54 protein-coding genes, 1 pseudogene, 1 riboswitch and 1 other annotated feature (1 of these 57 running past the window's edge) are annotated in these 57,671 nt (G+C 36.3%); of the genes and pseudogenes, 6 read left to right on the top strand and 49 right to left on the bottom strand.

Features of this window, described 5'->3' with window-relative positions:
• The 10 genes from recO to Q0594_RS06725 form a co-directional block, all read right to left on the bottom strand.
• Positions 1–709, bottom strand: partial view of a DNA repair protein RecO gene (gene recO, locus Q0594_RS06770; RefSeq protein ID WP_298730723.1) — the 5' portion only. Its footprint begins 74 nt before the window's first position; 709 of the gene's 783 nt are visible here — the first part of the coding sequence; the start codon lies at positions 707–709; its stop codon lies beyond the left edge, outside the window.
• 11 nt (positions 710–720) lie between these two features.
• The gene (gene era / locus Q0594_RS06765) at positions 721–1,629 is read right to left on the bottom strand and encodes a GTPase Era (protein WP_298730721.1); all 909 of its coding nucleotides are present in this window, start codon (positions 1,627–1,629) and stop codon (positions 721–723) included.
• A gap of 9 nt (positions 1,630–1,638) precedes the next feature.
• Positions 1,639–2,019, bottom strand: coding sequence for a diacylglycerol kinase family protein (locus Q0594_RS06760; RefSeq protein ID WP_298649300.1), 381 nt, complete (start codon positions 2,017–2,019; stop codon positions 1,639–1,641).
• Positions 2,009–2,497: an rRNA maturation RNase YbeY gene (ybeY, locus tag Q0594_RS06755; protein ID WP_278577620.1), complete on the bottom strand. Its 489-nt coding sequence runs from the start codon at positions 2,495–2,497 to the stop codon at positions 2,009–2,011. The genes Q0594_RS06760 and ybeY overlap by 11 nt, the downstream gene beginning before the upstream one ends.
• A 156-nt stretch (positions 2,498–2,653) precedes the next feature.
• The gene (locus Q0594_RS06750; RefSeq protein WP_298730719.1) at positions 2,654–4,843 is read right to left on the bottom strand and encodes an HDIG domain-containing metalloprotein; all 2,190 of its coding nucleotides are present in this window, start codon (positions 4,841–4,843) and stop codon (positions 2,654–2,656) included.
• A complete protein-coding gene (locus tag Q0594_RS06745) occupies positions 4,824–5,831 on the bottom strand; it encodes a PhoH family protein (RefSeq protein ID WP_298730717.1) in 1,008 nt (335 codons plus the stop codon). The genes Q0594_RS06750 and Q0594_RS06745 overlap by 20 nt, the downstream gene beginning before the upstream one ends.
• Before the next feature lie 22 nt (positions 5,832–5,853).
• A complete protein-coding gene (locus Q0594_RS06740) occupies positions 5,854–6,300 on the bottom strand; it encodes a GatB/YqeY domain-containing protein (RefSeq protein WP_298730715.1) in 447 nt (148 codons plus the stop codon).
• Positions 6,301–6,395: 95 nt separating this feature from the next.
• Positions 6,396–6,569, bottom strand: a complete 174-nt coding sequence (rpsU, locus tag Q0594_RS06735; protein WP_005605651.1) for a 30S ribosomal protein S21 — start codon at positions 6,567–6,569, stop codon at positions 6,396–6,398.
• 156 nt (positions 6,570–6,725) lie between these two features.
• On the bottom strand, positions 6,726–7,208 hold the full coding sequence (locus tag Q0594_RS06730; protein WP_298649318.1) for a Fur family transcriptional regulator: 483 nt from the start codon (positions 7,206–7,208) through the stop codon (positions 6,726–6,728).
• Between the two features lies 1 nt (position 7,209).
• The gene (locus tag Q0594_RS06725) at positions 7,210–8,112 is read right to left on the bottom strand and encodes a deoxyribonuclease IV (RefSeq protein WP_298730713.1); all 903 of its coding nucleotides are present in this window, start codon (positions 8,110–8,112) and stop codon (positions 7,210–7,212) included.
• 142 nt (positions 8,113–8,254) lie between these two features.
• Between Q0594_RS06725 and Q0594_RS06720 the strand changes: the two genes are divergently transcribed.
• Positions 8,255–9,673, top strand: a complete 1,419-nt coding sequence (locus Q0594_RS06720; protein ID WP_298730711.1) for an N-acetylmuramoyl-L-alanine amidase — start codon at positions 8,255–8,257, stop codon at positions 9,671–9,673.
• Positions 9,674–9,724: 51 nt separating this feature from the next.
• On the opposite strand, the gene thiI is transcribed toward Q0594_RS06720, so the two are convergent.
• From thiI to Q0594_RS06700, 4 genes are all read right to left on the bottom strand, one after another.
• Complete coding sequence (gene thiI, locus Q0594_RS06715) at positions 9,725–10,942, bottom strand: tRNA uracil 4-sulfurtransferase ThiI (RefSeq protein ID WP_298730709.1); 1,218 nt, start codon at positions 10,940–10,942, stop codon at positions 9,725–9,727.
• Positions 10,943–10,955: 13 nt separating this feature from the next.
• The gene (locus Q0594_RS06710) at positions 10,956–12,080 is read right to left on the bottom strand and encodes a cysteine desulfurase family protein (RefSeq protein ID WP_298730706.1); all 1,125 of its coding nucleotides are present in this window, start codon (positions 12,078–12,080) and stop codon (positions 10,956–10,958) included.
• 22 nt (positions 12,081–12,102) lie between these two features.
• Positions 12,103–14,517, bottom strand: a complete 2,415-nt coding sequence (gene leuS / locus Q0594_RS06705; RefSeq protein WP_298730704.1) for a leucine--tRNA ligase — start codon at positions 14,515–14,517, stop codon at positions 12,103–12,105.
• Positions 14,518–14,563: 46 nt separating this feature from the next.
• Positions 14,564–14,759, bottom strand: a binding site (T-box leader).
• An 18-nt stretch (positions 14,760–14,777) separates the two neighbouring features.
• Positions 14,778–16,634, bottom strand: a complete 1,857-nt coding sequence (locus tag Q0594_RS06700) for a LysM peptidoglycan-binding domain-containing protein (RefSeq protein WP_298730702.1) — start codon at positions 16,632–16,634, stop codon at positions 14,778–14,780.
• Between the two features lie 151 nt (positions 16,635–16,785).
• Here Q0594_RS06700 and Q0594_RS06695 point away from each other — a divergent pair, with 151 nt between their 5' ends.
• Positions 16,786–17,355 (top strand): class I SAM-dependent methyltransferase, encoded by a 570-nt coding sequence (locus tag Q0594_RS06695; protein ID WP_298730700.1) that lies wholly within the window; start codon positions 16,786–16,788, stop codon positions 17,353–17,355.
• A 76-nt stretch (positions 17,356–17,431) separates the two neighbouring features.
• Here the strand turns inward: Q0594_RS06695 and metK are convergent, their stop codons facing one another.
• Positions 17,432–18,604, bottom strand: coding sequence for a methionine adenosyltransferase (gene metK, locus Q0594_RS06690; protein ID WP_298730697.1), 1,173 nt, complete (start codon positions 18,602–18,604; stop codon positions 17,432–17,434).
• Positions 18,602–18,682, bottom strand: a riboswitch (SMK box riboswitch). Its footprint overlaps the gene before it by 3 nt.
• A gap of 467 nt (positions 18,683–19,149) precedes the next feature.
• On the opposite strand from metK, the gene Q0594_RS06685 reads away from it, so the two are divergent.
• Positions 19,150–19,971 (top strand): hypothetical protein, encoded by an 822-nt coding sequence (locus Q0594_RS06685; protein WP_298730695.1) that lies wholly within the window; start codon positions 19,150–19,152, stop codon positions 19,969–19,971.
• Positions 19,972–20,002: 31 nt separating this feature from the next.
• Here the strand turns inward: Q0594_RS06685 and nth are convergent, their stop codons facing one another.
• The 17 genes from nth to Q0594_RS06600 form a co-directional block, all read right to left on the bottom strand.
• Positions 20,003–20,641, bottom strand: a complete 639-nt coding sequence (gene nth, locus Q0594_RS06680) for an endonuclease III (protein ID WP_298730693.1) — start codon at positions 20,639–20,641, stop codon at positions 20,003–20,005.
• A gap of 4 nt (positions 20,642–20,645) precedes the next feature.
• Positions 20,646–21,335, bottom strand: a complete 690-nt coding sequence (locus Q0594_RS06675) for a DnaD domain protein (protein WP_298730691.1) — start codon at positions 21,333–21,335, stop codon at positions 20,646–20,648.
• Between the two features lie 67 nt (positions 21,336–21,402).
• Positions 21,403–22,704, bottom strand: a complete 1,302-nt coding sequence (gene asnS, locus Q0594_RS06670; protein ID WP_298730727.1) for an asparagine--tRNA ligase — start codon at positions 22,702–22,704, stop codon at positions 21,403–21,405.
• Between the two features lie 30 nt (positions 22,705–22,734).
• On the bottom strand, positions 22,735–23,922 hold the full coding sequence (locus Q0594_RS06665; RefSeq protein ID WP_298730689.1) for a pyridoxal phosphate-dependent aminotransferase: 1,188 nt from the start codon (positions 23,920–23,922) through the stop codon (positions 22,735–22,737).
• Between the two features lie 13 nt (positions 23,923–23,935).
• Positions 23,936–24,412 (bottom strand): DUF5590 domain-containing protein, encoded by a 477-nt coding sequence (locus tag Q0594_RS06660; protein WP_070445400.1) that lies wholly within the window; start codon positions 24,410–24,412, stop codon positions 23,936–23,938.
• A 99-nt stretch (positions 24,413–24,511) separates the two neighbouring features.
• Positions 24,512–27,139, bottom strand: a complete 2,628-nt coding sequence (locus Q0594_RS06655; protein ID WP_298730686.1) for an exonuclease domain-containing protein — start codon at positions 27,137–27,139, stop codon at positions 24,512–24,514.
• A gap of 249 nt (positions 27,140–27,388) precedes the next feature.
• Positions 27,389–27,862 (bottom strand): hypothetical protein, encoded by a 474-nt coding sequence (locus Q0594_RS06650; RefSeq protein WP_298730685.1) that lies wholly within the window; start codon positions 27,860–27,862, stop codon positions 27,389–27,391.
• 112 nt (positions 27,863–27,974) lie between these two features.
• Positions 27,975–29,204 (bottom strand): CCA tRNA nucleotidyltransferase, encoded by a 1,230-nt coding sequence (locus tag Q0594_RS06645; protein WP_298730683.1) that lies wholly within the window; start codon positions 29,202–29,204, stop codon positions 27,975–27,977.
• Positions 29,197–29,727: a YpiB family protein gene (locus tag Q0594_RS06640; RefSeq protein WP_298730681.1), complete on the bottom strand. Its 531-nt coding sequence runs from the start codon at positions 29,725–29,727 to the stop codon at positions 29,197–29,199. Before Q0594_RS06640 ends, Q0594_RS06645 begins: the two co-directional genes overlap by 8 nt.
• Before the next feature lie 10 nt (positions 29,728–29,737).
• Complete coding sequence (locus Q0594_RS06635; protein ID WP_298730679.1) at positions 29,738–31,009, bottom strand: tetratricopeptide repeat protein; 1,272 nt, start codon at positions 31,007–31,009, stop codon at positions 29,738–29,740.
• 124 nt (positions 31,010–31,133) lie between these two features.
• The gene (locus Q0594_RS06630; RefSeq protein ID WP_005605703.1) at positions 31,134–31,412 is read right to left on the bottom strand and encodes an HU family DNA-binding protein; all 279 of its coding nucleotides are present in this window, start codon (positions 31,410–31,412) and stop codon (positions 31,134–31,136) included.
• 161 nt (positions 31,413–31,573) lie between these two features.
• Positions 31,574–32,887 (bottom strand): ribosome biogenesis GTPase Der, encoded by a 1,314-nt coding sequence (gene der / locus Q0594_RS06625; RefSeq protein ID WP_298730677.1) that lies wholly within the window; start codon positions 32,885–32,887, stop codon positions 31,574–31,576.
• Between the two features lie 84 nt (positions 32,888–32,971).
• Positions 32,972–34,165, bottom strand: a complete 1,194-nt coding sequence (gene rpsA / locus Q0594_RS06620; RefSeq protein WP_298730675.1) for a 30S ribosomal protein S1 — start codon at positions 34,163–34,165, stop codon at positions 32,972–32,974.
• A gap of 130 nt (positions 34,166–34,295) precedes the next feature.
• Positions 34,296–34,961: a (d)CMP kinase gene (cmk, locus tag Q0594_RS06615; RefSeq protein WP_298730674.1), complete on the bottom strand. Its 666-nt coding sequence runs from the start codon at positions 34,959–34,961 to the stop codon at positions 34,296–34,298.
• A gap of 69 nt (positions 34,962–35,030) precedes the next feature.
• Positions 35,031–35,603, bottom strand: a complete 573-nt coding sequence (locus Q0594_RS06610; protein ID WP_298730673.1) for a LysM peptidoglycan-binding domain-containing protein — start codon at positions 35,601–35,603, stop codon at positions 35,031–35,033.
• Between the two features lie 135 nt (positions 35,604–35,738).
• On the bottom strand, positions 35,739–37,112 hold the full coding sequence (locus tag Q0594_RS06605) for a RecQ family ATP-dependent DNA helicase (RefSeq protein WP_298730671.1): 1,374 nt from the start codon (positions 37,110–37,112) through the stop codon (positions 35,739–35,741).
• A gap of 1 nt (position 37,113) precedes the next feature.
• The gene (locus tag Q0594_RS06600) at positions 37,114–38,181 is read right to left on the bottom strand and encodes a helix-turn-helix domain-containing protein (protein ID WP_298730669.1); all 1,068 of its coding nucleotides are present in this window, start codon (positions 38,179–38,181) and stop codon (positions 37,114–37,116) included.
• Here Q0594_RS06600 and Q0594_RS06595 point away from each other — a divergent pair.
• Positions 38,180–38,434, top strand: coding sequence for a ferredoxin (locus tag Q0594_RS06595; protein ID WP_298730667.1), 255 nt, complete (start codon positions 38,180–38,182; stop codon positions 38,432–38,434). The two genes, Q0594_RS06600 and Q0594_RS06595, sit on opposite strands and share 2 nt — an antisense overlap.
• A gap of 59 nt (positions 38,435–38,493) precedes the next feature.
• Here the strand turns inward: Q0594_RS06595 and Q0594_RS06590 are convergent, their stop codons facing one another.
• The 12 genes and pseudogenes from Q0594_RS06590 to Q0594_RS06535 form a co-directional block, all read right to left on the bottom strand.
• On the bottom strand, positions 38,494–39,219 hold the full coding sequence (locus tag Q0594_RS06590) for a pseudouridine synthase (protein ID WP_298730665.1): 726 nt from the start codon (positions 39,217–39,219) through the stop codon (positions 38,494–38,496).
• 8 nt (positions 39,220–39,227) lie between these two features.
• Positions 39,228–39,848, bottom strand: coding sequence for an SMC-Scp complex subunit ScpB (gene scpB, locus Q0594_RS06585; protein WP_048710093.1), 621 nt, complete (start codon positions 39,846–39,848; stop codon positions 39,228–39,230).
• A complete protein-coding gene (locus Q0594_RS06580) occupies positions 39,841–40,602 on the bottom strand; it encodes a segregation/condensation protein A (protein WP_298730664.1) in 762 nt (253 codons plus the stop codon). Before Q0594_RS06580 ends, scpB begins: the two co-directional genes overlap by 8 nt.
• On the bottom strand, positions 40,590–40,973 hold the full coding sequence (locus Q0594_RS06575) for a GNAT family N-acetyltransferase (RefSeq protein WP_298730662.1): 384 nt from the start codon (positions 40,971–40,973) through the stop codon (positions 40,590–40,592). Before Q0594_RS06575 ends, Q0594_RS06580 begins: the two co-directional genes overlap by 13 nt.
• Before the next feature lie 20 nt (positions 40,974–40,993).
• The gene (locus tag Q0594_RS06570; RefSeq protein ID WP_298730659.1) at positions 40,994–41,809 is read right to left on the bottom strand and encodes a purine-nucleoside phosphorylase; all 816 of its coding nucleotides are present in this window, start codon (positions 41,807–41,809) and stop codon (positions 40,994–40,996) included.
• A gap of 19 nt (positions 41,810–41,828) precedes the next feature.
• A complete protein-coding gene (gene deoB / locus Q0594_RS06565; protein WP_298730657.1) occupies positions 41,829–42,998 on the bottom strand; it encodes a phosphopentomutase in 1,170 nt (389 codons plus the stop codon).
• Between the two features lie 24 nt (positions 42,999–43,022).
• On the bottom strand, positions 43,023–43,907 hold the full coding sequence (gene xerD, locus Q0594_RS06560; protein ID WP_298730655.1) for a site-specific tyrosine recombinase XerD: 885 nt from the start codon (positions 43,905–43,907) through the stop codon (positions 43,023–43,025).
• 3 nt (positions 43,908–43,910) lie between these two features.
• Entirely contained in the window at positions 43,911–44,360 is a 450-nt protein-coding gene (locus Q0594_RS06555) for a Fur family transcriptional regulator (protein WP_298730654.1), read from the bottom strand.
• Positions 44,361–44,378: 18 nt separating this feature from the next.
• On the bottom strand, positions 44,379–45,242 hold the full coding sequence (locus Q0594_RS06550; protein WP_298730652.1) for a S1-like domain-containing RNA-binding protein: 864 nt from the start codon (positions 45,240–45,242) through the stop codon (positions 44,379–44,381).
• Between the two features lie 191 nt (positions 45,243–45,433).
• Positions 45,434–46,840, bottom strand: a pseudogene (gene pyk / locus Q0594_RS06545) (pyruvate kinase); the annotation flags it as partial.
• Positions 46,841–46,861: 21 nt separating this feature from the next.
• On the bottom strand, positions 46,862–47,827 hold the full coding sequence (gene pfkA, locus Q0594_RS06540; protein ID WP_298730650.1) for a 6-phosphofructokinase: 966 nt from the start codon (positions 47,825–47,827) through the stop codon (positions 46,862–46,864).
• Between the two features lie 99 nt (positions 47,828–47,926).
• A complete protein-coding gene (locus Q0594_RS06535; protein WP_298730649.1) occupies positions 47,927–51,280 on the bottom strand; it encodes a DNA polymerase III subunit alpha in 3,354 nt (1,117 codons plus the stop codon).
• Between the two features lie 139 nt (positions 51,281–51,419).
• Between Q0594_RS06535 and Q0594_RS06530 the strand changes: the two genes are divergently transcribed.
• Positions 51,420–51,602 (top strand): YjzD family protein, encoded by a 183-nt coding sequence (locus Q0594_RS06530; RefSeq protein WP_298730647.1) that lies wholly within the window; start codon positions 51,420–51,422, stop codon positions 51,600–51,602.
• A gap of 367 nt (positions 51,603–51,969) precedes the next feature.
• On the opposite strand, the gene queA is transcribed toward Q0594_RS06530, so the two are convergent.
• The 5 genes from queA to pta all read right to left on the bottom strand — a co-directional run bounded on the left by queA (position 51,970) and on the right by pta (position 56,968).
• Positions 51,970–53,007 carry a tRNA preQ1(34) S-adenosylmethionine ribosyltransferase-isomerase QueA gene (gene queA, locus Q0594_RS06525; protein ID WP_298730645.1) on the bottom strand — a complete coding sequence of 346 codons (1,038 nt, stop codon included), beginning with the start codon at positions 53,005–53,007 and terminating at the stop codon, positions 51,970–51,972.
• Positions 53,008–53,021: 14 nt separating this feature from the next.
• Positions 53,022–54,029, bottom strand: a complete 1,008-nt coding sequence (ruvB, locus tag Q0594_RS06520; RefSeq protein ID WP_298730643.1) for a Holliday junction branch migration DNA helicase RuvB — start codon at positions 54,027–54,029, stop codon at positions 53,022–53,024.
• A gap of 12 nt (positions 54,030–54,041) precedes the next feature.
• Positions 54,042–54,629, bottom strand: coding sequence for a Holliday junction branch migration protein RuvA (gene ruvA / locus Q0594_RS06515; RefSeq protein WP_298730641.1), 588 nt, complete (start codon positions 54,627–54,629; stop codon positions 54,042–54,044).
• A gap of 144 nt (positions 54,630–54,773) precedes the next feature.
• On the bottom strand, positions 54,774–55,313 hold the full coding sequence (locus Q0594_RS06510) for an NADPH-dependent FMN reductase (protein ID WP_298730639.1): 540 nt from the start codon (positions 55,311–55,313) through the stop codon (positions 54,774–54,776).
• A gap of 665 nt (positions 55,314–55,978) precedes the next feature.
• Positions 55,979–56,968 (bottom strand): phosphate acetyltransferase, encoded by a 990-nt coding sequence (pta, locus tag Q0594_RS06505; RefSeq protein WP_298730638.1) that lies wholly within the window; start codon positions 56,966–56,968, stop codon positions 55,979–55,981.
• 208 nt (positions 56,969–57,176) lie between these two features.
• Here pta and Q0594_RS06500 point away from each other — a divergent pair.
• Positions 57,177–57,671: threonine/serine exporter family protein (locus tag Q0594_RS06500; RefSeq protein WP_298730636.1), on the top strand; the 495-nt coding region annotated here is incomplete at its 3' end.

Here is a 57,671-nt window from a genome sequence, read left to right as displayed (position 1 = left end):
GAATACCGACATACTCTTCCATAATGGTGTCAAACAGGCGTCTTAATTCACTTGTAGTTTCACTCGATAATTGAATAGAACCAATTTGTTTTGGAGAATTTACAAGGGCTAATTGTCTTGCTACATACAATGCTTTTCTAGACAATTGCATGCGGTACTCATCTTCCTCTAAGTGATTCTTGCACAGACATCCGTGCTTTTGAATCGAAAAGTCAACTAAGTCCGTATCCCTATTACAAATAACACAATGTTGCCACTCCACATCTATCCCGTAATAACGAAGAATCTTGATTTCAAAGAACCTCAAAATTATTTCTGCATCGATTTCATTATTAATGGCTTCAATCGAGTCCCACAGCAGTTGGAAGACCGTCTTATTCACTATATGGTCATCCATTACGGCATCTGTTAACTGAGTTAAATAAGCTAAAACTGCTTGTGCCTTCACATCTTTCAAGACAATGATCGCTGGTTTGATATCATGACTATCCTTTAGAAAACTAAACCCATTTTGATGAATATGTCCCAGGAAAGTCGCTCTTGTGAACACCTGTGTAGCAGCCGTTAATGGATGATTGCTTTGCTGTGCATTTCGTAGAAAAAACATCAACTTTCCGTGATCTCTCGTCAAAATTTTTACGAGCATATCTTTTTCTCGGTACGTCTGTCTCATTATGACAATCCCATCAAAATAGTGATAATAATCCATTTGATTCCATCCTAATCTCTATAGTCTGTATCTTTATATCCGTATTCTTGTAGATTACTTTTACGTTTACGCCAGTCTTTTTCAACTTTTACCCACAATTCAAGATAAACCTTATTTCCGAGTAATTGTTGAATATCGCGTCTAGCTCTCGTCCCTATTTCTTTTAAGAGACGTCCACCTTTACCAATAATGATGCCTTTTTGAGATTTTCGCTCCACGATGATATTTGCATAGACATGAACCTTATCAAATTCATCTTTTTGCATCTTATCCACTGTTACTGCCACCGAGTGAGGAATTTCTTCCTGCGTTAACTGTAGAATCTTCTCACGAATCAATTCAGAAACCACAAAGTATTCAGGATGGTCAGTGATTTGATCTGCTGGATAATATTGTGGACCTTCCGGAAGTGCGTTAATAAGTGCTTCCATTAACTCATTCACATTATTTCCTTGTAATACTGAAATTGGAAAAACTCCCGCGAAGTCAAGTGCGTCTTTATAACTTTCGACACGTTCTAATAATACTTCTGGCGTTACTAAATCGATTTTATTCAACACTAAGAAAATCGGTGTCTTAATCCCTTTTAGTTTTTCAATAATGAAGTCGTCTCCTGGTCCACGTTTTTCACTGACATTGACCATAAATAAGACTGCATCCACTTCTTTTAAAGCAGAATAGGCACTCTTCACCATGAATTCACCGAGCTCATGTTTTGGTTTATGAATTCCAGGCGTATCTAAAAAAACAATCTGAGCGTTATCTTTCGTATAGACTCCTTGAATTTTGTTTCTTGTAGTTTGTGCTTTATCAGACATAATGGCAATCTTCTGACCTAACACATAGTTCATAAATGTTGATTTGCCGACGTTAGGTCGCCCCACAATCGCTACAAATCCTGATTTAAATGATTTTGTCATACTCTCTCCTTAAAAATGAATCCATTTTGGCAAAATTATAATCATCGCAATAACTACTGTAAAACCTGCGCTTAACAATACTCCACCCGCTGCAATATCTTTTGCCTTTTTAGCTTCAATATGATATTCCTTTTTCACTAATAAATCTACCAAATTTTCAACAACTGTGTTTAATATCTCCATGACTAATACTAAAAATATACAAAGTAATATAAAACACCATTCGAGTGCAGTTAATCCTGAAATGAAACTTATCAATATGGCCAACGCTGCCATGGACAAATGCGCTTTCATATTCCTTTCTTCATGAATAACTGTTTTGATTCCGTGTAGTGCATATTTCATAGAAGTCAAAAAGGTTGAATTTTTTTCTGTTTGTCTATCCGTCATTTCTAGTTAACCCATAAGCTTCTAAGATTTCTTGTTGCAATCCTGTCATTTCAGCTTCCTCTTCTTCAGTTTGATGGTCATAGCCATTTAAATGTAAAAATCCGTGAAGTGCTAAAAATCCAAGTTCTCTTTCAAGCGAATGACCATAATCTTCTGCTTGTTCTTTTGCACGGTCTAAAGAGATGACAATATCTCCAATTGAAGTCACGAAACTATCATCTTCCTCCATAATTGACTGCATGCTTGCAAAATCATCATCGTCATCATCCAATGCAAAACTGATAACATCCGTTACTTTATCGATATTTCTGAAATCACGATTGATTTCTCGAATCCGTTCACTAGATACGAAAGAAATACTACATTCTTTTGTTTGAGGTATTTTTAGAAAATCTGCTGCAAAAGATACCACCTTATGAACCAGTTCTTGATGACTTTCTGGAACTACTTCTGTTTCATCAATAATTTCAATAATCATTTTAAAATCTCCTTTATTCATGTCACTATTATTTTAACAAACTCCCTACATTATTGGAACTTTGACGAATGTTGAACTAAACATTAAATAAAAAATGATCCTTTCCCAAAAAATTGTTCATTAAACAATCTTAAAGGAAAGGATACTAACTCTTAACTAGGGTTTTTTTACAATTTTTGGATACTCTATTCGCGAATGGAATGTTCCGTTAAGAGAAGCCACAATATTTTTTTCTATAATGGACAACTCTTTCATCGTAATATCACATTCTACAAACTGACCATCTTCCAAGCGATTCATAATGATAGAATGAACCAAATTCTGAACTTTTTCTAAAGTAGGCTCTTTCATCGCTCGTGTTGCAGCCTCTGCACTATCTACAATATTAATGACTGCCGATTCTTTGGTCTGAGGTTTTGGACCAGGATATCTGAAATCTTCTTCAATCGCATCCGGATTTTCTTTTAGAGCTTCTGCATAAAAATATTTCATCAAAGTAGTTCCATGATGTTCTGCACAAATATCAATTACTGATTTTGGCAATTGATGTTCTTTTAAGATTTCTACTCCTTTACGAACATGATCAAAAATGATTTCTTTTGATTCATAAGGTCCAATCATTTTATGCGGACTTTCCATATGAGCAGGCAAGTTTTCAATAAAGAAGAACGGGTGCTCTGTTTTTCCAATATCATGATAATAGCTTGCTACTCGTGCTAATTGAGAATCTCCTCCAATTGCCTCTACACAGTTAGCTGAAATATTAGCCACCATTAGACTGTGATGATAAGTCCCAGGAGCTTTTGTAATTAAATCTTTTAACAGAGGTTGATTTGGATTGGATAACTCTGCCCATAAAAGGACTGAACTATCCTCAAAAAGGTAAGTTAGATATGGCATTAAAATTACTGGAATTATATACGATAAAAATCCACTAATCGCAGCAAATGCAAATAACCAACCAGATTGAGTAGAAACTAGTTCATAATTACTAAAAAATACAAATGGAATCATTAACGAAACAGGAATTAGAATTTGTAAAAGTAATTGTTTAAACCAAGATAAGTTTTTCCAATAAACTTCTTGAACAACTCCTAACCAAGCTGCAAGAGAAAAATAAACAGTTGTTAATGCTATTTCAGTATTGATATTGTCACTACCAAACATAAACCAGACTAAAATCGGATAAACCAACATCGCAATAATTGTGAAGAAAAATTTTGAGGTTAATTTATAAATAAGATAGATTAATCCAGCAATTGGAAAAGCAACACCAATGTAATCAATCCCTCTATTTTGCAAGAACGATAAAATTTTCAACAGTACAGCGCCCATTGAAAAAACAAAACTAAATACTGTTAATTCATTCAAACGGGTATCCCAGTCTTTACTTGAAACTCCCACTTTATATCGAAGCGAGAATACTAGTAGACTAACGATAAAGATTCCAAGGAAAATCAAGTAACTATAGAGTTGATGATAATTGTTTGTTGTCCCATTGATACCGAGTAATTCAAGAATACGTAAATCTTCTTGAGTAATAATATGCCCTTCTTGGATAAGCACTTGACCTTGAAGAATTCTAACGGTTGAGACGCTTTGTTTCGCATTCTCTTTTGCACTGTTGGTTGCATCTTTATCCACTACATTATTAGCAACAATGCTATTGGTTAACAACTGTCCTAATAATTCACGTTCTGAATCAGAGAATCCACCATTAAACAAAGATTTCTTTGCAGCTTCTTGCGCTTGCAACAAATTAGAATCTGTAATAGAAGAAGCCATTTGTTCCTTCGTTGCATCTTCTACAGCTTTCTCATAGCTATCTAATTTTTCAGAACTAGCGGACAGAAGTTGTACAATAACACTGTCTTTAATATATAAAGCAAAATCTCGAATGGCTTTATTTTCCCCATCTAAACTTTTCTTAAAATAGCTTAGGCGGTCTTGAATTGTAGCTACTTTTGTAGATGTTTCTCCAGTAGTTGTGGTAGTTGAATCTACCCCAAATATTTCGCTTGAAGATTTGGCTGCAACCGTTTTAATCGCTTGGAAAAACTGCTTTACTTTATCAATTTGTTGTTGTTGTTTGGTTTGGTCAAAAACATAAATATCTCCAACACCATCCATTGCCATTTGTTGATTTTTTGCGGTTTGCTCTTTATCCTCAATTGTTCTTGGAGAACGAATTGTTTCTTTAGCAACTTGATTTAATTCTAACGAATAAGAAGTTGGTTGTACATTACTCCACCCTAAAATGAGTAACACTAAAAATGTCAATCCTAATAAAGCAGGTAGATAGAGCATTCCTAAAGTCTCTTGAAACTTACGGAGCTTTTGTCTCACTTTCTTCACCTCGTTCCCTTTCAGTTTCCGTTGGTGCTGAATATGCATTAATAATTTCAGATACGATTGGATGACGTACAACGTCTCCTGCATCAAATTCCACAAACGCAATTCCATTGATACCTTTCAGCTTGCGTTCAGCATCTAAAAGACCACTGGCTTGATGTCCTTTTGGTAAGTCAATTTGAGACTTATCTCCATTAACAATCATTTTTGAACCAAAACCTAAACGAGTTAAGAACATTTTCATTTGAGCTCTAGTTGTATTTTGAGCTTCATCTAAAATGATAAATGAATCTTCTAGAGTACGCCCACGCATATACGCTAACGGCGCCACTTCAATGACTCCTCGTTCTAAGAGTCGATTCGTATGTTCCATACCGTATACGGTATAAAGAGCATCATATAACGGACGTAAATATGGATCTACTTTTTCTTTTAAGTCTCCTGGTAGGAAACCTAAATTTTCACCGGCTTCAACAGCTGGACGAGTCAAGATAATTTTCTTCACTTCGCCTTTCTTCAATGCTTGTACAGCCATCACAACAGCTACAAACGTTTTACCCGTTCCGGCAGGTCCAATGCCAAAGACTACATCAGTCTTCTTTATGGCATGAATATATTGCTGTTGACCATATGTTTTAGCACGAATCGCTTTCCCTGCAAATGTACGTCCAATTTCTTCGTTATACAAATTAACAAAGTAATCCAAAGTACCGCGTTTTGCCATCTTTACCGCGGTAATGATATCTGTTTTAGAAATACTAATTCCACGTGCAATTAAGTCTTGAAGTTGATTTAGTAGTTCTTTAACTTGAGTAGTAACCTCTTCTTCGCCAGTGATAAAGAGTTGCTCCCCACGATGAGTAATTTGTACTTGGAATGAATCTCCAATAAAACGAATATTCTGATCTTGAGAACCAAATAATTGAATTAATTGAGGATTATCGCTTAATTCAACACTTGCTTTTACGGTTTCATTTTCCAATCAGTTATCCTCCAATCCACACTTATTTATTTAAGTGTGCTTTTACTTGTTCTTTAATGACATTACCGTCTGCTTGACCTTTAAGAGCTTGCATCACTGCTCCCATTAATTTACCAAATTCTTTTTGAGTAGTAGCTCCTACTTGCTCAGCAATTTCAGCAATTTTTACTTGTACTTCTTCTAAAGAAAGTTGTGCTGGTAAGTACTTTTCAACAATTACTAATTCACCTTGTGTTTTTTCAACTAGTTCTGGTCGATTTGCTTTTTCAAATTCAACAATTGAATCACGGCGTTGTTTAGCTTCACGAGACAGAATCGTTAATTCTTCTTCAGGTGTTAGCTCGGATTTTTTATCAATTTCAGCCGCTTGAATTGCTGTTTTAATCATACGCAAAACGGCTAAAGTTTCTTTATCTTTTGCTTTCATTGCTGTTTTAATATCGTTGTTAATCGTTTCTTTTAATGACATTGTTCTCTCTCCATTCTTATATTTCGTTTGATTGATAAAAAAAGACTGGGACCTATAGCCCCAGCCTGACATAGTCATATGATACACAGAGTTGACTAGAACTTGCGTTTACGAGCTGCCTCTGATTTTTTCTTACGTCTTACACTTGGTTTTTCATAAAACTCACGTTTGCGAGCCTCTTGTAAAGTTCCGGTTTTAGAAACAGTACGTTTGAAGCGACGAAGAGCATCATCAAGTGATTCGTTTTTACGAACAACTGTTTTTGACATATCCTATTCCCTCCCTCCGAGCATTTAAAAGTAACTGTTTTCTTTTGAATAGAATAACCAAACAAACGAAATGTCCTTTTTTTATTATAGGAAAGGTTTACTAAAATGTCAATCAACTTCTCTACTGCCAATGAACTTTTTTAGGAAAACCTTAATTTATGCTTTAGTTGCGCATTTTTCGCAAAGTCCAAAAATCTCGAATCGATGAGAGTGAATTTCACAACCTTCTAATTGATCTTGGAAGAAGTCCATTGGGCACATATCTATTTCTTTTGTACTACCACACTTTTCACAAATGAAATGATGATGATGCCCATGTGTTTGGCAACGGAATCTAAATAATTTCTCACCATTTAATTCTGTTTCTTCTAAAATATTTAATTGTACAAAGGTATATAAATTACGATAAATTGTATCATAACTTAATTGCGGGAATTCAGGTGCAACTAACTCTTGTACTTGCTTTGCTGACAAGTAGCGATTCGCATCATTTAAAATTTCAACCAATCGTTGGCGTTTATTCGTGTGCTTGTAGCCCGCTTCTTTTAGAATCTCTAATGCTTCTTCAACATGATTATGTGAGTGGTTATGATGATGCTTACAGTGGTCGTGTCCACAGCAATGATCGTGTGAATGCATATTACTTCCTTCTTTCTTGATTTAATAACTCTTCGATCCAATGTGAATCGAATTTACCAGAACGAATCATTTCAATCTCTTTCTTGTAAGGCGCAATCTGAACTTTATCTTCCACTTTAATCCATGGAGTTTCAAGAATTTTAGGGAGATTTTTAAATTCTGGGACTTGAATAACATTCATTAACGCATCAAACCCAATTTCTCCAAATCCAAAATTTTCATGCCTATCTTTATGAGCACCCACAGGATTTTTAGAATCGTTGATATGAAGAACTTTAATGCGATCAAGTCCTACCGTTTTATCGAACTGTGTCAATACTCCCGATAAATCGTTTTTTATATCGTATCCAGCATCATGAACATGACAAGTATCAAATGTAACCGATAAGTGTTCATTATACGTCACGCCATCAATAATACGCGCTAGTTCTTCAAACGTACGAGCTAACTCCGTTCCTTTTCCAGCCATTGTTTCTAAGGCGATTTGAACTGTTTGATCTTTTGTAATTACTTGGTTTAGTCCATAGATGATTTGATTCAATCCAACATCAACACCCGCTCCTACATGAGAACCTGGATGTAAAACAACTTGTGTAGCACCGACTGCTTCAGCACGTCTCAATTCTTCTTTTAAAAAATCAATTGCAAAATCAATATATCCTTCTTTTGTAGTATTGGCTAAGTTAATAATATATGGAGCGTGAACGACCACTTCCTTGATTCCATTTTCAGCCATAAATTTCTTGCCTATTTCAGCGTTTAATTCTTCTATCGGTTTTCTTCTGGTATTTTGAGGAGCTCCCGTATACACCATCATAACATTTGCCCCGTAACTATAGGCTTCTTTAGCTGACCCTAATAGCATTTCTTTACCACTCATTGAAACATGAGATCCAATTAACATGTCAAACCTCCAATTTGCTCTTATTCTTTTTTATTGTACCTAATAAATTCTACTACAATCAAGTTCAAAGCAACTTTTTATACACAAATAAGGGTTTTATTGGTATAATGAATTAGAAATACTTAATTTTAAAGGAGTCTCTATGGATTCATTATTGCATCTATTTAAAAAGAAAAATACACAACAATTCATAGCTTTCATTTTTATATTATTAACATTTTGGATAATTGCCTATCCATTAGTCAGTGAAAAATCTGCTTCAACAAATGAGAACAATACCCGTCAAACAGTTGTAGATAATTCAAATACAAACTCTGCCACTCAGACGTCTTCTAGAGTAAAAAATAAAATTGTTCAATTTGCTGTAAATACTGGTTCTTCGAATGTACAGGTTTATCAAAAAATGGATTCAGAGTCAATCCCAATGGGTGAAATCTCTCAAGGACAATATTTATTATCCCTACACAAACTAGACAACGGATGGATTCAAGTTCAGTATAATGAACAAGTTGGCTACGTGGAAGAAAATGATCATATCTTACTAACAACATTAATGAAAGGTTATGCAAATGGAGGTTTGAAGATTTATCAAACTGCCGAAAAAAACACTAAAGAAATTGGGACAATCCCAGATGGTGAGATTTTTTATCTTCTTGAAGATGTTTCCGATAAAACTTTAAAAATCCGCTATAAAGAAACTGAAGGATATGTAGATAGCGATTCTTCGAACTATACCATTGAATTAATACAAGAAATATTAAACAAACAAGCTGGGCTTCCAACGACTATTGATTCCAATAAAATGTTTGTAACGAAGCTAAAAGAAACTCCAATCTACTCTCAATCATCTATCACTTCAGATTTAATTGGAACGGTAGATAAAGGAACTCAATTTGCATATGAAGATAGAGAAGGAGATTTCTACAAAGTTTCAGTAGGCAATGGAAAATATGGATATATACCATATTGGTTAGTCACCGCAAACTTCGCAGGGATAGAAACAGATGACGCCCTCCCACAAGGAATTAAAAATGCAACTATTGTCATTGACCCTGGTCACGGCGGAGATGATCCTGGTGCTGTAGTAAACTTTAGTGAAAAACATGAAGCTGATCACACACTTTCAACTGCTTTCTTAGTTAAGAAGGAATTAGAAGCGTTAGGCGCAAAAGTTATTTTAACTAGAACTGACGATAGTTCCGTTTCCTTAGCAGATCGTGCTGAAATTAGTAATAAAAATAATGCCAATGCATTTATCAGTATTCACTTTGATTCTGCGGAAGTCGATAGCGCTAGTGGAACTACAACCTATTATTATAGCGATAAAAGTGAAAATCTCAGTCAAACCATCAATAAGTATTTATCACGTAACTTACCTCTTAAAAACCAAGGAAGCAGATTCCAAAACTTCATGGTATTAAGAGATAATGCTCGTCCGTCTATTCTTCTAGAACTTGGATACTTAAACAATCAAGGTGATAATAAAGTGATTTCTTCTCAAGAATATCAAGAAAATATCGCAAAAAGTATTGCAAACGCACTTAAAGAATACTTCCAATAAACCAAAAGAAGCGATGCTACTCCCTGTGGAATAGCGTCGCTTCTTTTTATTTTAAAATAAATCATCAATTTCTTGACTTGTAGTTTCAACTGGAGTTGTATAGTTTGCAGTAATTTCTTCAATCACTGTCCCATCAACAGCTTCTTTAATTAACCCTTCAACATTAAGACGCGCTTCATATTGACGTGCCTTTTCGAGTTTTGGTTTTGTCTTTGGACTTGGTGGAGCAAACACCGTACAGCAGTCTTCAAATGGTTGAATCGATAATTCAAAAGTATCAATTTCTTCAGCAACTTTGATAATATCGAGTTTATCCATTGTAGCCACCGGACGAATTATTGGTGTGTTAGTCACGTCATTAATCGCCAGCATGCTATCTAAAGTTTGAGAAGCTACTTGCCCTACTGATTCCCCATTAGCAATTGCAAGTGCACGTGCGTTTTCTCTAAGTTGATCCGTAATACGAAGCATGAAGCGACGCATAATCGTCATTAAATAAGCTTCTGGTACACTCTTCTTAATTTCCTCTTGAATTCTAGAAAATGGTACCGTAAGGAATTGAATACTTCCTCCAAAACGAGCGATTTTTGCAGCTAAAAGTTTTGTTTTCTCAAGCGCTTGAGGACTCGTATATGGTGGGCTTGCAAAGTGAACGCATTGAATCTCCATCCCACGTTTCATCGCAAGATACCCTGCTACTGGAGAATCAATCCCGCCAGATAACATGAGCATCACTCGACCACTTGTTCCAACAGGAAGTCCGCCTGCCCCTGGGATGGTCTTAAGACTCACCATTAAGTGTTCACGGCGCACATCGATACGAACTGTAATATCTGGTTGTTTTAATTGAACTTTGATATCTGGAAATGCTTCAAGAACAGCATCTCCTAAGAACAGATTGATTTGGTTTGTATCCATCTCGAATGTGTGATCCGAGCGTTTTGTCATAATTTTAAACGTCTTACCTTCAAGATCTTCTTGACTCAATAAGTCAAGAACCACTCTTTTGGCCACTTCCATATCTTTTTCGATAATATAGACTGGCGAAATTGATTGAATCCCAAAAATTGGTTTTACCTTTTCGATAACAGCTTCTTCAGGCGCTTCATGTAAATCTAAATACATAAAGTCATAATCAGGAATCACCTTTACCTGAGGAAAATCTACTAGGGCTTTCTTTATATTTGACGCTAATTTTTGAGTGAACATCTTCTTGTTTCTACCCTTTGTAGAAAGTTCACCATAGCGAATCAAAATTCTAGTTTTCAAAGGTTTCCTCCTTTTATTTTAAAAACGAAAATTGTTTCAATAACTGATGAAGAACATCAACAAACTGTTCTACTTCTTCTGTTGTATTATCGTTTGAGAAGCTTACACGAACGGCTCCTGTTGCCCATTCAGTTGGCACATCCATCGCATAAAGTGTACTTGATGAATCTGCTTTTTTACTTGAACAAGCAGAAGTCGTAGAAATATAAATGCCATGATTTTCAAAAGCATGGACAACTACTTCTCCACGAACACCTTTAATGGCAAAGCACAACACGTGTGACGCTCCATCTTCAGGTGAGAAGATGCGGATTTCAGGTTTTGTAACAAGCTCTTTCCATAGTTGGCTACGAAGTTCACCCGTAACAGACTTTTCTTCTATAGCCATTCTCAGTGCTTTTGTTGTGGCCACAATCCCTGGAAGGTTTTCTGTCGTACTACGTTCCCCTTTTTCTTGTCCACCACCTGTTAAGAGCGCTTGAATCTTACGTCCAAATTTCTTATACATAATTCCAACGCCTCGTGGTCCATGGAATTTATGCGCAGATAGACTTAATAAATCTATGCGTTCAATGGCTAGCAGCTGACTTGCGCGTTCTACTGCTTGAACAGCATCCACATGAAAATGAATCGATGGATATTCCTCTAGTACTTTAGCAATCTCAGCAATCGGTTGAACTGCTCCGACTTCATTATTGACAGCCATTACACTCACTAGAATCGTATCTTTGCGAAGACTCTCTTTTAATTGCTCTACATTTACAATTCCTTTTGAATCGGCATCTAAATAAGTCACTTCAAACCCAAAGCGTTCAAGTTGCTTACACGTTTGAATGACTGACGGATGTTCAATCTTTGTCGTAATGATATGTTTCCCAAATACAGACTTCTCAAGAGCAGTTCCTTTAATAGCCCAGTTATTGGATTCAGTCCCTCCTGAGGTAAAGAAAATCTCCTCAGGTTGAACTGATAATAAACTTGCCACTTGTACTCTTGCTTTGGTCAATACTTGATGGGCATCGACTCCTAATTGGTGTAAGCTCGATGGGTTTCCAAAAAACTTCTGACTGACTTGAACATAGCTCGTTAATGCATCATCATAAATTTTCGTTGTTGCTGCATTATCAAAATAAATCATTCTACTATCCTTTCAAGCTCCATTAGTTTGCAACGATGTTTACTAAACGTCCTGGAACGGCAATTACTTTACGGATTGTTTTTCCTTCAATTGCAGATTTTACTGAATCATGTTCTTTAGCAAGTCCTTCAAGAGCTGTAGCATCTGCATCTGTTGGAACCATTACACGTGCTTTTATTTTTCCATTTACTTGGAAAATCACTTCAACTTCGTCTTCGACTAATTTAGATTCATCGTAAGTTGGCCATGGTTCATAACTGATTGATTCTGTAAATCCGAATTTACTCCAAATTTCTTCAGCCATATGCGGTGCTAATGGCGCAATCAATTGTACAAGACCTTTCATGTAGTCGAATGGTAATGCATCTGCTTTATACGCCTCGTTTACGAAAATCATCATTTGAGAGATTGCCGTATTGAAATGCAACTCTTCAAAGTCTTCTGTTACTTTCTTCACTGTTTGATGGTACACTTTATCCAATTTGCCATCATTTAGTTTTGTGATACGGTCACGCATCTTGCCATTATCATCAATCATCAATCTCCAGAATCGGTCTAGGAACTTACGGCTACCTTCAAGTCCTTTTTCACTCCAAGCAATCGATGCATCCAGTGGTCCCATGAACATTTCATAGACACGTAATGTATCCGCACCATATTCGCGAACAACATCATCAGGGTTTACAACATTCCCTTTAGATTTAGACATTTTTTCGTTACCTTCACCAAGAATCATTCCTTGGTTAAATAATTTTTGGAATGGTTCTTTGTTTGGAACAACACCTAAATCGTATAACACTTTATACCAGAAACGAGCATATAGTAAGTGAAGAACGGCATGCTCTGCACCACCGATATATAAATCAACTGGTAACCATTGTTTTACCTTCTCTGGATCTACAATTTTTTCTTTATTATGAGGATCTATGTAACGTACAAAGTACCATGAGCTTCCTGCCCATTGTGGCATTGTATTTGTTTCACGACGACCTTTCTTACCTGTTGCAGGGTCCGTTACATAGAGCCAGTCTTCAATGGCTGCAAGTGGTGATTCGCCTGTACCACTAGGACGAATTTTATCTGTTTTTGGTAACACTAATGGCAGTTCAGATTCTGGAACAGTTGTCATCGTACCATCTTCCCAATGGATGACTGGAATTGGTTCACCCCAGTAACGTTGACGAGAGAATAACCAGTCACGTAGACGATAGCTTACTTTTGCAGCCCCTACGCCATGTTCTTTTAACCATTCATTCATTTTTGCAATTGCGTCAGCTTTGTTTAATCCATCTAGGAATTCTGAATGAATATGTACACCATCACCAGTGTATGCTTCTTCTTCAACGTTTCCACCTTCGATGACAGGAATAATGTCTAAGCCAAAAACTTTAGCAAATTCGTAGTCGCGTTCATCATGCGCTGGAACGGCCATAATCGCACCTGTACCATATGTACTTAATACATAGTCTGCAATCCAGATTGGAATTTCTTTTCCGTTTACTGGGTTAATTGCGTACGCACCAGTAAATACTCCTGTTTTTTCTTTAGAAAGTTCTGTCCGTTCTAAGTCTGATTTTGTAGAAACGGCTGCAATATAAGCATCCACTGCTTCTTTTTGTTCAGGAGTGACAATCTTTTGAACTAATTCATGTTCTGGAGCTAATACATTGTAAGTCGCTCCAAATAATGTATCTGGACGTGTTGTGAAGACTTCGAAGCTTTCATCTGTTCCTTTTACATTGAAACGAACTTGAGCCCCTTCTGAACGACCAATCCAGTTTCTTTGCATGTCTTTGATGCTTTCAGGCCAATCCAACTCATCCAAATCTTCTAATAGGCGGTCTGCATAAGCAGTAATTTTAAGCATCCATTGTTTCATTGGTTTACGGTAAACTGGATGTCCTCCACGTTCACTCTTACCATCGATAACTTCTTCGTTAGCAAGTACTGTTCCAAGCGCTGGACACCAGTTCACTGGAATTTCAGCTTCATATGCAAGTCCCATTTCCACTAATTTAGTGAAAATCCATTGTGTCCATTTATAGTACTCTGGATCCGTTGTGTTAATTTCACGGTCCCAATCATAACTAAATCCTAATTCATTAATTTGACGTTTGAAGTTTGCTACGTTTACTTTCGTGAATTCTGCCGGATCATTTCCTGTATCCAGAGCATATTGCTCTGCAGGAAGTCCAAACGCATCCCATCCCATTGGATGGAGAACATTGTACCCTTGTGCACGTTTCATACGAGAAATGGCATCAGTTGCTGTATAGCCTTCTGGGTGACCTACGTGAAGTCCTTGTCCTGATGGATACGGGAACATATCTAATGCGTAAAAGTTTTTCTTAGAAGGATCTTCTGTTGTTTTGAATGTATGATGTTCTTTCCAATATTTTTGCCATTTGGGCTCGATTTCTAGATGATTAAATGTCATCTGATTCACTCCTTTCAAAATTAAAAGCGCCCCACCTGTCATTGACAGATAGGACGCAATACGTGTTACCACCTAATTATTTTACTCTTCTTACCTGTAACGCTGGCGAGGCGGAAACTCTTACTAATCTTTCAGAGTTCGGCTAAAAAGGCGAGTTCAGTTTATCGAATTGATGCATTTTCACCAACCATGCACTCTCTACAACTTTCAAAGAAACTTACTATTCCTCTATCTGCTTTTGTGAGTATTATTCTAGCAGATTATTTTGAAACTTTCAACACTTGACCAACTCGGATAACATTTGAAGTTAAGCCGTTTAAAGCTTTTAATTGTTCTAACGAAAGTCCGTAAGTTCTCGCAATACGCCATAACCCTTCTCCTGCTTTAACTGTATGAGTTTGAGAGCCTGATGAAACGGTTTGTGTTGATGAATATGAAGTAGTTGCTTGTGCTGAACCCGACACTACTAATTGTTGACCTGGACGAATTGTACTAGTTTCTGATAATCCATTCACTGAAAGTAATGTTCTTAATGAAATTCCATGATTATGAGCAATACGATATAAAGTATCTCCTGCTTTTACAGTATAGGTTCCAGAAGTTGAAGTAGCTTGACTATTAGAACTTACTGGAGTAGCAACTGTTGTATTTGAAGACCCTGAAACGTTTAGTGTTTGACCAGGACGGATTACTGAAGATTGAGATAGTCCATTTAATGATAATAACGAATTCAAGCTAACACCTGAACGACGAGCAATACTATATAATGTATCCCCTGCTTTTACAGTATAAGTCCCTGAAGTTGATACTACTGAAGAAGTGTTATTTGTTTTAGTACTTACTGGAGTTGAGAAGTTCCCTTCTGATTGACTCACTGTTAAACTTTGACCAGGATAAATGATAGATGATTGAGATAAACTATTTAACGTTAATAATGAATTTAAACTCATTCCTGAACGACGAGCGATACTGTATAAAGTGTCTCCCGATTGGACAACATAGTTTCCACCGCTTGTACGAGCTGTAGAAGTAGAAGTTCTAACTACTGTAGCAGAAGCTTCACCACCAACTACACGTAATGTTTGTCCTGGACGAATGATACTTGATGTAGAAATTCCATTGGATGAAATTAATTGAGATAAGCTCATCCCGAATTTACGACTAATTCCATAGAGAGTATCGCCAGCTTTTACGGTATAAGTACCATTTGCTTTTGAAACAGATGTAGTATTTACAGGAGTTGATACTACTGTATTAGTAGTTTGTTTTGTATTATTTCCTAAAGATAAAGATTGTCCTGGACGAATCACTGAAGATAATGATAATCCATTTAAAGACAATAATTGATTGACACTAACACCTGATTTACGGCTGATACCGTATAAGGTATCACCTGCTTTTACTGTATATTGTCCTCCAATTGAAGATTTCTCTTCAATTGACGCTGCGATAGCAGTTGCGGTTCCATTATCATATTTTGTCAATCCAAATTGTTCAATAATACGATTTAATTTATCATAATACGCAGTGTCCGTTGCATAACGACCCGTTAAATAACGTGTAGCATCTTGATAGCTATTTGTACGGCTCTTCCATGCTCCAGAATAAAACATTGGAGCCCCTTTAATCCCATTAACAATTTTATCTACATAATCATCCATCGATTCTTTATATGATGGATATTTTCTAAAGTTATCATGAATACCGTAGTAGTTTTGCGCTCCGGCATCTTCTAAAGTATACATATTGACAGATTGACCATTATAGTTCCCTTTTACACCAAATAAGTTATGGTTTGGTTCAGAAGCTAATGCACTTGTTCCCCATGCAGATTCTAGAGCTGCCTGTGCGATCATTACTGAAGTATAGACATCTTTACCTTCTGTAGCTTGTTGAGCTGCAGGAATAATCTTATTTAAAAAACGTTGCGCTGGAGTTTGTACTTGATTCGTAGGTACAGTATATGCATGAGATTTTGGCGCTAATGCTAAACCTGCTACCGTAGTTGCTCCAACGACAGCAACTGTCTTTTGTAAATTTTTATTTGCAGCTTTTAAAGCCTTCATTTGTTTTTCTTTTTTTAATCGTAAATATCTTTCGTGTTTCGTTTCTGTCATCCTTTTATCCTCCATCTAAAAACTAATTCGTAATCCATTATAGTAGGATAAAATTGAATGTGTAGGGGAACGTTGCGCGAACACGCAAAACGTCGTATACTCTTAATATCCGTAAAAATTATGTAACAAATTGTAAAATTTTACTTAAGAGGTGTTTATTTTGAAGAACGCTCAACATTTTAGCCACGAAATGATACTTTCAGCAAAATTAGAAAATGGACTATTTATCGACGCAACCGCAGGAAATGGACATGACACTCTTTTTCTGGCACAACATATAGATTCGACTTCAAAAATTTTATCTTTTGATATTCAAGAAACAGCTATTTTACAAACAAGACAATTATTACAAAAGTATGACTTAGCCCCAAAAGTGACCTGTATTTTAGACTCCCACGCGAATATTTCAAACTATTTAGAACTAGACGAGCGTGTTAGATTAGCAATTTTTAATCTTGGTTATTTGCCTGGAAGTGATAAAAAAATCATCACTATTCCCTCTTCTACTCAGGGAGCCATCCAAATTTTGCTTGAACGATTAGAGAAAAATGGAAAAATAATCATCGTTTCCTACTACGGTCATGAGGGTGGGTTAGAAGAAAAGGATGCAGTAGAAGAACTCATTTCAGCTCTCCCACAAAACGAATGGTCCGTGTTAAAATATCAATTCATCAATCAGATCAACTGCCCTCCGATTTGTTATGTCATAGAAAAAAAGTAGAAAATTATCATATATGATAATTTTCTACTTTAAACTAAAAGCCAACCTCATTGAGGTTGGCTTTCTTCATGATCGTTTAAGCAAAATAAGCTTTTAACTCTTCTACTTTATTCAGTTGTTCCCATGGAAGTTCAATATCTGTTCTACCAAAATGACCATAAGCAGCTGTTTGTTGATAGATAGGTCTACGTAAGTTTAGTGTTTCAATAATTCCTTTTGGAGTTAAACGGAACTCTTTACGAATGACTTCAATGATTTTATCTTCTGGTACGTGGTTAGTTCCAAATGTATCTACAGCAATCGAAACTGGTTGTGCTACTCCAATCGCATACGCTAATTGAATTTCGCATTTATCAGCAAGTCCTGCTGCAACAACATTTTTTGCGATATAACGTGCTGCATAGCTTGCAGAACGATCTACCTTTGTAGAATCTTTACCAGAGAAAGCTCCACCACCATGACGTGCATAACCACCGTAAGTATCCACAATAATTTTACGTCCAGTTAATCCTGAGTCTCCAACAGGTCCACCGATAACGAATTTACCAGTTGGGTTAATAAAGTAACGAGTTTCATCGTCAAGTAATTCAGCTGGTACAACTGGTTTTACAACATACTCAAGTACGTCTTTTCTGATTTGCTCTTGAGAAATTTTTTCATCATGTTGTGTACTTACAACAATTGTATCAATACGTTTTACTTTATGTTCTGGAGTATATTCAATTGTTACTTGAACTTTTCCATCCGGACCTAAGTAGTCTAACTGTTTCTCTTTACGAACTTTTGCTAATTGGTATGCTAATTTATGACTTAAATCAATTGGCAGTGGCATAAATGATTCCGTTTCGTTTGTAGCATAACCAAACATTAATCCTTGGTCCCCTGCTCCAAACTCTTCAGATTGTCCACGAGTTTCTAATGCATCGTCAACACCCATTGCAATATCTGGTGATTGCTTGTCTAAAGAAACCATCACCGCAACTGCATCAGCATCATATCCATACTTGCGGTCAGTGTATCCAATTTTACGAATCGTATCACGAGTAACTTGTTGGTAATCAACAACCGCACTTGTAGTGATTTCTCCTACTAAAACAACTAAACCAGTGTTTACTACTGTCTCACAGGCTACACGAGCTGTTGGATCTTGAGCAAGAATGGCATCTAAAATACCATCACTAATTTGGTCTGCGACTTTATCGGGATGTCCTTCTGTTACGGATTCCGATGTAAATAAAATTTTTTCCATTTCTTTTCCCCCATTCAATTCCGGTTACAAGGCATCTACACATTGTGCATCCTTTCGGGAATATCATTTTTAACTTTTCCTATTATAGCACTTTTATAAAAAAATGATAGTAAAATCAACTATAATTAAATGAATAATAAAAATTTACAATTACATCTAAAACAAATTTTAAATATAATAAATAACTAAGTATAAACCCAGACTTTACATATTAAATGATTGTTATTTTGTTCTTTAGGAATGACTGCAAATGAAGAGACGAAGAATAAGTGCGGTAATAAAACTAAAATTCAGTGTAAATTTAACTACAGCTAATGGTTTATTTTCATCAAGTAATTTTATGTCGACTTGTTAAATAGATTCTATCAGTAAATTCGAAAATTATCTTTCATCTAAAATGGATTATGATACTGCAAATAATCTTCTATCGTAACTTCTTTTAAATTTTGCTTTGCAGTAATGAATAGTAGCTTTGAATCCCCTCATCTTGACAAGAACAGTATTATTCCATATCATTAAACTATAATTAAGAATGAGGTATTTTTATGAACAACGAACCACAGTCAATGTCCGTTTCGAACATCTTACATCAACTAACCTCTCCTTGGCTGAATTTTATTTTAGCTCCTTTAGGATATTGTTTAATCGGACTTCTTCTTGCTATAAGGCAACAACAATTTCACTTTACTCATTTTTCAGTATTGTTTTTGTTCTTTGTCATTATTTATTTGCAAGAAAATTCATTTAGAAAATTTGCTAACCATCCTGAAATGAAAAGATGGATTTTTATTGCCATTACGGATATAGTGCTACTTTCACTTCTTGTCTATTTTTATCAAAATGTAGCTTTAAGAATCGTTCTTCTTTTGCTTTTAATGGTGATTCTGAATCATGGCCACTTGTTTGAACTGAAGACAAATGATATGTTTTATATTTATCATTCATTTTTAAATAGTATTTCAAAATATTATTTGGGGAATTTCATCACTTTGTTTATTTTAAGTGGAGCGGTTTCTAAAGAAATTAGCATTCAATTATTCCAATTTATTTTATTTGGATTATATGTTTCTCATGTTAAATCACGTTTGGTCGAAATTAGAGAAGGAAAAAGACACTATGGTCCAGTAGTAGCAATTTGTACTGTTTTATTTAGTCTTTCTTGGCTAATTGGAACAATAATCTACTTTGTCTGGTACCTAGGCTCTTTCAGTGTTCTGGGAACGATTTTATTCTCATTATCTTTATTGATTCCAATTTTATATCAAATATACTATCGAAAAGAATTTTCTGTTAATAGACAATTTACATACTTGCATTGGTATTTAATTGTAATGTCATTTTTATATGGATTTTTCTTTAACATTTAAAAAACCTGTTGGACAATGTCCAACAGGTTTTTTAAACTTCTTTTTGACCATATGCACAAAGATCTAATAATGGACACCCTTCACATTTCGGACTCCTAGCCGTACAATGATATCTTCCAAAGAAAATCATCCAATGATGAGCCTTTCCCCATTTATCCTTAGGTAGCTTTTTACATAAGGTTTCTTCAACCTCAAGAACGGATGCTGACTGTTTACAAATCTGTAATCTTTTGCTTACTCTTTCCACATGAGTATCTACAGCAAAAGCTGGTAAACCAAAAGCAACACTTAGAACTACATTTGCTGTTTTTCGACCTACGCCAGCCAGTAAAACCAATTCTTCTCTTGTTCGTGGAACTTCACCATTATATCTTTCAACGAGTTGCTGAGCACACATTCTAATATTTCTGGCTTTGTTTCGATATAATCCTAATGATTGAATACACTCAATGACAACCTCTTCTTCGCTATTTGCTAGAGCATAAGCATTGGGATAAATTGCAAAAAGCCTTGGTGTCACTTTATTAACGCCTTTATCTGTAGCCTGTGCACTTAAAATCGTTGCAATTAAAAGTTGAAAAGGTGTTTCGTGATTTAATTCACAGTGCGCATTAGGAAACAATTTTTCCATTCTCTCTACTGCTTCAATTGTTTTTGCTTTCGATAACATAAAATCACCTTTTAGTCCAATGAATCATCGGTACTTTAGTTTTATCTACTGGATTGTCTTGTAGTTCAACTTGATTATTTTTGATTCGACTTTTTTCAGTAGCAAGTTGTTGTAAATTTTTTATTCCTTTTCGATGCCAACTTAGAAGAATCTTATCCATATATTTAATCGTAAAGACCTGATTTAATACACATTCCTTTAATGCTGCAATAATAATCTCTTGTGAATAGTGATCCTGATGAATCCAACTAGATACATTCTGAATTTCAAAAGAACTTAGTGGTCTACCAAATTCCTGTTCAATCAAACCTAATAGGTTAATATCAGACTGTTTATGATCTTTATCTTTTATGGAATGCTGCTTATATGCGATCTCTAATTGTTGCATTAAAGGCTTAAAACTGTAATAATCAACTTTTTTTTCAGTGTGAGTTTCTCTTTGTTGAATCACTAGTACTTGTCTATCCATTAAATGTTGAATAATTCCAAATAATTGCTTTTCATCTAGTTCAAATGTTTTACAAGTTTCTTCTACATTTAAAATGAAGTATTCTTCTGAATGCCTTTGTAGTAACCAAGAAATTAACAAACATTCATCTGCACTTATTTGTATATGACGATAATATTGTATCAATACATTAGGCACTATTGTGGAACCACTGAACATCCAGTACTCTTGGAATGTTATTGCCATTGGAATTCCTCCCTCTTCTAAAAAAGAGCCAACGACACATGTCAGCGGCTCTTTTATATTCATTTTATTATGGGTAAATACGGTTTAGTAAACGTGGGAATGGGATAGCTTCACGAATATGTTTCGTACCAGCTACAAATGTTACCATACGTTCTAAACCAAGTCCAAATCCTGAATGAGGTACTGAACCGAATTTACGTAAATCTAAGTAGAATGCGTAGTCATCTGGATTTAATCCATTTGATTTAATTCTGTCTAATAATTTATCATAGTCCGTTTCACGCTCACTCCCCCCAATAACTTCCCCGTATCCTTCCGGAGCAAGTAAGTCAGCACATAGTACACGACTTTCGTTTCCAGGAACAGGTTTCATGTAGAAAGCTTTAATTTCCGTTGGATAGTTGATTACGAATGTTGGAACACCAAAGTGGTTTGAAATCCAAGTTTCGTGTGGTGAACCGAAGTCATCTCCATGTTCTAGATGTTCGTAGTCCGTATCTTCATCACCTTCATGCTCTTGTAACAAATCAATCGCTTCATCGTAAGTGATACGCTTGAACGGTTCGCTAATATATTTCTTCAATAATTCAATATCACGTTCAAGTGTTTCTAATGCATGAGGTGCACGGTCTAGTACACCTTGAATTAACGCTTTAACGTATGCTTCTTGTAAGTCTAAAGACTCGTCATGTGTTAAGTATAGATACTCCGCATCCATCATCCAAAACTCAGTTAAGTGACGACGAGTTTTAGATTTTTCTGCACGGAATACAGGTCCGAAGTCGAATACACGACCAAATGCCATTGCTCCAGCTTCTAAATATAATTGACCAGATTGTGTTAAGAATGCTGGTTCACCAAAGTAATCCGTTTCGAATAATTCTGTAGAATCTTCTGCCGCATTTCCTGAAAGAATTGGGCTATCAAATTTAATGAATCCATTTTTATCAAAGAACTCGTATGATGCATAAATAATTGCATTACGAATTTCCATAATGGCATGTTGTTTTGTTGAACGTAACCATAAATGACGGTGATCCATTAAGAAGTCAGTCCCATGCTCTTTTGGAGTGATTGGATATTCATGACTTTCCCCGATTAATTCGATATCTTTTACTAATAACTCATAGCCTAATTTAGAACGAGTATCTTCTTGAACGACACCTGTTACAAATACAGAACTTTCTTGAGTTAATCCTTTTGCTAATTCAAAAGTTTCTTCGCTTACGTCAGCTTTTACTACAATTCCTTGGAAATAAGCTTTTCCATCACGTAATTGTAAGAACGCGATTTTACCGCTAGAACGTTTATTGGTCACCCATGCACCAATTTTGACCGTTTGCCCAACGTAATCTTTTGCTTGATTCATTGTTATAGTTTTCAAATTATCCCTCTTCCTTTACAAATATGATTCAATAAATTCTTTAATACGATTTGCCGCTTCTCTTAACTCCTCTTCGTCATTTGCACAACTTAATCTAAGGGAACCATTACATCCAAAATTTTCCCCAGATACAGTAGCTACTCCAGCTTCTTCTAAAAGCTTTAAAGCAAATTCTTCTGACGAGGCAACACCAACAATATGCATGGCCATTTTTACATTTGCAAACAAATAGAAAGCTCCTTTAGGCTTTTCACACTTGATTCCTTGAATTTCGTTCAAAAGTTGATGAAACAAGTCAATTCTTAGTTGAAATTTTTCACGCATATGCGTCTTAACGACTTCAATATCTTCATCAAACGCACGAATAGCCGCATACTGAGTAACCACAGCAGGATTGCTAGTCGTATGGCTTGTAAGGTCATTTAAAGCTCTTATAACTTTTTGAGGACCAAAAACATATCCTAAACGCCACCCCGTCATTGCTACAGATTTCGATAAACCATTTACAATAAGTGTGTTATCAAAAATCTCCTTCGATAAGCTGGCCATACTAATTGAATCCTCACCATACACTAATTCATAATAAATTTCATCTGCTATTACAAAAATGTTGTGTTCTAATGCCCAATTTCCAATAGCGAATAGCTCATCTTTTGTATAAAGGAGCCCGGATGGATTCGATGGCGCATTTAGTAATAAGAGTTTCGTCTTTTCAGTCACATATTCATTTAGTAAATCAATCGTTACCTTAAATAAATTTTTTTCTTTAGTTTCAACATATACTGGGACACCTTCTGCCAATTGAACTTGCTCAGCGTAACTAACCCAATAAGGAATTGGAATTAATACCTCATCTCCAGCGTCAACTAAAGTCATGAAAACTGAATACAAAGCAAATTTCGCTCCTGAAAAAGTGGCCACTTGGTTCTTATCTAAACGTATTCCATCTCTTCGATAATGATAATCACAAATCGCTTGTCGTAAAGAATCTAATCCTAACGCTGGAGTATAGTGATCCGTTTCATGGCTTCTTAGAGCAGTAATTGCCGCATCTGTGATTTGTTCTGGAGTATTGAAATCTGGTTCTCCAATCGAAAGACTAATAACCTTACGACCTTTTGCCTTTAATTCTCTGGCTTTTTGTGTCATTGCTAAAGTCCCTGATGGTAAGATTCTTGATACTCTATTTGAAATTTTTACCATAAATCACCAATTTCTATATATTCTCAATATCTTTAATCCATTGTCCATTCTGAGCCGAAATATAGTAATAACCAATTCTTTGATTATTCATTCTATAATTCACTTCCCATACTGGCTCTCCGTTCAAAATACCCATTCTTGCTTCTAAAACCTCGACATCTGGTTTTGCTTGAGCCGTAATGGAACGTGCCTCTTCTTCGTTAACCACTGCAGATTGCTGAAGGATGGTTACTTCTCCCCCTTCTTCAGGAGTAATCGCATAAATTGCTTTTCCTTCAGTGTCTTCACCCATAATCGTGTAGTAAGTTTTATCATTATTAAACCAGTAAAACTTTGTTACTTTTGAAAACTCCACTTTTGGAGCCATCAATGTTAATGCTTCATTACGTTTTTTTATTTTTGGATCAACACTCGTTAAAAAGATTTGTGCGCCAGCTAAAAATAATAGAAATAAAGTGAGCAATAGAATAAACATTGATTTTCTTTTCATCAATTTCTCTCCTCAACTCAAACTTTCATAGATAAAGGTATTATACGCTATTCTAAGGAAAAATACCAACATCCCCTTATAAAATAATCCCAAACTTAGTTAATCTTTATTTTTTATGTGAGCACTATTCAAACATTTTTTGAAAGTCTTTTCGATAACTATTGCACTTTCTGGAAATATATTTTTTACTTTCTCTGAATATTTGCTAATAGTGGCTCGAACATCTAAAATCCATATTTCTGCATTCTTTTGAGTTGGCCGACTAAATCGCCCTAATCCTTGATAAAGTTGAAGAAGCATCATTTTAATCGAATAATGAGCAAAATAGGAACGATTCTGTTCTTTCATCTCTAATTGGACAATTTGTTGATGGGTTGTTACTGGATTTGGAAATGGTAATTTAGTAATTACTAAAGAGTTTATGGAAACTCCACCACTATCAAAGCCTTCCCAGAAACTGTATACTCCTAATAAAATAGAATCATTCTTTTCTTGGAATCTTCTTTGAATTTTTCGACCTAATTGAGATCCTTTTTGAGCTAGTAATTCTATATTATTCCTTTTACAATAATCAACCATCAGATCTTCTACTGCCATTAATGCCTCTATGGAATGCATTAAAACTAACATTCTTCCCTCGTTACGTTCATAGATCTGCTGAATACAATATGAGATTTGTTCGTGATATTGCTTACTTGAGGCTGCAGTCACAGAAACTAAGTCATTTGGAATAAAAATATGGTGGGCAGACGAATTTACTTTAGAGTCAATAGTTGTAAGGTTCTCTTTAGCCTTTAAATCATAAAATAAAGGAGTAAAAGTTGGGATTGTTGCAGAAATCCCTATTAATTTCTTAATCGTCTTCTTAAAATGATTAAAAACATGAGTAACTGAGTCAACTCTCGATACTTTTATCGTTGCCTGTCCATATTGATCTTTTCTCTCAATGACAAAATACGAATGAGTGGACTCTTGAAATCTGAGCAAGGAATCTTTTATTTCCTGTAATAATTGAATGCTATTTTCAAATAAACTCGTCTTGCCTGAATTTTCTTGAAGATAATTCATTAATTGAATGATGGATTTTGTGAACGCTCGAATCATTTCATGATGAATCGTTTCAACCCATTCTTCATTTGTAAAAACTATAGATGCCTTCAAATAATTTCCTCTATCCAATTCTTCGAACCATGTTTCGTATAAATCACAAATTTCTAAAAGTTTGCGGTTTATTGTTCTAGACAAATGCTCCTCTTCTTTCGAAAAATTTGTCATTGAGTTTAGATAGTAATCACTCCATAATTGTTGTAATAAGAACAAGTTCGAGAAATTAATCGATACAGTTCCATATTGTTCTAACGAGTGTTCAAACTGTTGAACTTCATCTAATAGAACAATTGGTTTCACCTCTTTAGAAATTGTAGACGCATAATGAATTAAAAAGGCATGATTTGTTACTACGATACTGCTGTTTTGAACAGATTGAACAGCTTTCGTCCAATATAAACTTTCCATTTTGGAATTCTCTTTCACACAAATATCTTTCCAAAGAGAGGATTGGTATAGAACTTGATTACATTCTGATAAATCTCCTGTTTCTGTTTCACTAATCCAAACAACTAAGCCCATAACCGACAAACTTACTCTTGGACTCTTGTCATTTTTTAACTGACTTATTTTGTAAGAGAAAGCTTCTAAATCAATATAATTTCTTTGGCCCTTAATTGACACAATAGGATTTTTTATCTTTAAGGCGCTTACTAATGGCAGTACACTATCCTCATATAATTGTTGCTGGAGTAATAAATTTGATGTAACAATCCAAATAGGATTTTGTTTAGTGGCCTTTTCAAGAGCTGCAAGTAGATAAGCATACGTTTTTCCTGAACCAGGTGGTGCTTGTATAAAATGAATGGATTCCTCTTCTTCTAATTTTTCAAGAATTTTTCTAATAATTCTTCTTTGAGAATCATTATCTTTTAAAAATTCATTTTCAACTAATTGATTATAGGCATTAATCGCAGAAACTTTAGTAGTTGTGGAAGAACTTTTTTCTTCGAAGACCCTTTCCGATACTACAAAACCATGTTCTATTAAATCAGTATTACTATCCCTCCCTTTAGCAATACTAAAGGCATCCTTAAAAACATCTCCCGTATCCCCAATAAGCTCATTCGAAAATTTAACTAAATGTTCAAGAGTTACCTTAGAAAAACTACGAATTTTCTCTTGAAGTTTTAAAAATAATTGGGCAGTTGCCTTAGCGTCACTACCAGCTGTATGAACTTGTGTATGAGGAATTTTTAACATATTTGTTAAGTCACTTAAACGATAACTGATAGCTGTCGGGTAACAAATTTGAGCCAATTGAACAGTATCTATAAAGGGAACTTCTAACTCAATCCCTAGAGCCTCTTTTAAAGCAGTAATGATAAAAGGTCCGTCAAATCCAACATTATGGGCTACAAGAGTTCGACCTTCTAACAGATTGAAAATATTCATTGCCACTTCATCAAAATAAGGTGCTTTTTCAACATCAGCATTTGTTACACCCGTTAATAACTGTATTTCAAAAGGAATACTTTGCTCGGGATTTATATTTAAAGTAATATGTTCAACGATTTTATGATTAGTAATCAAGGTACACCCAAATTGAAAAATACGGTCCCCTTGCTCGTATTTAGGACCCGTTGTTTCTAAATCAATGACGGCATATTTTCTCTTCATTTGCAATCCCCCTTTCTCAGTATTCTCATCTATATTAGTGTACTAACTTCTTTAAAGGGTTGCAACCAACAAAATACATATTCGTCTATTATCGTTTATTTTTTATCAAAAATAAATATCCACCGGCTTAGTGAAGTGCACCCCAAAAGTTAGACACAAAATCTAACTTTTGGGGTGCACTTCACAATCCGGGGGTTTTAATTAGACCAAAAAGTCTAAGACAAAAACGTCTTAGACTTTCTAAATTGATTAAATTTCAGGATAGATATCTTCTACAGATTTCTCTGGGTCAATTACGATAAATAAGTTTCCGTGAGATCCAATAACTGAACTTTGGAATTTGTTGTCATTTCCATCTTCATCTACAGGACTATATGGAAAATATACGCGGTCAGTTTCAACAACTACGTCTGATTTTGGATGGTTTCCATCTAAATATAAAATATCCATTAATTCAATATCGCTATATTTTTTAACACGTTCGAACATACCTAATTCTAATCCACCTAAGTTAATGTCTTCAGACATTACGTGATCAGCTTCTGGTAAGATTTCAATACGTAAAGATTCGCATGGGTGAATTTCTTGGAATTCTCCACCGTTAATACGTCCAAATGAAGTTGTAACTTTTTTAATCCATAAGTCACCAATCAAACGGCGATTAATCGTCCATGTTTCTCCATTTCTAAATACAAATCGTAAACCTGACATAACCTTTTTCATATAGGGTCACTCCTTAAAATATTATTGCTTACATGATTAATTCTACCATTGAAATGCCTTTCATTCAAGAATTAATACTAACAATTGAAAAAATGAAACTGGTTTTAAAGCTTTAATTTTTAGAAAAATGATTTCTTATCCAATTAACAATTTCATGATTTTCATTTTTTAATTCCTTAGATAGTATAGCCTTTTTTACTGCTTGAAGAACCTCTCCTATCTTAGGTCCCATTTTTTCGAGCTGTAATGCTTCTTTTACGCCAAATCCATCTATCTGAATTTCTTGGATGGAATGGATAGGTAGAGTTTTATACACTTGGACCAAAATATTATGATTTTCAGTTCTTCCAAGTCCAGGGAGTAATCCTTCAATTTCAATAGCAATCCTTTCTGAACATTCGTATGCCATGAATGAATCCCACTCTTTATTTAAACGATTAAGTAATGTTTGATATCCCATCAACGTCTCAGAAATTTGCTCATTAGAAGATTTCCAATTTTTTAATACTTTCTTTAGCTCAGAAACACTTAGTTGATTATAATATCCAAATAAAACCCATGCTTGTAGAATCGACATAGAACTCACTGGAAACTCTCCAATTTCTTTCAATGTTTCTCTAGAATTCGTAAAATTCGGACAGGATTGATACAAATCCGATTCGATAAATGCTAGAAACGCATTATTTCGATGCAAACTAACAATCATCTTCTCAAATTCTACTTTCATTCGCTCCACCGCCACACGTTCTAAATTACTTTTCAAAACTCGAATAGCATTAAACGTCTTCGATTCTATTGAAAATCCTAATTGGCCTGCAAAGCGTATAGCCCTCATCATTCGAAGCGCATCTTCATTGAAACGTTCTAATGGATCTCCAACACATCGGATGATAGAGTTTTCCAAGTCTTTTAGTCCATCAAAATAATCTACAATTTCTTCTTGATTATTAATGGCTAATGCATTAATTGTAAAATCCCGACGCTTTAAATCTTCTTCAAGGCTTCTAACAAAGGTAACAGAATCTGGATGTCTAAAATCTTGATAAGTACTTTCTGTTCTAAAGGTTGTAACCTCATAACTATCTTGATGATAAATGACTAGTACTGTACCATGTTCAATACCTACATCAACCGTATGAGTAAACAAAGATTTAACTTCTTCTGGTGTTGCGCTTGTTGCTATATCTACATCAGAAATTTCTTTACCCAACACTAAATCTCGAACGGACCCTCCAACAAATACGGCTTCATGTCCAGCTTCCTTTAAGGTTTGTATAACAGGTAAAGCTGCAACAAAAAGTGGAACTGATAGAATGTCAATTTTTCGATTAAATTTATTCATTTTCTAACTCCTTTAATCGATTTGTTAATTGCATAAAGAGTTCTGAGTCCATTTTTTCAAGTGCTTCATTGATTTCTAGTTTTAATTGCGTGATTTGAACTTCCTTTTGAATGGTTTGTAGTTCTTCCGTTACAGAATCTATTTCATCAAGTTCTGTAATGAAATACGGATTCTTTTCTAACACACCAAAACTTACCATACTTTTGTATGCGTTAGGAAAATCAAGTTCAACAAAACAATCTTCTTTCCAATGAAGACGCATATCGTGAAAAGCAACTTCTGGATTATCAAAAGAAGTTCCTTCTTTAAAAAATAAGAAGGATTCTTGAGCAGGTTTAATCGTTGAAAATAACATTCCTTTTGGAGTTGCTTCTACATGTTCAACAAAATGAATTTGTTTTAATAATAATTCATGGTTTAAAAGATAATTCAAAATCCAAAGGGATTCTCTTCTTTTTAAAGAATGGTTCGAAATAAACCACGAAATAAACTTTTTCTTGGCTTCTAAACTTGGATTAAACATTTTTCCACTCCTATTCTTCAAAAATAAATGAATAACGAATAAACTCTGGATTAAACGGATCTAATTTCAAAGCTTCTTGTAATGCTATTTTTGCTTGTTCCTTTCTACCTTCTTCAATCATAAATCGAATGTAATCTTCATAGAATTCTAAGGAACTTTCCCCTGCTGCATAGGCCTTATGATAGTACGTTAATGCTTCACTGTACTTTTCCATTGCTTCATAAGTTTTTGCAAACAAGTAAAGTATAACAGCATCTTCTTTTGTTTCTAAGCTTTCCAGAAACTCAATACTTTCATCATATTCTTCTTCCTCATTCAATGCTTCAACATAGCTTGTTACATTGAAAATGGAATCATTATTCAGGTTTATGGCTTCTTTTAATTCCCTTACCCCTTCCTGTCGATTCCCTGTAGTGATTTCAATTTGTCCAAGAATGCGATGAGCTTCATCGTTCAATTCATCAAAAGAAATCCATTTCTTTGCATATTCTTTAGCTTCAACGTCACGTTTTAAAATTAATAGACAATGAATCACATTGAGTGTCACTTCACTATTTTCAGGTTCACGTTCTAGAAGTTCCATATAGTACTCAAGAGATTTTTCGTAGTTCCCCTCAATAGACTCATATGAGGCCATTTGAGTGAGTAAATCACTTGAGAGTCCGTCAATACTCTCATCACCAATAAATTGCTCTAGTGGCTCTTTATTCCCCATTCTCAAAGTGGCTTCGACATACAACTCTTGTGCTCGTTCTTCTTCCCCAGTTTCCTCAGTATTTTGTTTTATGAAACGCTCTAAAAAGAATGCACTACGTTCGAAACTCCCCGCTTCAAATAATAATGTTCCAAGGTAAAAATCAATAATAGCTTCATCTGGATCCAAGTCTTTTGCTTTTAGGAGTTTCTTCTCTGCTAAATCAAAATCTCCTTCTTCACGGTACGCTTCTGATTCCACCACCAACACACTTGGATAGTCTGGATCCGTTTCAGGAATATCGTATAGAATCGATAACGCTTGGTCTGTTTCACCTTCAGCAACTAAAATTTCAGCTAGTAAAATCGTCCAAATCGCTTCATCCGGTTCAACTTCTGTAAGTCGTAATAGAGCTCGTTTTGCTTCTTCATAGAACCCGATTGATACAGAATAGGTCGCCAAATCTGCCATCTCCTGAAGATCTTTTTCTGGGTCAAAATGATCAAAAAAACGATGATAAGATTCATATACTTTTTCAATATCTTGTTCTTCTAAAGCTTGTTGTATGTCTTTAATTACTGTAGTCATAAATTCTCCTTGATATAATAAAAACTGTTAATAAATATGTATATAATAAAAAATGGCATTATATAGAGATAACTCTAATATAACACCATTTAAAACTTCATGCTAAGAAAATAGTTCAATTGAATTATTTTTTAACTGCATCTTTAAGAGCTTTACCAGCTTTGAATGCTGGAACTTTAGAAGCTTTGATTTTAATTTCTTTACCTGTTTGAGGGTTACGTCCTTTACGAGCAGCGCGTTCGCGAACTTCAAAGTTACCAAATCCGATAACTTGAACTTTTTCACCTGCTTTTAAAGCCTCTTGAATTGTTTCGAATAAAGCTTCAACTGTTGCTGAAACATCTTTCTTTGTTAATTGCGTTTTTTTAGCAACGCGATCTACTAATTCTGCTTTGTTAGCCATTTTAGTTTCACCTCCATCAAATAAGAATTTCTATCAGATTTTGTTGAGTGGTCCAACTAATCTGGAAATCTAAATAGTTATGATTTCTTCTAAAGTATAACATTCTAAGAGAATAGTTTCAATGGTTTATATCGTCTTTTATAAGATAGATATGAATTTTTTTACTTTCTTTGACGGGTTATCATATGAATTGGAGTCCCTTCAAAACCGAAAGCTGAACGAATTCTATTTTCTAAGAACCTCTCATATGAGAAATGCATCAATTCTACATCATTAACAAAGGTAACAAACGTAGGCGGTTGAATCGCTACTTGTGTCATATAGTAAATCTTCAATCGGTTTCCTTTATCCGTTGGAGTTGGATTCATCGCAATCGCATCCATCAATACATCGTTTAGTACTGAAGATGAAATACGACGTGAACGAACCTCATGAATTTCTTTTAGGATTGGTGGAATTTTTGAAAGACGTTGTTTTGTTTTCGCAGATACGAAAATAATTGGAGCATAAGATAAGTATAAGAATTCTTGACGAATCTTATCTTCAAACTCTTTATAAGTTGAATTATCTTTTTCAAGAGTGTCCCACTTATTGACTAAAATAACAACACCTTTTCCTGCTTCATGAGCATATCCCGCAATCTTCTTATCTTGTTCTTGAATACCCTCTTCGGCATTCAAGACTACACATACAATGTCACTACGTTCAATCGCTCTTAAAGCACGTAATACACTATATTTTTCAGTTGATTCAAAGACACGACCTTTCTTACGAATCCCTGCAGTATCAATCATTTTGAAGACGGTACCTTCTTCATCTTCAAATGTCGTATCAATCGCATCACGAGTGGTTCCCGCAACATTGGATACAATAACGCGCTCTTCTCCAAGCATCGCATTCACTAAACTCGATTTCCCTACGTTTGGACGTCCGATGAAACTAAACTTAATAACGTCCTTATCCTCTTCGTCGCATTTATCTTCAGGGAAAGCATTAATAGCTGCATCTAATAAGTCACCAAGACCTAGTCCATGACTTCCTGAGATTGGAAATGGTTCGCCGAATCCTAACGCATAAAAATCAAAAATTTCTGAACGCAATTCTGGATTATCCACTTTGTTAACTGCAAGTAAAACTGGTTTATTTGTACGATAGAGTAATTTCGCAATATGTTCGTCAGTAGTTGTCACTCCCTCTTTTACACTTGTAAGGAAGATAATCACATCTGCTTCTTCCATCGCAATTTCTGCTTGCATACGGATGTTTGACATAAAGGGTTCATCTGTAATGTCTATCCCACCTGTATCAATGATATTAAATGAGTGCCCTAACCACTCACCTTCAGAATAGATACGGTCACGAGTGACTCCGGCAATATCTTCTACGATAGAGATACGCTCACCGACAATACGGTTAAAAATTGTAGATTTTCCTACGTTTGGTCTTCCTACAACGGCAATAACTGGTGTTGACATACTATTCCTCCTTTTTCTCTAATTCTATCATAAAAATAGTCTGGAACCAGTCCAGACTATTTCCACTTAATTTATATCTTATTGTTATTCTTCGACTTTAAGTTCAGAAAGTTGATCCCCTAAACGATCTGCTAAAGAGAATGAAACATCTTCTTCAGGTAGTTCGTATGTTTCTTCAACCACTTCTTCAACTTCTTCTTTTTCAGGTTTTGGAGCTTCTTGTAAAGCTTTAATACTTAAAGAAATACGTTGTTGTTCTGGATGAACTTCAAGAACTTTCACTTGTACTTCTTGACCTTCTTTAAGAACTTCATGTGGTGTTGCGATATGTTGGTGAGCGATTTGTGAAATGTGAACTAATCCTTCTACACCAGGAAATAATTCAACAAATGCTCCAAATGTAGTTAGTCGTTTTACTAAACCATCTAATACAGAACCAACTGCTGCGCGTTCTTCAATGTTATCCCATGGTCCTTCTAATGTATCTTTAATTGATAATGATACACGTCCACTTTCTGGATCCACAGAGATTACTTTAGCTTGAACTTCTTCACCAACTTCTAATTTGTCGCTTGCTTTTACAACATGCTCGTGAGAGATTTGTGAAATATGAACTAATCCGTCTACTCCACCTAAGTCGATAAATGCACCAAAGTTTGTTAATCGAGCAACTTTACCAGTCACCACAGAACCTTCTTGAATTGATTCAAATACAGCTGCACGCTTAGCTGCCTTCTCAGCTGCAACTAAGTTTTTACGTGATAAGATTAAACGATTTTCGCTTGGTTCGATTTCAACAATTTCAAAAGCTAATGTTTGGCCTTTGAATTGAGCTAAGTTATCAACATAGTGGTCTGATACCATAGAAGCTGGTACGAAAGCACGAACTCCTGCATCTACTACTAAACCACCTTTAACAGCATCCACAACTGGAGCTTCGATGATTTCTTTGTTATCGAATTTAGCTTGAATTTCTTCCCAAACTTTACGAGCATCTACACGTTTTTTTGAAAGTAAGAAACTTCCATTTTCTTTATCTTTGATTTGTTTGATGACTACTAAATCAACGACATCTCCCACAGCTAAAACGTCTTCTACACGTTCTACTGGTGATGTTGATAATTCATTGAAAGGAATAACCCCTTCAACTCCTCCACCGATAATTCCTACGATGGCTTGTTTATCTTGTAGAGTTAATACTTCACCTTGTACTAAATCTCCGATTTGAATATCTTTAACGATATCTAGTGCATCTTGCATTGTTTGTAATTCTGACATGTGACTTCCTCCTAGAGCGACAATTCATACGAACGCAAAGTTTACTTTTTGTGTAAAATCAAACTTTTTATCCATTTACAATCATACCACTAAATGAAAACGAATTCTAGTGTTTTTGTGTAAAATCTGGTTAATTCGTTAACTTTTCTTGGATAAGATTCGTGATTTTAGAAACAACTTCTTGAATTGATAGGCTTGTTGTATCGATTTCAATTGCATCATCCGCTTTTTTCAAAGGTGACTCTTTACGAGTACTGTCTAAATAGTCACGGTGTGCAATTTCTTCTTCTAATTTTTCAAGAGATAATTGGATACCCTTCTCTTGGTTTTCTCTGAAACGGCGTAATGCACGTTCTTTAACTGAAGCTACTAAGAAAATTTTCAATTCAGCATTTGGAAGTACTACAGTTCCAATATCCCGCCCATCCATAATGATGGAGTGATTTTCTGCAATTTCCCTTTGCATTTGAACAAGTTTTACTCTTACTGATTTAATCGCTGAAACTTCAGATACATTTCTTGTAACTTCAAGATTACGAATCTCATGCGTAACATCTTCCCCATTTAAGAAAACGAGTTGACCTTCATCCGTATTTTTAAAACTAATTACTAAATTCTCTAATAAATCTTTGATTGCTTCAGCATCCACTACTGCAATATTATTTCTTAAAAAAGCCAATGTTGTTGCACGATACATCGCACCCGTATCTAAATATAGAAAATTCGTTTCTTTAGCAATCATTTTTGAAATCGTACTTTTTCCAGATGAAGCTGGTCCATCAATTGCAACTTGCATTCTATTCTTCCTTTCAAAAAGAAAGTCTGAAACGTCTTGCGTCTCAGACTTCTAAAAATTAACTAATCATTATTGTTTAACTTTTAAAGTTGTTCCAGGAGCTATATTATCCCCTGATAAACCATTAATTTGTTTTAATGTAGCAACATCCATTCCATGATTTACAGCAATACGGTATAAAGTATCTCCTTGTTTAACCACATATGTTCCGTAATTTCCATTTTGTGGTGCTGCTGTTGTAGGTGTTTGTTGTGTTGTTCCAGCCTGTCTAGGAGCAGTCGTAGTTGCTTCAGGAGCTGTTGTTGTTGCTTCTTGTTTTGTAGTTGGTGCAACTGTTGTTTCTGGTGCTACTGTCGTTGTTTCAACCGTTTTGGTAAGCATAACATCATCAGCAGTTCTAGGTTTCACTTGATTACTGTTATTAACAATCGAGAACCACCACATAAATAATACTGGTGCAACAATTACAATTAGGAATACAAATAATAGTACATTTGATAAAGGAGCTACTGCTTTCCCTCCAGAATTTCTTGCACTACGAGAAAATTGACGGTTTTTTAAGTTTTCATCTTCACCAAATTTTCTTTCCCATGGTTGTTCTTCATTTTTATTTAAGTCATCATTATTAAAGTTATCACTCATCAAAAATCCTCCTAATTTGACCCAATACAATCCTCAGTCAATTCACTAAACAATATAGCATATTTATGTGCTTAGGTCCAAACTTTTACTTTAGCTCTATTGTAGCATAAAATAATTAAAAATCACTCTATTTAATCAGAGATTAAATAATTTTTTAAAGCTCTCTTCAAAGGATTTTTTTTCATTTTCTTCTTCATTCCATTTAGAAGTAATATCCATTAAAAACAAATCAAGATGTCTACAACTACTACACTTTCCACACAAATCTTTCCGTTTTTCTCCGAAAAACTGAGCTAGATGTTGTTCTTTACACAAGGTCGTTGTCGCAAATTCTTCAATCTGCCCTACTTGCTTTAATTTACGCGTTTGTTGTTTCTTTATGAATTCACTCGTTTGAGCATTATTCCAACGAAACGCGTTTGCAATCTCTTTGATATTTTGATGAAGTTCCGTCTCTTCCTCATCATCTACTTCATAGGAGCGTTCAATTTTACGCCTCATTTGGGAAAAATCATCTGGATGCACAAAGGCGATACAACGGCTAAATTGCAAGTCTCTACCCGCACGACCAATCTGTTGAACATAATCTTCGAGTGTTTGAGGAAGTTGGTAATGAATAATCGTACGAATATTTGACTGATTAATTCCCATACCAAATGCACTCGTTGCTAATAGAATATGGAGTTCTCCTCTAAAAAACTTCTGCTGAATCGTTTGGCGATCTCCACTATGTCTCTTGGAGTGGAAAGTATCGATTTTTGTGAATCCTTCCTCCAAAAGTGATTCCTTTAACCCTTCAATTTCTTTGATTGTTGATGCATACACAATACAAGGAAAATCGACTCTCTTAAGCAATTCATTTAGCATCTTACTGCGCAGACCTTCAACTGGTATCACATCAATTTCACGATTCTTTAAAAACGTATGTCCTTGAAAATAAGTCGTTCCTTCCTTATTTAATCTTAAAAATGTATAAATATCATGAATGACTTGAGAGGTCGCAGTTGCTGTTAATGCCAATGTTCTTGGATTTCCTAAGCTTTTTCTCATTTTTCCGATAAATAAATAATCACTTCTAAAGTCATACCCCCACTGCGATATACAATGCGCCTCATCGACAACAAGTAATCCTATTTCTATTTTTGATATTCTCTTAAAGAACATCGGTGCTTGTAACATCTCTGGAGAAACAAAAAAAAATTGATACTCATTTAAAGTACTTAAAATATAATTTTTTTCAGCTTCTGTCATAAGGGAAGTAATGGCCACGGCTTTATAGATCCCCATCTGCTTTAAACTAGCTACTTGATCAACCATTAAGGCAATCAGTGGCGAAACTATGACCACTCTGCATTTATCCTTTATTCCAATATATTGATAGATGAATGATTTCCCATTCCCTGTTGGTAAAATAGCAATCGCATCATGACCTTCTTCAAGAGCCGTAATGACTTCTCTCTGTCCTTCTCTAAACTCGTCATATCCAAATCGCTTCAATATTGGATCCATGTCATTCACGCTCCTTTAAGGCTTTAATTTGATAGTATCTGAATAAGAAGAAATCCATTTTCTTCCCTTCTATCTCAAATTGGTCTTTAGCCTCTTTATATGTTGGATATTGTCCATTTTCAAAGAGGGATTTATAAGCCATGGCAGCCTTCGTTTCTTCTACACGTTTATACAACGCCTCTTTAGTAAGCAACACATACTTTAAGAGATGGTCGTTAATCGTGCTTTCTTTAAGCTTACGATAGTGAGCAATTTCTATGCGTTTCATTCCTTTTTCAAACAGACGAACTGTTTCTTGAACAGAACTCGTTTCATGAGAAATCCATTCAAACATTTTAGAAAACCATCTATAAGTGATTGGAAATTTTTCAGAATCCTCAAAGACATCGCTCACCCATTTCATCAAGACTAATCTTGAGAGTGGATTACAGTCTTCAACACTGGTAAATTCCCACAATGACACGAGCTCATCTTCTAGAGCCGCTGTCGACTTAGCCCCATTAAAAAGCCCAACCCAATGCCCTTTCACAGGCGCTTCTTGCTGATCTGCCCAAGTCTTGAATTCATCCACAACGCTACTAAACCATTCGGGTGTAATCGTCGCTTTTTCTTCTATATACCACTGCTTAAATAATTGCTGTAACCATATATTTTGAATTAGAGGACGATATGTTTTTTCTTCATAACGGTGGTAACTAATCCATTCAACCCAGAGCCTTGTTACATCTCTTAATTGCACGAATGAATATGGATGCATCAAGTAATTGACAGGATAGCTTCCATTTGTCACAAGAGAAAAATCCGGAATCTCTTTAAGTAACACTAATTTTGATTCATTTTCCTCAAGTACTCCTTCACGGAAGAATTCGTTAAGTAATTGATGATAATAAGCTTCTTTTAAATGAGGTAAACTAGCAAAAAATACTTCAGTTTTATCTTCTGTCACACCAATTAAAGTCGACATGGTACGATTTCCGGTTAAAATACGATATAATCGATTTACCGGAACCACACCATACGACTTAATCGCATGTAATATCCAAATTTGATAAAAGGAGTACTGACTCATGGATAAAAAATCCTCTCTTTCCAAAATTTATGCAAAAGTTGATTGCCAGTCTTGTATCGCCTGTGGCATATGTCAACTACGTGCTCCCGAAATTTTTGAGTACGACGCAGAAGGCATTGCATATGTAAAACAAGACAATAATACTGGAACTGCCCCACTACCAAAAGATATGATAGAAAATTTCAAAGAAGCTTATACTTCCTGTCCAACTGGTGCCATTAAACGAAAAAATAGCCCATTCACAGAAGAATAAACAAAACGGACTCATAATATGAGTCCGTTTTTCTCTTTGTATTACTCCCTAACTTGTATCTATTTTTCGTCTAACGCGAGTTTTCTCAATTTTTGTACTTCAAATGAGCGTAATTCACGGTAGTCTCCAGGGCGTAAGTTTTCTAACGTTAAAAACCCAAACTCTTCGCGTTTTAATTTCATAACAGGTAACTCCACCGCTTCAAACATACGCTTCACTTGATGGTTCCATCCTTCATGAATCGTTAAAGCCACAATCCCTGTTCCTTTATCAGTATCTACCGATAAAATTTGAGCTCTTGCATTTGACGTTTTCTTGCCATCTAAGACGATTCCACGTTCCAATTGACGCATTTGTCTTGGAGTTGGAACACCTTTAACCTTGGCGATATATTTTTTTTCCACGTGATGCTTTGGATGCGTCATTAAGTTCGAAAACTCGCCGTCATTTGTTAATAAAAGAAGCCCTGTTGTATCGTAGTCCAAACGTCCTACCGGATACACTCGTTGCTCTACATCTTTAAAGTAATCTGTTACAACGGTTCTTCCTTTATCATCACTCGCACTTGAAAGCACGCCTTTTGGTTTATAAAACATAAAGTACACAGGTTCTTCTTTATAAATTGGAATACCATCTACTTCAATTTTATCATTAGGACCTACTTTAAAGCCAAGTTCTCTTACAACTTCACCATTGACCTTAACGCGGCCTTCTTGAATAAATGCCTCACATTTTCTGCGGGATGCCACACCAGCGTGTGCCATTACTTTTTGTAATCTTTCCAAAAAAAAACCTACTCTTTCTCTTCTTCTACTTCATGATGTTCTTTAGAGCGCATTTCCAGCTCTTCAAATAAATCATGATTATCTCTAAATAATTGGTTCGCTTCTTCAGAATCTAAATCGAATAAATCAGAAGCATCTGGTAAGGCATCCAGAGATTCTAATCCAAAGTAATCCATGAAGTAGGCTGTTGTCTTATACAATTTTGGACGGCCAGGCGTCTCTAATCTTCCAGCTTCTTCAATTAAATCTCTTAGTAATAATTTTTGAATCGAACCACTACTTTGAACTCCACGAATTGATTCAATGTCTACACGTGTGACAGGTTGCTTATACGCAATAATCGCTAATGTTTCTAGTGATGCTTGAGACAATTGAGAAGAATATGGAGAAACGGCATATTTTTCGATATAGGATTTTAAACTTGCTTTAGTCACGAGTTTATAATGAGAAGCCGTTAAAAGAAGCTCTAATCCACTATTTTCATCTTCTAAGCGTTTCTTTAATTCATCTAGTAACTGACGAACCGCACTTCTTTCGAGTTCCAAAATATAGCTTGCTTCTTCTAAAGTAATCCCATCATCTCCAGCAACAAATAGTAAGCCTTCTAGTACTGAAATATAATTAGTCACTCTCTTTCTCCTTTTCTTGTCTTTTCTCAATCAAAATATCCTCATATGGAGAACTTTGAATAAAACGGACACGATGTTCCCGAACAAGCTGTAACATCGCTAAAAATGTCGTTGTAATCGCATGTCGATTGAAGGCAGGGAAACATTCCTCAAATGGAACTTGTTTTTTATCTGTATGCTCAATTTTTGAAATGATCGAGTCCATCAATTCTTCAACCGTATGCGTTTCATGTTGAATATTAGCCTTGAGCGGCATTTTTGCAATATTCTTACGCGCTAATTTTTTTAACGCATTCCATAAATCTTGAGTGGTCACTTCACCTTCTTTCAAAGGGATAATCTCTTGCATAGAAGACAAGTCACTCGCTTCTTTTCCAAAGTGTAATCCCCTTAGGAAAGATAGCTCCTCAAGTTTTTTGGCGTTTTCTTTAATTTGTTGATATTCCAATAGTTGCTGGACCAGCTGATTACGAGGATCTTCCACAATTGGTTCCCCATCTTCATCGAAGTCTTCTAACTTTGGTTTTGGAAGAAGCATTCTCGCTTTAATTTCTAATAAGGTTGATGCCATTACTAAATATTCAGCTGCCACTTCCAACTCCAATGTTTTCATGGAATGAATGAAGTTCAAATATTGCTTAGTTAGTTCATTCATTGGAATATCGTAAATATCAATTTTCATCTCGCGAATCAGATGCAAGAGGACATCCATCGGTCCTTCGTATTCAGCTACTTTAATTGTTAAATCTTCCATGGTTCCTCACTTACACGATGTTTATTCCATTTTGCCAGAATCACACTTGTTTCAATTGTTCCACTTAATACTTTATCTTCCATCTTTGCTAAATCTTCTAACATTTGGAATGTAATATTTTCCCCACGAAACGAAGGAGACACCGATAAGTATTTAATGACAATCGTGTCTGTTGTGCTTTCTCCACCAATTAAACCAATAAAATTATCACTTTCAGACTCTTTCCAGAGCCAGCATTTAATCGATGGATTTGTCGCGATTTCTTCAATTTCCTCTTGCAATCGTTTAAAGTCCTTGAATTCTGGGATATAAGAAAGTAATCCCATCACAATTTTTTTATTCGTTGCTGAATAAGGTACTAACAAATTCATTCCTCCTCGAGGTTCGATGCTTAATATAAAACTAAAACTTTACGAACCAATGATTTGAACACTTCTTTAACGCGTTGAGTTGTTTCTACTACTTCTTCGTGGTTTAAGTTTGCTTGCATTCCTGCAGCTAAGTTTGTGATACATGAAATCCCAATCACTTTAATTCCAGCATGGTTAGCCACAATAACTTCTGGAACTGTTGACATTCCCACAGCATCCCCGCCTACAGCTTGCGTGAAGCGAATTTCTGCTGGTGTTTCATAAGTTGGTCCAGAGTATCCCATGTATACTCCTTCTTTAATATTGATGTTTAATTCTTTAGCAGCTTTACGAACCACTTCTTGTCCGTATTCGTGGTACGCGTGGCTCATATCAGGAAAACGAGGTCCAAAGCGGTCGTCGTTTGGTCCGATTAATGGATTTGTACCAGTATAGTTAATTTGATCTGTAATAATCATTAAGTCCCCTGGTTCAAATGTTGGGTTTGCACCACCAGCTGAGTTTGTCACAATAATCGTTTCAACATCTAATAATTTCATTAAACGAATTGGGAACGTTACTGTTTCCATATCGTAACCTTCATAGTAGTGGAAACGTCCATCCATGATTAGAACAAATTTTCCTTCTAATTCACCATATACAAGACGGCCAGCATGACCGACGACTGTTGACACTGGGAAGTTTGGAATATCTTTATAGTCAAAGATTAATGGGTTCTTTACTTCTCCAGCAAGTTCCCCAAGACCTGAACCTAAAATCATTCCGAAATCAATATGACCAATGCCTTTTTCTTGTAAAAACGTTTTTGTTTCAACTAATTGTTCGTATTTGCTCATGTTGTTCCCTCTTTCTGTATTAGTTTAATTCTTTTAAGAAGCTTGTTCCGTTACCAGTTGACGCAACTCCAAAGTTTTCGCTAATTGTTTCTGCAATATCGCTGAAGTGTCCTTGTGGTAAGTGCGTTGGGTGTTTCATTGATTTGCTGATTGCTAACACTGGAATGTACTCACGAGTGTGGTCTGTCCCTTTGAATGTTGGGTCATTTCCGTGGTCCGCAGTAATAATTAATAAATCATCTTCTTGCATATTTTCTACGATTTCTGGAATACGAGCATCAAACGCTTCTAGTGCTTCTCCGTAGCCTTTCGTATTACGACGGTGTCCATAAACCGCATCGAAGTCTACTAAGTTTAAGAAACTCATACCAGTGAAGTCCTTCTTCAATACTTCAACTAATTTATCCACACCATCCATATTGTCTTTTGTACGAACGAATTCTGTAATTCCTTGTCCGTTGAAGATGTCATTAATCTTACCAATTGCAATCACATCAAAACCATCTTTCTTCAAGAAGTCTAATGTTGTTTCTCCAAATGGGCTTAATGCATAATCATGACGGTTAGAAGTTCTTTGGAAGTTCCCAGGTTCACCCACATAAGGACGAGCAATAATACGACCAATCATGTATGGATCATCTTTTGTAATTTCACGTGCATATTCGCAAATACGGTATAACTCTTCTAGCGGTATAATCTCTTCATGCGCTGCAATTTGCATTACAGGGTCTGCAGAAGTATAAACGATTAAATCGCCAGTTTCCATTTGGTGTTTACCGTAGTCATCAATAACGGCTGTCCCACTATATGGTAAGTTACATACAATTCCTCTTCCTGAAAATTCAGAAATACGGTCTAATAATTCTTGTGGGAAACCATCAGGAAATACACGGAAAGGAGTTTTAATATTTAATCCCATTAATTCCCAGTGACCTGTCATTGTATCTTTTCCTACAGAAACTTCTTCTAATTTTGTGTAGCTTCCTTCAGGATGTTCTACTGGTGGAACTGTTTTTAAAGGAGCAATATTTCCTAAACCATAACGTTGCATATTTGGAACATTTAAGCCTACAGTTTCAGAAATGTGACCCAATGTATGTGAACCTGCATCGTCAAATTTTGCAGCATCTGGCGCTTCTCCAATCCCTACAGAGTCCATTACAATAACATGTATTCTTTTAAATTTCATAGTTTCCATCTCCATTTTCTTTATTTACGAACGAGGATGTGCTTGTTTGTAAATTTCCTTCATTCGTTCGTTTGTAATATGTGTATAAATTTGTGTCGTACTAATATCCGAGTGCCCAAGTAGTTCCTGCACAATCCGAAGGTCGGCACCCGCTTCTAAAATATGGGTTGCAAAGGAATGCCTTAATGTATGCGGGCTCACTTCCTTTGTAATCATGGCTGTCTGAACGATTTTCTTTAAATTCTTCCAGAAACCTTGACGTGTAAACGGACCGCCTCTGTGATTCAAGAACAAGACATTCGATAACTTCTTCTCGTCTTCTAAAGCAGGCCGTGCATACTCTAAATAATTTTGAATCCAGTTGGTTGCTTCTTGTCCAATCGGGATAATGCGTTGTTTATTTCCTTTCCCAATCGTTTGTAAGAATCCAAGTTCCAAATGCAAATCACTCAGTTCAATGCTGATCAGTTCGCTTACACGCATCCCTGTTGCATATAAAAGTTCGAGCATTGCTTTGTCTCTTAAGCCTAAAACTGTTGTCGTGTCCGGCACCTCAAGCAACCGGTTCACCTCATCAATACTCAGCGCTTTGGGCAACTGTTTCTTCGGTTTAGGTGGATGAATTTGTTGCGTCGGGTCTTTGTCTATCATTCGCTCTTGCACAAGAAACTGGAAAAATTTCTTCAAACAACTAATCATGCGGCTCGTTGAACTAACGGCGTACTCATCCTTCTTCAGCTTTTGAAGAAAGAGCACCATTGTTGTATGGTCCACATCTTGCAGACGTGTCACCTTTTGTTCTTCTAAAAACTGAGAAAACTTCTCCAAGTCTCGTTTATAGCTCATAACAGTATTCTCAGATAGCCCTTGAACAGCAATACTATCGAGGAAGTAGTGTATTTCTTTCATCTTCTACCCTTCCTTTTGCTGACAATTTTTGCAAATTCCATGGAAAGTCAGACGATGATCCAGCACCTGAAAGCGAAACTGCTCTAATACTTTCTGTTCTACATCAATGAGAAGGTCCTCTTCAACTTCTTGAATTTGACCACATTTAACACACAATAAATGATGTGCAAAATGTCGGTTAACAGATTGCTTCAAGTGATAGCGACCAATACCATCGTCAAATATATTTCTGGTAACTACCTCTAAATCCGTTAAAATTTCTAATGTTCGATAAACAGTTGCTAATCCAATATCTGGATACTTTTCTTTCACAAACATATAAATCTCTTCAGCTGTCAGTAGTTCATTTAAATGTTCCAGAAGAATCTCAACTGTTGCCTGTCTTTGCATGGTTAGTTTAAATCCTTCTTCTTGTAACTTCTTTTGAATCCCTTCAATAGAAATAGATGACAAGCGACTCGCCTCCACTCATTATTCTTCAATTAGATGAATAAATCCTTCTTCTTGTGTAATTCGTTTTGCCTTTAACAAGTTTCCAATGGCACGTTTAAATTGCCCTTTACTAATTCCAAAAATCTCTTTGATAGTCTTTGGATCTGTTTTATCCCAATAAGGAAGTGTTTTAGTTGGACGATTTTTTAGCATCGCCACAATCATCTCTGCATCGTCTCCAATGGCCTCATGCGCTCTTGGTCTCATCGAAACATTCAGTACTCCATCAGGACGAAGCCCAATCACACGAACGGTAATTTCTTCTCCAAGCGTTGGTTCATACATACGTTCTGAAGGATGCAAGAACAATTTATATCCTTCTGGTGTCATAATGGTCGTTCCTACAAGTCTCACTTGTGTCACGATTCCAGTTAGATCTTTATTCAACTGTCCTTTATGACCACGAATCACTTTCTCGTTTAATGCCTGTCCGTCTCCCATCGTTGCCCATGTGCGGTCTTTTTTGTCTTTAATCAGAGTGACATATAAACGATTATTTTTTTTTGGCCACAATTCTTTCATACTTGGAAGTTCATCCAATGAAACTACCATATCTTTATCTTCTAAGCCAATATCTACGAAAACCCCTAAGTCTTTTCTGACTTGAGTCACGCTTGCCCATCCATAACTTTCATTTGTTATTTCTGGAACCTTTAAGGTGAAGACTTTTTTACGGGAAGAATTTTCATATAAAAAACCCGTTACTACATCTCCAATCTTGAGGGATTCTGTAGTGTCGTCTTTTTTTAGACGGAATGTTTCTCCACTCTTTTGAACGAAAAAGTACTTTTCATTTTCATCCGTGATAATGGCTTGAACAACGGTCGATAATTCACTTGTCATAACAAACCTCCTTCTCTTTACATTTGTCCTTTTATTTTACCACAAAATAGGGCTTACAGTCATTTATATCCTTGTATTTCTAACGATTTCTCATTAATTTATCAAAGGACTTCATAAACCAAAAAAGCTTGAACAACTTTTTACGGGTTGTTCAAGCTTTTGAGCATTATTTCAATAAATTATACGCGAGCAACTTTCATCATGTTAGTTGTTCCTTTAATTCCTAAAGGTACACCAGCAGTGATGATGACTAAATCGCCCTCTTGTGCATTGTGGTGGTCACGAACGGCTTGCATACAGATATCGAACATTTCGTCTGTAGATTGAGCACGATCCACGATTACAGGTTTCACACCCCAGATTAATGCCATTGCACGTTGTTGACGTTCTGTTGAAGTTACACCTAAGATTGTTGCGTCAGGACGGAATTTAGAAATCATTTTTGGAGTATGTCCTGATTCAGTTGCAGCAACGATTGTTTTTACTTTTAAGTTTTTAGCTGTATGAGCTACTGAACGGCCAATTGCTTCTGCCACATCTGTTTCATCAAATGCTTTTAATTTGAATTTATCACGTACACGAATTTCTTGTTCTGTACGAACACAGATATTTGCCATTGTACGAACGGCTTCTACTGGGTAATCCCCTGCTGCAGATTCACCAGATAACATAACTGCATCTGTTCCGTCGAAGATAGCATTCGCTACGTCACCAACTTCCGCACGTGTTGGGCGTGGGTTACGTTGCATTGAATCTAACATTTGAGTAGCAGTAATAACTGGTTTTCCTAATGTGTTACATTTCTTGATTAACATTTTTTGAACGATTGGAACTTCTTCCGCAGCGATTTCAACACCCATGTCTCCACGAGCAACCATTAAACCATCAGATAATGCTAAGATTTCGTCAATATTGTCAATACCTTCTTGGTTTTCGATTTTTGGAATGATTTGAATGTGAGTTGCATTATGTTCTTTTAATAAATCGCGAATTTCTTGAACATCTGATGCACGACGAACGAAACTTGCTGCGATGAAGTCGATGTCATTTTCAATACCGAAGATAATATCTGCACGGTCTTTTTCAGTGATACCAGGTAATTTTGTTTTAACGCCAGGAACGTTAATCCCTTTTTTATTTTTAACAACACCACTGTTGTTTACCACGCAGACGATTTCACCATTCGCATGATCTACTTCAGTAACGGCTAACCCTACTAAACCATCATCTACTAAGATAATTGAACCAGGTTTAACATCGTTGATTAATTCTGGGTAAGTAATAGAAAATTTTTCTTTTGTTCCTAAAACTTCAGTCATTGAAATACGAACAACGTCACCAGTGTGGAATTCAATCGCACCATTTTCCATATCATGTGTACGGATTTCTGGTCCTTTTGTATCTAAAAGAATCGCAATAACACGTCCAGTTTCTTCACGGATTTTTTTGATTGCGTTGATACGAGCTAAATGTTCTTCATGGTCCCCATGTGAGAAGTTTAGACGTGCAACGTTCATTCCTGCTTCTGCTAATGCTGCTAATTTTTCTGGTGCTTCACTAGCAGGTCCAATAGTACATACAATTTTAGTTCTTTTCATTTTATGTTGACTCCTTTAGTTTTAGAATGAAATTTCTTTATTTAGTTGATACAACTCTAAGTTAGGTAAATGTTTGCCATTCGCTAATGTTTCTACGATATCGCTGTAAATAATTTCTTCAGCTTTAACACCAACACACACACCACCGATATCTTCTTTTAATAAATCAATTGCTTTAGCACCCATACGGCTCGCAAGTACACGGTCACGTGCACTTGGAGCTCCACCACGTTGTACGTGTCCAAGTACTGTTACACGAGTATGGAAATCACTATCGTATTCAAGTAGTTTCTTTGCAAGTTCCTCACCTGACATTACACCTTCTGCTAGAAGAATCAATGTGTGTTTCTTACCGTTTAAGCGTCCTTGTTTGATTTCTTCTGCTACCTTAGCTAAATCGAAATCTTGTTCAGGAATTAAGATTTGTTCTGCACCACTGGCAACTCCTGTCCAAAGTGCAATATCTCCAGCACGACGACCCATAACCTCAACGATAAACGTACGAACGTGTGATGTTGCAGTATCACGAAGACGGTCTAACGCTTCTAAAACAGTATTGATTGCAGTATCAAAACCGATTGTATACTCCGTACCCGGAATATCATTGTCGATTGTTCCTGGAACCCCAACAGTTGGGAATCCAAGTTTTGTTAAAGCAACAGCACCTTGATAGCTTCCGTCACCACCGATAACAACAAGACCTTCAATCCCAAATTTCTTTAATTGTTCAATCCCTTTTTCTTGTCCTTCGCGATTTGCGAATTCAGGATAACGCGCAGAATACAAGAATGTACCCCCACGACCAATCATGTCGCTCACGTCAGACGGATTTAATTTACGAATATCACCAGCAACTAAACCGGCATATCCATAATTAATCCCGTAGACTTCAAAGCCTTCATAAATACCCTTACGTACAATCGCACGTACAGCAGCATTCATCCCAGGAGCGTCTCCTCCACTTGTTAAAACAGCAATACGTTTCAAAAAGATTCACCTCTTAGATTTATTTTTAACTGGAACAAGCCCATTCGTACTTATTCTATCACTTTTAACAGCAAATGTCTTTCATTTTCAAAAACTTTTTCATTTTACAATTTTTATACATTCTTTATCTAAAATGTCGATAAGACTAGGGATTAGTTTTGATTCAAGGTTTACACCGTTTGCAAAAGAATTCTTTACGAGCGTCTTACTATTCACAAGGAATAATTCAACAGGTGTCACTCCTTTATATTTGGTCACGAGTTGTTTGATTTCCGCATATACTTCTGGAGTATGTTTTTCTGGACGAATCGCAATTTGCAATTTTTTAGATGAATCAGCTAGCAACTTATCAGCAAAACTCATCGGATACATACGATTTAATTGTAATTGCCATTGACCTCTTTGTCCTCTCTTCACACGACCTTCCATAAGAACCATCGTATTTTGTTGAAGATGCTGATAGATTTCAGCAAGTGTTGATGGAAAGACAACTACATCGATCATGCCAGACGAATCTTGAAGTGTAACATACGCCATTTGCTCACCTTTACGAGTCGAGATTTTACGAATATCCACAATCAACCCTACAAAACGCATATATCCTTCTTCAAAAACGGATTGAATTGCTTGAATCCATCCATTCTTCAAAAGAGGATCGTATTTCGAAGAAGGATGTGGCGAAACTGAAAAGCCAAGGACTTCAATTTCTTCTCCAATCCTTTGAAGTAATGGTTCTTCTTCTACTTGAGTGAAGGCTACTTCTAAATCATCTTCAAGTGATAAATTTAATCCATGGAATTTCACACTTTTAACAACGGCATCTACATTCGCCTTCAGCGTCGCCCTCGTTTCACCAAACTCATCAAAGGCCCCCGCATTAATTAACGCCATTAAAAGCGGTTCTTTCGTATATTGAGCGCCCATTCTGTAGGCAAAATCTTGGAAGCCTTTGAACAATCCATACTCATATCGATTCTTCACAATACTTTCAACAAAGTCTCGTCTAATTCCCTTAATACTGTTGAGACCAACCACAACACCTCTATCATCCGCTACGAAATCAGCAAAACTGTTATTGATACTTGGTGGCAATATCTTAATCCCTAACTGACGAGCTTCTACAAGATAATCTTGTAACTTCGACGATTTCGCACTCGCATTTTGGAACAAGGCTGTAAAGAACGCTGTAGGATAGTTTGCCTTTAAGTATGCCAATTGATAAGACAGCATCGCATAAGCTACTGCATGTGATTTATTAAATCCATAGTTAGCAAACTTTTCAATATAGTCGTAGACCGTCTCGGCATCTTCTTGTTTGTATCCTTTTGAAACTGCACCTTGAACAAATTTTTCCTTTTGTGCAGCGATAGATTCAGCATTCTTTTTACCAATAGCACGACGTAAAATATCCGCTTCCCCTAAAGAAAAGCCAGCCATTTCACTTGCAGCCTGCATAACTTGTTCTTGGTAGACCAAAATACCGTAAGTCGGTTCAAGAATTTTTTGAAGAGATGCATGAGGATACTGCACAATTTCTGTCCCTTTTTTACGATTAATAAAATGAGGAATTTGCTCCATTGGCCCTGGACGGTACAATGAAAGTACTGCGACTAAATCTTCAAATTCTGTTGGTTTCATTTCCTTCAAGACGCGACGAATACCGTCTGACTCAAATTGGAAAATTCCATTTGTTTGAGCTTTTTGAAAAAGTTCAAACGTCCGCTCATCGTCTAGAGGAATTTTTGTAATATCCAATGCTTTTTTCGTGATTTTTTGTGTTTGTTGAATCGCTCTATGAAGCAATGTAAGGTTACTTAACCCAAGCAAGTCCATCTTGAGAAGACCTACTTTTTCAACAGCTTGCATTGCATATTGTGTGAGCATCCAATCCTCTTCATGTAACGGTGTTGAGTATCCCTTATCTCGTTTCATTAAAGGAACTGTCTTCGTCAATTCTTCTTGCGATAATACGACGCCTGCAGCATGAACAGACGAATGGCGTGGAAGACCTTCAAGAGCTTTCGCTACTTGATAGAGCTTTCGATTGCGTTCGCTACTTTCTACATGTTCTCTAAACGCCTTATTTTCTTTATACGTTTGATCCAGCGTCACTTTCCCTTGAGCGATATTGTTTGAAAACTTCTGAACAGTAATGATATTTTCGCCAAAGACTTTACATACATCACGAATGACTTGTTTTGCCCCAAGCGTACCAAACGTTACAATTTGCGCTACATTTTGGTTTCCATATTTTGAAACGATATAGGCTAAAATATCTTCCCGTCTATCATCTGGAAAATCCAAGTCAATATCGGGCATCGTATAACGTTCACGGTTTAAGAAACGTTCAAATAGCAAGTTATACTGAATAGGGTCAACGCCTGTAATATGCAAGAGGTACGCAACTAACGAACCTGCAGCAGATCCACGACCAGCTCCAGTTTGGATACCTTGTTCACGAGCATGACGCATAATATCCCAAACGATAAGGAAGTAGTCATCAAATCCCATATCGTGAATAACTTCTAATTCTTCTTTAAGACGATTCACATAAATAGGGGTCGTTACCCCCATTTCAATCATAGAGGCTTCACATAATTCATAAAGGAACTGTGCGCTTTTCTTCCCGCCTGGTACTGGAAATTTAGGAAGCATGGTGTCTCTTAGAGGAATCTCTACCACTAAATCTTTTGTAAATTGTTCTAAGTTAGAAAGTAGTACTCCTCCTTCAACTGTTTGAAACATCTTCGTCATCGAAGTAGCTTCTGGTAAAGACTCACTCCCTGTTGCGTCCTCCTGTGTAAACGAAAGGGTTTCCCCTAGTCGAATGGCTTGTAAAACTTTCCAAGGAAAATAATCGGTTGTATTTAAATACCGTGAAATACTAAAGGCAACTGGAATCACACCAGATGCTTCAATCCCTTCCCGCATCTTGTCAAACTCATCTCGTTCGACCATTTCGCGAGTAATTCCTACAGCTATTTCTACGCCAGAGAACTCTTCCTTCACAGCACGAAGAACGGTTTCCTGTCTCCCTTTCAAATGAGCCGCAACCCATTCACTATCCAGTGGAGGAAGGACGATTTTCACATCCTCACTATGAGTTGTAATCCACTCTGTCATCTCCTTAGTCCACATTAATCCTTGTTGATAAAGGGTTGAGAGTTTCAGGAGGGATTCGTACCCCTTTTCGCCTTTGGCATAAACGATAACCATTTCTTTTTTAGAGGAATCACTCTTCCAAGCTACTTCGAAAGTACATCCTAAAATCGGCTGAATTCCATTTTTGATACAACGCTCATAAAATTCAACAGCACCATGTAGAACTCCATCATCTGTTAGCGCTAGTTGCTTGTATCCTAATAATTTTCCAGTTTCTACATACTCATTTAAACGAATCGTACTTTTCAATAACGAATAGCTACTGAACACTTGTAAAGTTGTAAATGGCATAAGGATCCTCCTCTCGTATTTTTCGTCTTATTATAGCATATCTTCCCTATTAGCGCTCTTTTTTGGAAAGTTTTTCCACCCATCTATTGTCAAAAGAAAGTCTTCTGTACTATAATGAGAAATGAAAGAAGGGTTGTCCGTGAAATATATTGTTACCATCGTATGGGGATTGATACTTAGCCAAGTTACTTATTATTTAGGAAGTGCGCTCTCTCAAACACCTTACAACGTACAAAGCGCCATAATTGTAGGAGTGCTCGTAACTACAGCTATCTTTATCATCCAACACGTATTTATAAAATCAAAAGAAAACAGAAGTTAAGCTTTGAAACTTAACTTCTGTTTTTTTATTTGTTTTAACACTTCGAAGTTTGACCGATTTTCGTACGTTGCAATTCTATCTCTCGTAAAATCACACTAGTAAGAACACAGCAAGAATGTTCCCCTTCTTTTGGCAATATTTCGTATAAAACACAAAAAGACCGTGGGCAAATGAAGAAGCATAGGGATTCTATGGTAGGAGTAATAGTGACCAGTAACCGATGCGAATTAGAGCCTCTTGAAAATTTATTTTCTAGAGGTTCTTTGAGGCTCGGTAGGCGGAAGACCTTGGCTCCCGCTGGTACAACTATTACCACTACCATGAAGACATCCCTATGCTTCAACATTTGACCTACGGTCAATTTCTCTTATTTATGCACAAACATTGCATCGCCAAAACTAAAGAAGCGATAACGTTCTTCGATAGCGTGCTGATACGCTTCTAGTGTGAATTCACGTCCAAGATAAGCACTGACAAGCATCACAAGCGTTGATTTTGGCAAATGGAAATTCGTTACAAACGCATCCACCACACGAAACTCATACCCAGGTGAGATGAAAATATCCGTCCAACCACTCGCAGGAACCACATGCCCATTATTGTCTCTAGCAACCGTTTCTAGTGTTCGAATCGAAGTCGTCCCAACAGCAATCACGCGTTTACCAGCTTGTTTTGTCGCTTCAATCATATCCGCAGTTTCTTTTGATACATTGTAATACTCAGAATGCATTTTATGGTCTTCTAGCGAATCTACCGAAACAGGTCTAAAGGTTCCAAGTCCAACGTGCAATGTGACTGGAACAATATTCACGCCCTTGTCACGAATTTGTTGCATTAATTCTTCTGTAAAGTGCAATCCAGCTGTTGGTGCTGCTGCAGATCCATTTTCTTTAGCATAAACCGTTTGATAACGTTCTTTATCTTCTAAACGTTCTTTGATATAAGGTGGTAATGGCATTTCACCAAGAGATTCCAACACTTCTAGAAATACTCCTTCGTACGAAAACTCGATAATACGTCCACCTTGTTCTAATTCTTCAACAACCGTTGCTTTAAGTCGGCCATCTCCAAAAGTTACAACACTACCCACTTTCATACGTTTGGCAGGTTTCACAAGCGTTTCCCACTTGTCACCCTCTGTATTCGTTAATAGTAAAACTTCAATATGAGCACCCGTTTCTTCTTTCGTACCATAAAGACGCGCTGGCAATACACGCGTATTATTCACAACAAGTGTATCTCCTTCTTCCAACTCTTCTAAAAGATCAGAAAAATGTTTATCTTCAATGCTGTGTGTTGTTTTATCCACCACCAATAAACGTGAAGACGTACGGTCTTTCAATGGCGTTTGAGCGATTAATTCTTCGGGTAATTCGAAGTCAAAATCTTTTGTTGTATAGTTCATTTCTATTTCCTTTCCTACGATAAAGGATATAAACGCCCTAAGTGAGCATATCCTTCAGGCGTCACCACACGACCGCGTGATGTCCGTTTTAAAAATCCAATTTGCAATAAATACGGTTCATACATATCTTCGATGGTCTCCGCATCTTCTGAAATATTTGCCGCAATGGCACCCAGTCCAACTGGGCCACCATCGTATAAATCAATCATCGCCGTTAACAATTTACGGTCAATATGATCTAGCCCTTTAGCGTCTACACGCAAAACTTTTAGAGCTTGCTGAGTAATCTCTTTAGAAATCATACCTTCTTCGTACACTTGAGAAAAATCTCGTACACGTTTCAAGAGACGGTTGGCAATACGCGGTGTTCCTCGAGAACGAAGCGCAATCTCAAGAGCTGCTTCATCTTTAATTTCACTATCAAAAACATTCGCACTGCGTTTGACAATCTCAGAAAGTGAAGCCTCATCGTAGTATTCCATATGTTCCACAATCCCGAAACGGTCACGAAGCGGTGCAGAAAGAGCCCCTGCACGAGTCGTCGCCCCAATCAACGTAAATGGTGGCAATGGAAAATGTACCGGATGCGCGGTTGGCCCTTGCCCGACCACGATATCCACAAAGAAATCTTCCATCGCAGAATACAACATCTCTTCCACGACACGTGGCAAGCGATGAATCTCGTCGATAAATAAGACATCTCCGGCTTCTAAGTCATTTAAAAGGGCTACTAAATCACCTGGGCGTTCAATCGCAGGGCCACTCGTTGTCTTAATACCGACTTCTAATTCGTTGGCAATCACCATCGCTAAGGTCGTCTTCCCAAGTCCTGGAGGTCCGTATAGTAACACGTGATCCAAGGCTTCAGAACGACTACGCGCCGCTTGAATATAGATGGCAAGTTCTTCTTTTACTTTTTGTTGACCGATATATTGTTGCAACGTCTGTGGACGTAATGATAATTCCGTCTGTACTTCACTTTCGTCAAGTGGATTTTGGTCAATAAAACGTTCTTCCTCCACGTTAATCCTCCATTATTTCATCAATAGTTTAAAGGCCACTTTTAATGCCTCTTGCGTCGTACTTGGAGCAGCAGCTTCCAGCAACTTCCAAATCTTTGTAATTTCTTTTGCAGAATATCCAAGGCCCAGTAAGGCTTCTCTTGCTTCTTCAAGAGTTGCTTGGTTTGTTGAAACGACTGCTTTCGTCGCCTCTTCAGGAAGTGCTTCAAACTTCCCTTTCAAGTCCAAAATAATTTGTTGTGCTGTTTTCTTTCCAACGCCAGGGAATTTTGTTAAATAAGTGACATTGCCACTTTCTACAGCATTCACGAAACCTTCTGTATCGTCATTTGCTAAAATACTCATCGCACTCTTTGGACCAATACCAGAAACGCTAATTAAACGTTGAAATAATTCGCGCTCTTCATTTGAAATAAATCCATATAAAGTAATGGAATCCTCACGAACAACTTGTTGCACAAGTACTTTAATTTGTTTTTTTAGAGAATCTTGTAGGCGGTATGGGTTTGCAAAAACAACTCGGTAGCCTACGCCATGCACATCGACAACAATCGCTGTTGGTAAGATATGGACCAACTCTCCATTTAAATATTCAAACATGAATAATGCTCCTTTTTATGTCTATATCAGTACAATTTTAGCATAACTAGAAGGTCTAGGGCAAATGTCTGTTCGTATGTTGTTCAAAAAAAGCAGCCCCTTTTCGAAAGAGACTGCTTTTTAAAGTTAAGTTTCTAGTTTTAATTAGGCATTTAATAATGCTTCAGCTTGTTTTTCAAGTCCTGCTACTACTTCATCGCTTAAAGTAACAACACCCGTTCCCCAAGCTTCAGGATTAATTGTTGCAGCTGTGAAATCACCTACTACTTGCATGCGTACAAATGGTAATAATGATTGATATGAAGCGAATAATTGATCATGACCAGCTGCTGCTAACGCAGATACTGTTACTACTTTATCTTGTAAAATAGAAGGTCCACTTGGGTTTGATAAATCTAGAGCACGGCTCATCCAGTCAATTAAGTTTTTCACTGTTCCTGGAATAGCAAAGTTATAAGCTGGTGAGAAAATCCAAATAGCATCCGCTTTACCGATAGCGTCGCGTGCTGCTTGTACTTCAGGTAACACTGGAGTTTCCAAATCTTGGTTCATTAATGGAAGATTTGAGTAGTCTAAGTATGATACTGTTGCTTTTCCTTCTAAAAGTTGTTCTGCTTTTTCAGCCATTTGGTGGTTAAAACTTCCTTTACGTAAGCTACCTACTACAAATAAAATGTTTTTCATATTAAATTCCTCTTTTCGTAAATAATTTGACCAAGAAATCGACGTCCTCTCTCTTGGAATTAAATTTAGATTATCATCACTTAAACGTTAAAGCAATTTATTTGCTCAAAAAAATTATTTTCATTTTTAATAATCAAGAACTCTTAGAAACGTTGATATCATCGTGTTTTAAAATAAAAATTAAAAATATCATTATAATGTATACGTTATAATGATAAAAAATTTTTTGAGTGAAATTGAACGATTAAATATGAATTTATCACGAAGATAAAGTCGATTCTACTTCAAAATGACTATTCTCTCACACCGCGCCAAAATCATTCACAGTGTGAATGATTTTGGCGTAAAATTTACGGCATACATAAAAAAACGACTCGCATTACGAGTCGTTTTTGTGTAGTCGAGTTCGCCATCGCAGAAAATGCGTCCACTTCCCGAAACGTACGCAGAACGTTCACGTTCCTTCTCTTTTGTTTCAAATCCTTCGCACTGTGAAGGATTTTCCAGTGGTCGATTTCTGACCGCGATGTCTCACATCCTGTGTAGTTGAAATCGGGCTCCAAAGTGCAAAAGCTCAAGCCTTTCTCACTTTGTCTGCACGACTATACTAGTCGCTTACGGCAAAGTTCGAACCGTCATCGCTTTTGAACGCACTTTGTCGCACCTTAATTTTCCATCAATGCTTGGTTAGCTGTGATAATAGCTAGTTTGTAGACGTCTTCTTCGTTACATCCACGTGATAAGTCAGAGATTGGTTTGTTTAATCCTTGTAAAATTGGTCCAATAGCTTCGAAGTTACCAAAACGTTGAGCGATTTTATAACCGATATTACCTGATTGAATTTCTGGGAATACGAATACTGTTGCTTGTCCAGCTACTGGTGAGTCTGGAGCTTTTTGTTTACCCACGCTTGGTACGAAAGCAGCGTCGAACTGTAATTCTCCGTCGATATTGTAGTTTGGAGCTAATTCTTGAGCGATTTTAGTTGCTTCAGCGACTTTTAATGCTTCTTCAGATTTAGCAGAACCTTTTGTTGAGAAACTTAACATCGCAACATTTGGTTCGATTCCGAATAATTCAGCTGTTTTAGCAGATTCCACTGCGATTTCAGCTAATTCTTGTGCGTTAGGATTGATGTTGATTGCGCAGTCTGAGAATAAGTATTTCTTAGATTTGTCGCTGTTGATCATGATGAACGCACCACTTGTACGAGAGACACCTGGTTTTGTTTTGATGATTTGTAATGCTGGACGTACAGTGTCCCCTGTTGAGTGAACCGCACCAGATACTAAACCGTCTGCTAAGCCCATGTAAACCATCATTGTACCGAAATAAGTTACATCACGTAATAATTTTTGCGCATCTTCTTCAGTAACTTTACCGTTACGACGTGCTACAAAGCTGGCAACCATTTCTGAATATTTATCGTCCGCATACGTTTCTGGATCGACAATTTCTAAATGAGAAATGTTAAATCCACGAGCTTCTGCTACTTCGTTAATAGCATCTACATTTCCAAGTAAGATTGGTTTGCAAAGTCCATCAGCTAATAAACGAACTGCTGCACCGATAATTCTTGGTTCATCTCCTTCTGGAAAAACGATTTTAACATCTTTCCCTTTCACTTTAAGTGATAATTCTTCAAATAATTCCACGGATATCCCTCCAAATTTTTGTTAATTTAATAATACACTAAATATATCTAAAAAAACAGTACAATGTTTACATAATCATAAAAAGAACATCTGTACTAGTATGTTCAAAAAACACAAATAATACAGTTATTTGGTTACGAAATTAACGCTTAGCAAAACCGCTCTATTATGCTATACTTAGAGAGAATTTAACGAAGGAGGAAGGCACTTGCGTACTTATGCAAAAAAACTAATGGACACCGCCATTCTTGCAGGTCAAATCATGCTAGAATGTAACGCTGAATCCTATCGAGTGGAAGAAACCATGAACTACATCCTCTCCACTTCCAATTTTGAAACTTGCGAAGCCTTTGCAATGGCTACAGGAATCTTTGCCACACTAGATGATAATTGCATTGATTCTATTACAGAAATCAGACGTGTTCCAAACCGCGATACTAATTTGAACCGAATCTATAAGGTAAATACAATTTCACGAAAATTAGTGACCAAAGAAATTGACTTAGATACTGCTTATCAACAATTACAGGACTTAAAAGAATCAGAATATCCACAGTGGCTAAAAGATGTTGGCCTGATTCTGATGTGCGGGTTCTACGCTGCCCTATTTGGAGCGACGCCAATTGAACTCATCATTGCATCAATAGCAGCGGTTATCATGCCATTTATTTATAAGTTAGATCCAAAATTAAAATTAGGGACA

This window comes from uncultured Granulicatella sp. (genome assembly GCF_938030755.1).
Lineage (GTDB): Bacteria > Bacillota > Bacilli > Lactobacillales > Aerococcaceae > Granulicatella.
Note: the sequence above shows the minus strand (reverse complement) of the source record. Positions and strands in the feature narration are given on the sequence as shown.

Bases quoted from the DNA above. Each gene is read 5' to 3' on its own strand.
- era (WP_298730721.1), bottom strand. From the start codon at position 1,629: ATGACAAAATCATTTAAATCAGGATTTGTAGCGATTGTGGGGCGACCT.
- Q0594_RS06760 (WP_298649300.1), bottom strand. From the start codon at position 2,019: ATGACGGATAGACAAACAGAAAAAAATTCAACCTTTTTGACTTCTATG.
- ybeY (WP_278577620.1), bottom strand. From the start codon at position 2,497: ATGATTATTGAAATTATTGATGAAACAGAAGTAGTTCCAGAAAGTCAT.
- Q0594_RS06740 (WP_298730715.1), bottom strand. From the start codon at position 6,300: ATGTCATTAAAAGAAACGATTAACAACGATATTAAAACAGCAATGAAA.
- rpsU (WP_005605651.1), bottom strand. From the start codon at position 6,569: ATGTCAAAAACAGTTGTTCGTAAAAACGAATCACTTGATGATGCTCTT.
- Q0594_RS06730 (WP_298649318.1), bottom strand. From the start codon at position 7,208: ATGCATTCACACGATCATTGCTGTGGACACGACCACTGTAAGCATCAT.
- Q0594_RS06725 (WP_298730713.1), bottom strand. From the start codon at position 8,112: ATGTTAATTGGATCTCATGTTTCAATGAGTGGTAAAGAAATGCTATTA.
- Q0594_RS06720 (WP_298730711.1), top strand. From the start codon at position 8,255: ATGGATTCATTATTGCATCTATTTAAAAAGAAAAATACACAACAATTC.
- Q0594_RS06710 (WP_298730706.1), bottom strand. From the start codon at position 12,080: ATGATTTATTTTGATAATGCAGCAACAACGAAAATTTATGATGATGCA.
- leuS (WP_298730704.1), bottom strand. From the start codon at position 14,517: ATGACATTTAATCATCTAGAAATCGAGCCCAAATGGCAAAAATATTGG.
- Q0594_RS06700 (WP_298730702.1), bottom strand. From the start codon at position 16,634: ATGACAGAAACGAAACACGAAAGATATTTACGATTAAAAAAAGAAAAA.
- metK (WP_298730697.1), bottom strand. From the start codon at position 18,604: ATGGAAAAAATTTTATTTACATCGGAATCCGTAACAGAAGGACATCCC.
- Q0594_RS06685 (WP_298730695.1), top strand. From the start codon at position 19,150: ATGAACAACGAACCACAGTCAATGTCCGTTTCGAACATCTTACATCAA.
- nth (WP_298730693.1), bottom strand. From the start codon at position 20,641: ATGTTATCGAAAGCAAAAACAATTGAAGCAGTAGAGAGAATGGAAAAA.
- Q0594_RS06675 (WP_298730691.1), bottom strand. From the start codon at position 21,335: ATGGCAATAACATTCCAAGAGTACTGGATGTTCAGTGGTTCCACAATA.
- asnS (WP_298730727.1), bottom strand. From the start codon at position 22,704: ATGAATCAAGCAAAAGATTACGTTGGGCAAACGGTCAAAATTGGTGCA.
- Q0594_RS06665 (WP_298730689.1), bottom strand. From the start codon at position 23,922: ATGGTAAAAATTTCAAATAGAGTATCAAGAATCTTACCATCAGGGACT.
- Q0594_RS06660 (WP_070445400.1), bottom strand. From the start codon at position 24,412: ATGAAAAGAAAATCAATGTTTATTCTATTGCTCACTTTATTTCTATTA.
- Q0594_RS06655 (WP_298730686.1), bottom strand. From the start codon at position 27,139: ATGAAGAGAAAATATGCCGTCATTGATTTAGAAACAACGGGTCCTAAA.
- Q0594_RS06650 (WP_298730685.1), bottom strand. From the start codon at position 27,862: ATGAAAAAGGTTATGTCAGGTTTACGATTTGTATTTAGAAATGGAGAA.
- Q0594_RS06645 (WP_298730683.1), bottom strand. From the start codon at position 29,204: ATGAATAAATTTAATCGAAAAATTGACATTCTATCAGTTCCACTTTTT.
- Q0594_RS06640 (WP_298730681.1), bottom strand. From the start codon at position 29,727: ATGTTTAATCCAAGTTTAGAAGCCAAGAAAAAGTTTATTTCGTGGTTT.
- Q0594_RS06635 (WP_298730679.1), bottom strand. From the start codon at position 31,009: ATGACTACAGTAATTAAAGACATACAACAAGCTTTAGAAGAACAAGAT.
- Q0594_RS06630 (WP_005605703.1), bottom strand. From the start codon at position 31,412: ATGGCTAACAAAGCAGAATTAGTAGATCGCGTTGCTAAAAAAACGCAA.
- der (WP_298730677.1), bottom strand. From the start codon at position 32,887: ATGTCAACACCAGTTATTGCCGTTGTAGGAAGACCAAACGTAGGAAAA.
- rpsA (WP_298730675.1), bottom strand. From the start codon at position 34,165: ATGTCAGAATTACAAACAATGCAAGATGCACTAGATATCGTTAAAGAT.
- cmk (WP_298730674.1), bottom strand. From the start codon at position 34,961: ATGCAAGTTGCAATTGATGGACCAGCTTCATCTGGAAAAAGTACGATT.
- Q0594_RS06610 (WP_298730673.1), bottom strand. From the start codon at position 35,603: ATGAGTGATAACTTTAATAATGATGACTTAAATAAAAATGAAGAACAA.
- Q0594_RS06605 (WP_298730671.1), bottom strand. From the start codon at position 37,112: ATGGATCCAATATTGAAGCGATTTGGATATGACGAGTTTAGAGAAGGA.
- Q0594_RS06595 (WP_298730667.1), top strand. From the start codon at position 38,180: ATGGATAAAAAATCCTCTCTTTCCAAAATTTATGCAAAAGTTGATTGC.
- Q0594_RS06600 (WP_298730669.1), bottom strand. From the start codon at position 38,181: ATGAGTCAGTACTCCTTTTATCAAATTTGGATATTACATGCGATTAAG.
- Q0594_RS06580 (WP_298730664.1), bottom strand. From the start codon at position 40,602: ATGGAAGATTTAACAATTAAAGTAGCTGAATACGAAGGACCGATGGAT.
- Q0594_RS06575 (WP_298730662.1), bottom strand. From the start codon at position 40,973: ATGAATTTGTTAGTACCTTATTCAGCAACGAATAAAAAAATTGTGATG.
- Q0594_RS06570 (WP_298730659.1), bottom strand. From the start codon at position 41,809: ATGAGCAAATACGAACAATTAGTTGAAACAAAAACGTTTTTACAAGAA.
- deoB (WP_298730657.1), bottom strand. From the start codon at position 42,998: ATGAAATTTAAAAGAATACATGTTATTGTAATGGACTCTGTAGGGATT.
- xerD (WP_298730655.1), bottom strand. From the start codon at position 43,907: ATGAAAGAAATACACTACTTCCTCGATAGTATTGCTGTTCAAGGGCTA.
- Q0594_RS06550 (WP_298730652.1), bottom strand. From the start codon at position 45,242: ATGACAAGTGAATTATCGACCGTTGTTCAAGCCATTATCACGGATGAA.
- Q0594_RS06535 (WP_298730649.1), bottom strand. From the start codon at position 51,280: ATGCCATTTACAACTTTACAAGTGTTCAGTAGCTATTCGTTATTGAAA.
- queA (WP_298730645.1), bottom strand. From the start codon at position 53,007: ATGAACTATACAACAAAAGATTTTGACTTCGAATTACCCGAAGAATTA.
- ruvA (WP_298730641.1), bottom strand. From the start codon at position 54,629: ATGTTTGAATATTTAAATGGAGAGTTGGTCCATATCTTACCAACAGCG.
- Q0594_RS06510 (WP_298730639.1), bottom strand. From the start codon at position 55,313: ATGAAAAACATTTTATTTGTAGTAGGTAGCTTACGTAAAGGAAGTTTT.